We start from the raw sequence: 47,452 nt of genomic DNA on the forward strand, positions 1-47,452 counted from the left end.
CGCTATCTCGACGCTAGTGGGTAGGTTACCGAAAGCGAGCGCGCGTTTCGGCGGGCTTTCCAGACAGCGCTCGCCGGCGATCGCGTGGCCGGAAGCGCTACGTTCAAGTGCCGCGGTCGGATACGGATGGAATGAGCGCCGGTGTCCTGCGGAGCGCGGCGACGCAGGGCTCGGGGCGCGAACGAAGTGAGCGCGCCGGTGTTGAGACGGACGAAGTCCGTCGATGCTCGGCGCGAGTGAGCAAAGCGAACGAAGCGCCGGTGGTCTAGTGGTAGGACATGAGCTTCCCAAGCTCATAGCCCGGGTTCAATTCCCGGCCGGCGCATCCTGCAAGGAACGGCCCGCGAGTGACGAGTACCGCTGTCGCTCACCGAGTCGCCGCCACGGACTGTGTTCCGGTCACCCCTGCCGGCGAACGAACAGACCGGTCGCGATGGTGACGCCGGCAACGACGCCGGCGGCTGCGGCCGGTCCCGTCACAGCGGGGAGTCCCTGCTGAGACGCGGACGTCGATGCCGGCGGTGCGTCTGCGGCGCTGGCTGCGGTCGCCGGTGGGACCATCGTTCTGGTCGTCTCGTCGGTGGTGTTCGCAGCCGTCACGGCGGTCGCGTTCCCGACGAGCAAGCCGGTGACGAGCAGCGCGAGAACGAGCGCTGTCACTGCCAGTGATCGAACTGATTCGGTCGAAACGACCGGCGATTCCCCTACTCCGGACTGCGTGCTGGAACGGTTCATTGTACCCCCCGGAAGCGCCCCGTGTTGTGCGTCGACGGTCGTCGACTGCACCCCCCACAGGTCCGAGACTTCCGTCTGACCGGTACGTCTCGAATGCGTCCTTGTAAGCGTTTGCCGCTGTTTTCATAATCTAATATGTGAAATAAACAAAACCACATGTTATCAAACTGGACCCATCTACAGAGACGACGATCGGTTTCGTCGCAGAACCTACCGGACTGAAACGGGGCCGAGCACAGTTGTGTTTGCTGAGGATCATGATGATTCGATGATTATATTACACGGTAGCGGAAGTTACGCACAGGCGATGGACTGGGAGGAGTTCGTCGAGGAGGGGGTGGACGAGACGCTGTTCGAGTGGATCGTCCCGATGGTGAGCCTGATGTTGCTCGGGCTCATTACGGGGTTCGCACGGTTACACGTCGCAGAGCCGTTCTTTTTCGTGGTGGACCTGCTGTTGCCGGCGCTGTTCGTGATGCTCATCGTGTGGCAGGGGCTGCAGCTCCACCAGTCGGACCTCGCGACGGGACAGCGACGGACGGTCGCGGTCTGGTACGCGCTGGGGATTTACACGATGCTCGGACTCGGCGGCTGGACGGTGCTGCTGGAGATACTCGGTCAGTCACGGGTGCCGATGAGCGTCGAGATTCTGACGCAAGTCGTCGCGGGCGGCTTCTTCGGGCTGTTGGTCGGGACGGCACAGGTGCGGTCCCAGCAGAACGCCCAGAAGGCGACGGAGGCGAAGCTCGAACAGGAGTTCCTCGAACGCCAGCAGGAGACAAACGAGGTGTTGAACCGAATCCTGCGCCACCACCTGCTGAACGGACTAACGGTCATCCGCGGGCAGACACAGGTCCTCGAAACCCACGTCGACGAGGACGGCGAGGAGTACGTCGAGACGGTGATCGACCAGGCCAGCGAGATGGCAGACACCATCGAAGAGATCCGGACGATTACCCGGACGCTCACCGAGGATCCGGAACTGCTCCCGGTCGACCTGGCGTCGGTCCTCGACGCGGAACTGGAGCGAGCGCGGCGGAACTACCCGGAGGCGACGTTCGAGGTGAACGGGACGGACCCGGAGGGCATCGCCGTGGAAGCCAACGACCTGCTCGGGCGGGCGCTGGCGAACGTCCTCAACAACGGCGTCGAACACAACACGGCCGCCGAGCCACACGTCGAAGTGTCGCTCACCGAGCGTGACGACGAGGTGGTGGTGGCCGTCGCGGACAACGGTCCCGGCGTGGCCGACGACCGCAAAACCGAGGTGTTCGAGGCGAGCGAACGCGGAATGAACAGCGACGGCGAGGGACTCGGTCTGTTCCTGACCGCGTCGATCGTCCGGCAGTACGGCGGCGAGTCCTGGATGGAAGACGGAGCGCCGCGAAGCGCTGCAGGCAGTCAGCCGCAGGCCGACGAACACCGGACGGGGAGCGTCGTGAAGCTGTCGCTCCCGAAAGTCTGAATTGACGGCCAGTAGCAGGCGAGCGGTTATTCGAGGAAGTCGGGAAAATCAGTCTGTTCCGGGTCCGGATCGGGGCGGTCGATCGCTTCGGTCCGGTCGGCGACGGCGGAGGGGAAATCCGTCGCGCGGTCGGCGGCGTCTTTGAGGAGCTGTACGGTGTCGACGTCCCACTCCTCGTCGAGACCGATCAACTCGGCGTCGAACTCGTCGGTGAGGAGTCGTCGCCAGAGTGTCATCCCGCGTGCGTCGGTCTCCTGCATTCGTTTCGCCGTCTTGCCTTTTCCTTCCCTGTAGGCGAGTTCGACGATGCTGGCGTCGTAGTTCGTTCCCATCTCCGCCTGGACCGCCTCGAACTCCTCCTCGTTGGGTTCGCCCATCGAAGCGGCGACGCCGAGCGCGAACGCGCGGACCATGGCCTCGTCGCGGTCGAGCGAGTCCCAATCGGGGTCGAACTGTTCCTCGTAGAGGCTCATCGTTTGACCTTCTCGTCAGGGTACACGCGGAGACCGTTATCCGAGAAGTCGATCTTGTAGATGTCACAGTCGATGGCCGTCCCGCGCATCTTGATCGTCTGTACGCCTCGCGTCATGCCGCCCGACTCCATGTAGTTGTGGAAGAAGATGACGCCGTGCGCCAGGTAGTGCTCGTCGGCGTAGGAGGTCGGGTCGGTCATCTCCGAGATGAGGAGGATGGTCGTATCCGTCTGTTTCAGCGCCGAGAGAAAGCCGGTGATCTCGTCGGACATGTCCGAGAAGAAGTGCTGGAGGAGCATCGTCGAGTCGATGACCGCCCGATCGATCCCGTTGGACTCGATGAACGCCGCCAGCCGATTGGTCAGGCCCCCTTCGGTCCCGAACTGCGTGATGGTCCGCTTGCCGGCCTCGGTGACGAGATTGAGAAACTGCACCCGATCCGACCGCATCACCTTCTCGAAGCCGAAGTCGAAGTTTCCCATGTCGTGGATGAGTTCCTCTTTCGACTCGTGCATCGTCACGTACAGGCAGTTCTGGCCGTTCCGCGCCCCGTCCGTGATGAACTGCGAAGAGAACGTGGTTTTCCCGCTCCCCGGCGGGCCACTCACCACGTACAGCCGTTGCGCCGGGAGACCGCCCTCGACGAGTTCGTCGAAGCCCGGGACGCCGGTCGAAACTCTCATGCGCTCAACATACCCGCGTCCGACCATAGTTGTTTGCTTCTTGTTCTCACGTTTGAGAACGCAACCGACAGACGGCGGCGGGGTCGCTTCGATCCGGGGGTTCCGTCAGTCAGCGAAACACGCGTCGAAAGAGTGAGTCGCTCGGATTGAGTGGAGGTGCTCGGTCGCCTCGGCGTCGAATTTCATGGGCCGCCGCCACCACGGTCCCTTCCCGGAGTCGCTCGACAGCTCGGTGACCAACTGGTTCGCGTCGCTCCCGGCCGTCCGCGTGCTCAGCGGAATCGCCGTGTCGTAGAGCCCGGACCCGTCGGGGTCGCCCGTCACGAGGACGCGCGCGTCGAACTCGCTGCGCTTGACGTGAGCGTTGTTCGCGTAGGGAGCCCGCTCGGCCGCCGCCAGCTCGCGATACTCCTCGCCGGTGATGGCGTCGCGAGCCAGGCGGAACTGCCCGATGAGGAAGGCGCCCCACTCCGGCGGTGCCCAGTCAGGGCGGTCCGCACCGGTCGCGAGCGTCGCGTAGAACAACAGGTAGTCGCCCGCCGAGAGCTTCGAGAGCGGACTGGCTTTGATCCCGTGTTCGTCGCCGTAGGTGTAGCGTTCACAGCGTGGATACTCGGCGAACTCCGGATCGAGGTGCACCGGCGCGTCCCGGTATCCGTCCGGCAGCGACGTTTCGAGGTCGAGATCGGCGTAGGTCGGGACCGCGTCGCTGGTCGGTTTCGACTCGGGAATGGGGACGTACTCGAAGGAGCCGTCGGAAAAGAGCGGCCCGCGGACGCCGGGCTCGTTGGTGTTGGCGGCGACGTTGATCGCGACGCTCTGCATACCCGCACTCCGACGAGTGCAGGGAAAAGCGACTCGCTACCGCAGCGGCGAAACGCACTGTTTGCAGTATCGATACGTGGCCGCCTGCTCGTTGAACGCACCGCAGTGTTGGCAGTACAGACCGTCCTCCGTGGCCCTCCCGCCGGTCTGATCCCGCTTCAGTCGGTCCCCTGCCGCGTACCGCTCGCCGGTTCCAGGCGAGGGCTGCTCGACCGATGGCTCGCTGTCCCGGAAATACCGGTACACCAGCAACTGAAGGAGACTGAACCCCACGATGTACGCCACGATCCAGGTCCAGACCTCCATGGCGTGGTATACGTTGTCACAGTACTTGGGTCTGTCCCCCCACTTTTTACAGCACGGGGGTGTCCTCGGCCTCCGGCCTGCGGGCACCCCCGTCTGCAAAACCTGGACTAACACTGCCGGACGACTCGCTCACTTCGTTCGCTCGCGTCCGGTGTCATCATGAGTGACCAACGGAAACGAACGAGGGCTCGGAAAACGCGGAGTGTCTTCAGGCGAACCGGCGCGCCAGATGCTAGCGTGCTCACTGTGTGTGCCCACTGAGCAGTGAAGACTGCCAGCATCCGCGAACGAAGTGAGCGGTTTACCGGACGCGAGCGACCGCAAGGAGCGAGCCGTCCGGCTTTTTTAGCGTAGATTTTTTGCACGAGTGGTGCCCGCAGCGCGTCAGCGTGAGGACACCCGAGTGCAAAAAAGGTACTCTGTACTGAGCAAGCAGAGAACCGGAGTTCGAGGTTCGGGAGAAGAGAAGGCGACAGATCGGACCTGCGTCCTCAGGCGTCCGGCGGCTGGAGGTCGCGCTTGAATTCGTCGAAGGTGTCGAGATTCTCGGGCACTTCGTACTCGACGCGCCGCGCCTCGCGGTTGTCCTCGTTGGCGTCTTCGATCGGTTCGGCGACGCTCTCCCAGCCCTCTTTGACGGCGACGGATTTCGCGGGCTGACCGGCGGCGATGTGGTGGGCGGGGACGTCGCTCCCGGCGATGGATTTGGCCGCGAGAATGGAGTTCTCGCCGAGTTTGACGCCGGCGCGGACCATCGAGTCGTAGGTGACCCGGACGTCGTCCTCGATGATGGTGTGGTAGTTGTCGATGTGGGTCTGGTCGTTGACGTCGTGGTCGTGGCTGTAGACGTGCGCGTTGTCGGAGATCGAGACGCGGTCGCCGACGGTGAGTTTCCCGCGGTCGTCGAGGTGCACGTCGTCGTGGACGACGACGTTGTCCCCGAGTTCGATGTTGTGGCCGTAGGTGAAGGTGATGCCCTTGAACAGGCGGAGGTCGTCGCCGGCCTCGGCGAAGAGGTGTTTGGCGAGCATCTGGCGGAAGCGCAGCGCGAAGGCGATGTTGTCGGCCATCGGCGTGGCGTCGAACTGCCGCCAGAGCCACTGGAGGTACTTCGATTGCCGGAACTCGTCCTCCATCGCTTCGACCTCGGCGTAGTACTCGCTTTCGAGCGTCGCGTTGCAGGGGTCGTACCCCTGGAGGCGAACGCGCTCGGCAGGCGAGACGTCGCCGCCGTCCTGCCAGCGCTCGTACGCCTCTCGATCGCCGTGCAGATCGACGAGCACGTCCTCCACGACGTCGCAGGTGCTCTCATCGCTGGAGAGTCGCTCGTCGACCTCCGTGAGGAACGCCCGGAGCCCCTCCTCAGCCAGGGGCGGCAGCGAGACGTGGCGCTTCGTCATGTCCCTTCGATAGACCGGCCCAGTGATAGTGGTTTTCGTTGGCTGCGCCGCCATTACCGCGAGGTAACCGAACGGTTCCGGACCGATAGCGGGCGTCGTCCCACACAAGGACAGTTCTGCCAATCGTGTACACGGCTCCGGACGAGCACGGAAGATTGAAACACGTTCGCCAACAGGGACGACATAACGTGCAGCGAAAGTTCAAACTCGTCGTCGCAGGCGTGGGCATCGCACTCTTGTTCGGACTGCTCACGACGACGTCAACCGCGACGACGCAGTTCGTTTCGCCGACGGAACTCGACGAGGGCTCCCACGCCAGCGACCGCGTCAACCTCGAAGGCCGCGTGGCGAATCTCAGCACCGCCGGTGACCGCATCACGTTCAGGGTGACCGACGGGAACGCGTCCGTCCCGGTCGTCTACGAGAAGACGATGCCCGAGACGATGGCGAACGGCCGCATCGTCGTCGCGAAGGGCGTCTACGAGGACGGCCGACTCGACGCCCGCCAGCTCTCGGTCAGGGCACACGAGGGGTCCGAGCGCCCCGACGACACGTGACCGTCCCGGGGTTTCGAGCCGCTGACGAGGGCCGTTCGAGTGGCAACCGTGGTGGTCCGGCGTGACGCGGCTCGCCGTCGACGGGCTCTCCAAGCGGTTCGGCCAGTTCGACGCGCTCCGCGCGGTCGACCTCGAAGTGAGTGACGGCGAGTTCCTCGGCCTGTTCGGACCGAACGGGGCCGGCAAGTCGACGCTCATTCGCCTGCTGTCGACGCTCGCGACGCCGACGGAGGGGACGGTACTGCTCGACGGCGAGCCCCTCGGCGAGGCGTCAGACGCCGTCCGCGGGCGGCTCGGCGTCGTCACCCACGACACGATGCTGTACGACGACCTGACCGCTCGCGAGAACCTCCGGCTGCACGCCCGCCTGCACGGCGTCGACGCCGACCGCTGCGAAACGCTCCTGGATCGCGTGGGGCTCGCCCACCGGGCCAGCGAGCGGCCGAACGCGTTCTCCCACGGCATGCGCAAACGGCTGTCGTTCGCCCGCGCGCTGCTTCACGATCCGGACGTGCTCTTGCTCGACGAACCGTACGCCGGCCTCGATCAGCGCGCGGCCGCGACGCTGTCGGACGTGCTCACGGACGTCAGCGACCGGCTGGTCGTCATGGCGACCCACGACTTCGACCGGGGGTTCGAACATTGCGACCGGGCCGTCGTCCTCGACCGCGGCCAGGTGCAACTCGACGCGCGGGCCGACGAGTACGCCGACCACGGCGCTTTCGAGCGGGCTTACCGCGAGGCCGTCGGACTGGAGGGAACATGAGCGCCCAGACGTACCTGCGAGCGATGTGGACCATCGTCCGCAAAGACCTGCTCGTGGAACTCCGCTCGAAGCGCGTGTTCGCCACGTCGCTCGTGTTCTCCCTGCTCGTCGTCGTCGCCTTCGCCTTCGGGTTCGCCAAGTCCGTCTCCGATCTCACCGTGCTGGGCCGGGGCGCGCTCTGGATCGCGTTCGTCTTCGCGGGCACCATCTCGGTCACGCAGGCGATCACGGCCGAGAACCGCGACAGCGCCATCGACGGGCTGTTGCTCGCACCGGTCGACCGCACAGCCATCTACTTCGGCAAGGTCGCGAGCAACACGATCTTCGTCGCGAGCGTCTCGCTGGTGACGCTCGTGGCGATCACCGTCTTTCTCAACTACCGGCCGCCGGCGACGATGCTGGCGGCGCTCGCGGGAACCATCCTGATCGCGTCGCTGGGCTTTTCGGCCGTCGGCGTCGTGCTCTCCTTGCTCGCCGCGCAGTCGAACCTCCGGACGTCGCTCGTCCCCATCTTGCTGGTGCCGCTGGTCATCCCCGTCCTGCTGGCCGGCGTCGAACTCACCCGCCTGCTGAGCGTCGGCGGCGACCCGTCCGCGTGGCTGCGGCTCCTGGTGGCCTACACCGGCATCATCCTCCTCGCAGGAATGGTCGTCTTCGAGGCCGTCGTCGCTGACTAGACGGTTCGGTACGCCGCGATGCCGACGACGACGACGGCGAGCAGGCCGGCCACGAGCGGGCCGGCCGGGAACTGCGGCATCGAGCCGCTCGACTGGTCTGTGCCGCCTGCGCCCGGCAAAGTCACCGAGATACCGTCACCAGGAGCCAGCGCGTCCGCGCTGGTCAACATCGGGACAGGCATCCCGCTGGCGTTGCGGAGGCGCAGGTTCGACGAGTGATTGACGGCGGCGGGATCGAGTCCCTGCAGGACGACCGCGAGCGAGTCCGTCTCGTGTCGCACCGACTTCGAGACGGTGCCGTCGGCGAGCGTGTACTGGACGGAAGTGCGGATCGTCGATCCCGACGACAGCGACGCGTTCACCGCCAGCCCGTCCGCCGTGCGCCGGTACTGGAGTCGCTGCCCCTCGATCGACACCGATTGGACGGTCGCCGAGTCCGGAAGGCCGACGTGTATCGGGCCGCGGAACGGCTGGTTTCCAGCGTTCTGCAGGCGGATGGTCTCGACGACGCGCGTGGTCGAGCCGTTCTGGATCGGCTGGACGATGTGGCTGGCCGGGTTCCCGCCAGTCGCCGTCAGAACCGCTTCGTCCGCGGTCGGCGGGCGAACCGTGAGCCGTGCGTCAGTGGCGTTCTCGCCGGTCCGGAGCACGTAGCGATACGGAGCACCGTCCAGCCGAGCGTTGAGGCGGTACGTCCGGTTGGGTTGCAACTGATCGAGCGCGAGCGCACCGTCCGGTCCGGTCTGCAGCTGTGCCACGGACGGCCCGTTCGGCGAGGTGACGGTCACGGTCGCGTTCGCAACGGGCGTGCCGTCTGGGCGAGCCAGCCGAGCCGACAGCCCGGCCGACAGCTCGAAGTCGGCGGTCGGCTCCTGGACGACCGCGTAGTGGCGCAGGCCGTTGTGGTCTAGCTCCACGGCGTACAGCGGCGCGTCGGTCACGTCGGCCGCCCGATACGAGCCGTTCTCGACGGCGGTCGTGACCGGTTGACCGGCCCGCTCGAAGTTCCCGTTCAGCGGCGTGACCGTGACCTGGTCGCCCTCGGCGGTCCCGTTGTCGACGGAGACGGTGCCGGTCACCGGGGCCGCGGCGGCGACGCCGGTGACGGTAGCGAGACAGGCGAGCGCGAGCAGTATCGTGAGCAGCGAGCGTGACATGTTAGTCTGAAGTCGTGGGGTCGGAGTCAGTTTCCGCAGCCGGGGCGAGCGGGCGCGTCCAGACGCCGTGTGCCGGGTCGAACAGGAAGATCAGCAGCATGCCGACCAAAAGCGACACGATGCTGAGTCGCAGCGGCGTCATGAGCGGGATGCGCTTGACCGTGAGCGAGGCGGTGTCGCCCTGGACGGCCGCGATGACGTACGTGTCGTACGCCAGTCCGCGGTCGATCAGGACGTCACGGGTCTGCATGCCGCCCTGGCGGGGATACCGCCGCTGGGCCGCTTGCCCGACCGCGACCTGCCGGTTGCCCTCGATCACCGCGAGGTTGACTGCCTGGACGCGAACGCGCTCCAGGCCCAGCGAGTCCGGCGGGGACGCCGTCGTCCCGACGTTCGTCGGATCGGTCACGACCACGGCGTCGGTCTGGGGAACGTAGTTCCACATGACGGCGCCGCGCGCGACGATGGCGTCACCGCGAGCGTACGCCGGGCCGGCGGTCCCGTTGGGCGACGTGACGCCGACCCAGATGCCCGAGTCGTCGAGCTGATACACCGTCGCCCGCGGCCCCTGGCGCATGTCCGTGACGGTGCCGTGGACAGCCTGTGTCGTCCCGTTGGTCGCAGCCCCGCGCTGCTGGAGTTCGGTCGTCGAGAGCGCGACTCCCTCGACGTTCGGGTCTTCCGGCAGCGAGTACGTCTCGAAGCCGAGCGCCTGTACCGCGTACGGCGAGTTCGGCACGTCGACCTGGCCGCCGTTCGCGCCACCACCGCCGACGATGACCGACGCCTGGCCAGTGAACAGGTACGTGAACGCCAGCGAGAAGACGAGGACCGCGACGCCGACGTGGACGAGCATCACGCCGGTCTGTTTGAGTTGGGTCCGGCGCGGTGCACCGGGAATGCGGTCGAGCGCCCGTTTCACCACCGCCATGAGCACGTACGCGACCGGCGGGAACGCCGAGAGCGCGCTCAGCTGGCCGACGAGCGCGTAGAAGCCGCTCGCCTCGGTCCCGGCCCCGAGCTGCCAGGCCGGCGAGGGCGCGTACAGCGCAGCGACGACGGTCGCGGCCGCGAAGACGCCGAGCCCGGCGAGGGCGCGGCGCTTGCCCTCCACGTCGAAGTCCATGTAGAACCCCAGCAGGAGCATCGTGAGCAGGGTGACCGGGTAGCTCCAGCGGTTGTAGTAGCGGGCGGTGACCTCCACCTCGATCCCGGTCGCGAGGTCACGCAGCACGGGGAAGGTGAGTCCCCACAGCGAAATGAATGCGAGCAGCCCCAGCGCGAGGACCGCGCCGTGGAGCAGCGTCGAGCGCGTCAGCCACTCTCCGTCGTCGGTCGCGTCGTCTTCCTCGCGCAGCAGCCAGAAGCCCAGCGGGAGGCCGACGCCGAGGACGGCCGTCGCGCCCACGAGAAGCAGCATGCCCAGGCCAGCGCCGTTGTCGGCGAAGGAGTGGACGCTCCGGAAGACGCCGCTGCGGACGACCGTCGTGGTGTAGACGACGAGCGCGAACGTCGACGCGACCATCGCGGGCGCGAGCACGGAGTACCGGTCCCCGGGCCGGTAGTTCACGACGGCGTGCAGCGTCGCCGTCAGGAACAGCCACGGGATGAAAATCGCCGTCTCGACGGGGTCCCAGGCCCAGATGCCGCCCCACCCGAGCACAGTGTACGACCAGAGCGCGCCCAGCGCCAGCGCGGCGGTCAGGAACAGCCAGGCCGCGCGGAGCCACCTGGTGACAGAGCCGTTCCACGTCCTGAACAGCCCCTCACCGCTCCGAACGAGGCCGACGAAGTGGGCCACGCCGATGGCGAACGGCATCGTCAACAGCGCGTAGGCGATGAACATCAGCGGCGGGTGGATGGCCATGTACGGGTCGATCAGCAGCGGGTTGAGGCCGTTGCCGGTCGTCGGGACGCCCCCGGAGACGACCGTCGAGACGTGCGTGAACGGGCTGTCCAACAGGAGCATGGTCCCGAAGTAGGCCACCGCGCCGGTGGTGAGGGCGGCGACGAGCCGCGATGGCGCGTCCGCGAGCCCGCGACGCCAGGTCGCCCAGGCGACCACGAGCGAGGCGATCGTGGCCCACAGGAGCAGGGAGCCGGCGTTGCTCGCGTAGACGCCGGTGACCCGGTACAGCAGCGGCAGGTAGTCCGCGGTGTTCTGCCAAACGTACGCGTTCGTGTAGTCCGTCGTGACGAACTGATACGTAAGCAGCGACAGCGCAGCGACGAACAGCCCCGATCCGCCCGCCACCAGCCGGATTACGTATGCATCGAAGCGGTCGTCGCGTCGAACGTATCCGACCGCGAGCAGGACAGTCGCGACGAGCGACAGGAGGGTCCCGCCCGCGAGAACGGCGGTCCCGAGGGTCGTCATTCGCCCATCCTCCGTTCGGCCTCGTCGAGGTTCGAGAGGAACTGCTGGCGTTCGACGTAGCCGTTGATCTTCACGAGCTGGTCGCCCTGCGGGTCAGTCGCGACGAGCTGGGGCGGGTAGTCGGCGTTGTACTGGTTCGCGAGGCGCGACGTCTGCGGGTCGTCGGCGTCTAAGTTGACCGCGACCAGGACGAAGTCGTCGAGACGGTCCTGGACGGCGGGCTTCGAGTAGACGTTCCGATTGTAGTCCTCACAGTAGGTACACCACGTCGTCCAGAAGTAGACGAGCATGGGCTTGTCTTCCTTCTCGGCGATCGATTGGGCCTTCTCGTAGTCGGTGTGCCAGGCCGTGTCGCCGTGATAGGAGTACGATTCGTCACGCAACACCGGCGCCGTGTTCATCGACGTGTAGCCGATGGCGAGTGCAGCGACGAAAAACACGACCGTCAGGACCTTCCGCGCGTTCATCGAACTGCTCGGGCCTCGGTGTCCGGCGAGTAAATAACCCTCGACTGCTAGTCGGAGATCCGTCCCAATACTCCGAAATATTCGCACACTGACACAGTCGAACCGCTCGAACGACCCTCACAGAGCGGTGCCATGGAAATAATTATGAGGGAGGTCTGTAAACACCCATTCGATATTGTAACGTTTCTACTATGCTGGCACGAATTCAACACAAGTCGGGCAGTTTCGAGGTGAGTACAGTATGAGTTGGCTCACACGCCGGCACATGCTGGCAGCAGTGTTCGCGGTCGCGCTCGTCGCGCTCGCGGGCTGTGGCAGTGCGCCAACGAAAGACGCGTTCAACAACACGGCAGCGCCGGGCAGCGGTGCTGGCGTCGGCGGTGGCGGCGGACCGACCGACCTCCCCGCCCAGTGGAACGACTCGAAGGTCTACGACCAGGACCTGCGCACCGGTGAGCAGAAGGACAACTTCCGCTACCGGAACGCGACCGCTGGCGAGCAGGTCAACTTCGTCCCCAAGCAGATGAACGCGTCGACGCTGCCGAGCAACCCCATGGAGCGCGAACTCGTCAAGCGTGGCCGGGAGATCATGGCCAACACGTCCGAGGAGATGCCGAACCACGTCGGCAACAACCTCTCGTGTGCGAACTGTCACGGCGGCGGTGACCTGCCGACGACCCAGGGCATGGTCGGGCAGGACATCGACATGATTCCGTTGGTCGGGACCGCCGCGAGCTACCCCGAGTGGACCAACCGGACCAGCCGGATGCGCGACATGCGCCAGCGCATCATGGGCTGTTTCATGCGGAGCATGAACTCGCCGGACTCCCCGGAGGGCATGCCCGAGTACACGAGCCGCGAAGTGCAGGCCATGGAGGCCTACATGGAGTGGCTCGCCCAGGGCCAGCCCACCGGGAGCAAACCGTACTGGCAGCACCTGAACAAGCCGACGGGCGACGAGAAGGTGCCGATTCCGGAGGTCAACCCGGTGCGCGGTGCCGAGCTGTACCTCGAGAACTGCGCGTCCTGCCACGGCGCTGACGGGCAGGGCATCGAGGGACAGTACCCGCCGCTGTGGGGCAACGGCTCCTACAACGACGGCGCTGGCATGGGCCGGATCTACACCTCCGCGGCGTTCATCCGCGAAGCGATGCCGTACGGCTACGCCCACCAGGTGTCCGACTGGCGCGACGTCCAGGACATGGCGGGCTACATGAACGCTCACGACCGGCCGCACCTGCCGCGCCAGCCCAAAGACTGGTCCGAGGCCGGTGCGCCGGACGAGGCAGTCTACTACGAGCGCGTCCAGGAACGGTTCGGCTACGACAAGAACCCGATGACGCACAAGCTCGAACTGGCTGGCATCCCGACCGACGACACGCCGCTCAACGAGAGCATGATCCCGTCCGACGTCGACCGGTACGACCAGCCGCTCCGCAACGAGACCGCCGACAACCAGAACAGCATCGCTGACGCGATGGACGGCGGGAACTGACGACAGCCACTTCTTTCAGCCACCATTTCGTTTCGAGCATGGTCGACCTCCCGAGCGCAACGGCGGTGTTTCTGGCAGGGATACTGACGATTCTGACGCCCTGCTGTCTGCCAATGTTGCCGCCGCTGCTGGCCGGCGGCGTCGGCCACCGCCTGCGCCCGGTCGGCATCGTCGCCGGCAGCGTCGTCTCCTTTACCGCCGCTGGCGTCGCCACCGGCGCACTCGGCTCGCTCGACCCCGACGCCTTCCGACTCCCCTTCACCGTGCTCATGATCGGGTTCGGCGCAGTGATGGTCGACGACGACCTCAACGCGATTTACGAGCGGTACGCCTCGCGCGTCGCCGGGCGTGCCACCTCGCTCTCGACGACGCTGGAGCGCGGGTCCCATCCGCTCGCCAGCGCCGTCGCACTGGGCCTGCTGCTGGGCGTGATCTGGCTTCCCTGCGTCGGCCCGGTCCTGGGCGCGGTGCTCGCGTACGTCGGGACGACCGGCGACCTCGTCCGGAGCGGCGCGCTGCTGTTCGTCTACGGCACCGGGTTCGGGCTCCCGCTGCTCGTCGTCGCCTACGGCGGCAAGCGGAGCGGGCAGTGGCTGCGCGACCGCGTGCTGACCGAGGATCGGCCAGCGGTACTCAGGCGCGTGGCCGGCGGCCTGCTCGTGCTCACCGGCGTGTCGATGTTGTTCGAGATCGACAAGCTCGCGATGACGGTCGCCAACGGAGTGGTCTGAGTGACTGCGCGACCCGAGGTGAAAAGCGTTAAACGGCCCGTCCCATTACCACGACAGAGAATCTCACAATGAGTACAATATCGTCGGCGCTGGCCCGCGTCATCCGCCTGGCCCACTGGGTCATGTGGAGCCGGACAGTGCGGTGGGGCACGCTCGCGTCCGGCGTGCTCTCGCTGGTGCTGGTGTTCGGGCACGCGTCCGACACGATGTACGGCGTCAAACACGGCGCGAACCTCATCGCCTACTGGCACATCCCGCTGGCCTGGGTGGCGGCGCTCGCGATGTCGGTGACGTTCGTCGGCAGCGCGCTGTACCTGCGCTACGACGGCCAGTTCTGGAACCGACTCGCCCACAGCGCCGGCGAGATCGGCTACCTGTTCGCGACGCTGACGCTCATCACCGGCAGCATCTGGGGCCGCGTCATCTGGAACTCCTGGTGGGAGTGGACGGACGTCCGACTCGTCACGTTCCTGGTCGTCTGGTTCATCTACGCCGGCTACCTCGTCGTCTACGGCGCGACCGAACACGGCGGTGACGACACCTACGCCGCCGTCTACGGTGTCCTCGGGTTCGTGACGGTGCCGATCTCCTACCTCTCGACCCGACTGTGGACGCCGACCTTCCACGAGACGACGCTGGCGAACCCGAACGTGAGCGCCAACATCGATCCCACGACGCTCATGGTGTCGCTCGCCGCCGCGACCTTCCTCTACACGTACCTCATGGCACTGCGCATCGAACTCCACGAAGTCGAAGACCGCATTCGCATGACACAGCCACGCAACGGAGGTGACCGCTGATGGAACCGCTACTACTCGTCGGCTACACGACCATTTTCGGCCTGCTGTTCGGCTACATGCTGCGCCTGCAGCGCCGACTCGACCGCCTCGACCAGCAGGTCCGCGATCGGCAACAGTAGGGCAGTCCGGGACGGTCTATCCGTCGGCCAGCGGTTCCTCGGAGATACTACCGTCGGCGTAGGTGAGGGCAACAAGCGCGATGACGGCCGTCGGAACGAGCGCGAAGACGAACAGCAACGGTCCGGCCATTTCTGAGAGGAAGAGAACGGTCACTGCGAGGCCGAGCATGGCCGAACAGAGGACGATCAACGCGTCGAGGCGACGACGGTGAGCGGGGTGCATATCGGCGATACGTTGTGTCGGTAAAATAAACCATGCACAGAAGAGTACGAACAGCAGCCACGACTGCCGTTCAGGCCGGAGTAGAAACGTCAGAGCTCGGATTCAGCTGGCTCGGTCGTCTCCCAGAGGACGGAGAACTGCACATACCAGTCGGCAGCCTTCGCGATACCCACGGTAAACACGAGCCATCCCACGAGAAAGAACACGGCATCGCGATACAGGGCTGAACTCACGAGGTACGCGAGGATCGCTGCGCAGATGACGATCAGGGCGTCGAGCCGACGACGGAGGGCAGGGTCCATGAGACAAACGACAACGCAGTGACTCGAATTCTTTTCGGAACCCGACACCGGACTTTACCCACCAGCGGGGCAAACGAACGAGTATGCGTACCGACGAGGACGTCGAGACGAGCGGCGAAACCGGACGGAGTTCGGCAGCGTCCACGCTGCAACGGGTGTTCATAAATTCGACCGAACGCCGCCCCCGCATGCCCTGGCGACTCGCGCTCGGACTGGTCGGCTTCGGCGTCGTCCTGTTTCTCGTGGGGCTGGCGTCGACCCTGCTCCCTGAACCCGGCCAGTTCGGCGGCCCGTACCTCCCCGCGCTGTACGGCACGCTCCTGTATCTCGTACTCACCGCTGTGCTGCTGGCCGCCCTCCTCGGACTCAGTTACGTCATCGACAGACGGCACCTCACCGATCTGGGCCTTCGGCTCGACGGCCAGTGGTGGCGCGACTGCGCGTTCGGCCTCGCGCTCGGCGTCGTCCTCCCGACGGCGGTGTTCCTGGTCGAACTCGCCTTCGGGTGGCTCACCGTGACGGGCCTGTTCCGAACCAGCGAGAGCGCGCTGCTCGGGTTCGGATCGGCCCCGCCGTGGTTCGCCGTCCTGCTCGTCGTCCTGTTTTTCGTCGGCGTCAGCGTCTTCGAGGAGTTGATCGTGCGCGGCTATCTCCTGACGAACATCGCGGAGGGGCTGGCCGGGTTCTGGCGGATCGGGACCCGCGCTGCCATGGTCATCGCGACGCTGGTGACCGCCGGTATCTTCGGCGTCCTCCACGCGTCGAATCCCAACGCCACCGCCCTCTCGGTGGTCAACATCACGCTCTTTGGCATCCTGCTTGGGCTGGGTTACGTGCTGACCGATCGCCTGGGGGTGCCGGTGGGGATGCACCTCACCTGGAACGCCACCGTGGGCGCGGTGTACGGGTTCCCGGTCAGCGGGATCACGGTCGGCGTGACCGTCATGGAGACGGAGACGACGGGTCCCGAACTGTTCACGGGCGGTGCGTTCGGGCCGGAGGGCGGCCTCGTCGCGCTGCTGGCACTCGTCCTCGGGCTGGCGCTGCTCTGGTGGTGGGTCCGCCGGGCGTACGGCGACGTGGCGCTCCGGGACGCCGTGGCGACGCCGACGCTGCGCGATCAGTCGTCCTGAGCAGACGCGTCGGCGGACTCGCCGTCCGTCGGCTGCCCCGAAAACTGGACGAGTGCGCCGGCACCGATTCCGAGGACGAACGCGGCGCTGCCGACCAGCAGGAAGCCGTTGGCTCCCCAAGTGAGGAGTGCGATCGCCAGGAGCGCACCGAGGATCGCACCGAGCAGCGTGACGACGAGATCCAGTCGGCGCGCGAGGGCGTCGTTCATACGCTGGCGTGCGCGTGGGAGGGATACAAAAGTTTCCAGCGCGGACCGTGTTCGCTAAGTGGCCTGCGTCCCAAGCGGCGGACATGAACTACCGCGAACTCGGTTCGTCGGGTATCGAGGTCTCAGAAGTCGGCTTCGGTGCCTGGGTCGTCGGCACGGACTGGTGGGGCGACCGCTCCCGCGACCAGGCGATCGACATGGTCCAGCACGCCCTCGAACAGGACATCAACTTCTTCGACACCGGCGACGTGTACGGCCACGGCGACTCCGAGGAACTCATCGGCGAGGCCTTAGACGAGTACCGCGACGAGGCGGTCGTCTCGACGAAGGTCGGCTACGACTTCTACAACAACCCCCAGGCCGGCCACGGCGAACTCCCCAAGCGCGTCGATCCCGAGTGGATCCGCACCGCGCTCGACCGCTCGCTCGAGAGGTTGGAGATGGACTACGTGGACATGCTGATGCTCCACAACGCCAACGTCGACGAGGTCACCCCCGACGTGCTCGAAACCCTGGACGAACTCCAGGAAGAGGGGAAAGTCGAGGCCATCGGCTGGGCGCTCGGCCCCTCGATCGGCTGGCTCGCCGAGGCCACCCAGTCCGTCGAAGACGAGTTCGACGCGGTCCAGCTCGTCTGGAACATGTTCGAGCAGGTGCCCGGCCGCCACGCCATCGAGGAGGTCCGCCGCCTCGACGCCGACACCTCCGTCCTGCCGCGCGTGCCACACTCGTCCGGACTGCTGAACGAGCAGGTCACGCCCGACACGGAACTCGGCGAAGGCGACCACCGCGCGCACCGTCCCCAGGAGTGGTACGAGACCGGCTGGGAGAAAGTCGAGAACGTCCGCTTCCTCGAACGCGACGGCGAGCGCACGATGGGCCAGGCTGCCATCCAGTACCTCCTTTCGTTCGACGAGGTCGCGACCGTCACGCCCACGTTCCGCACCACCGACGACATCGACGAGTGGGCCGGGGCACCCGACACGCCCGCGCTCTCCGAGGACGAACAGGAGCGCGTCGAGGAGCTCTACGAGGACAACTTCGGCATCGACCGCGACGACGGGATGGACGCGCTCCGCTCGTCCGTCGGCGGCGCTGACCTCGAAGACACCGGCATGAAATCCGCCGGCGACTGACGCCACCTGTCGACTTCGTTTTTGGGTAGCCAGTCCAGCCGACGCGACGGCTCCAGGAGTCAGTCACGACCAGCGGAAACTGGGGAAGAAGACGCCCCGACACCCACCGCACTGGCCCGGGAGGCCCGAATCGTGAGCACCAGGGCGCCCGTGTCACCATTTTGACGGGAAGATGATAAAGGGGACAGACCGTTCAGTTCGTTCAGTCCGTTCACCGACGCGCCGTCCGCCCTTTCACCGCCCGGGCAGTGTTTTCACGCTCTGCAACGACCAGTATGGTCCCGATTCCGCCGTGAGGTGACGGCCGTCTGTCGGGGAGATTTCCCACGAGGGTACTATCCGAGCGTTCCGATCACCGATGGGAAGACGCAGTCACAGGAACTCGCGGACGTCCGAATACCACATGTCGTGGTGGTCGGCGGCGTCGATCGCCTCGGCGATCTTGACCGCGATGGTGTGCCAGCAGAGTTGGGTGGGGTCGTCGGCGTCCAGGTTGTACTCGGCGTCGGCGCAGTTACAGGAGCCGTTCTCGACGATGTACTCGTCGTCGTAGCCGACGACCACGGTGAAATCGCGGTACTGCTTGACCCGGCGCTCGGCGACGGCGTCGATCGCTTGCGTGCCGCGCTCGCCGTGTAGCGAGATGATGCGATCGACGGCCTCGGGCGTGAGTTCGCCGGCGGCTTCGAGGGTCGCTACCCACTCCTCGACCGGGGTCACGAACATGTCGTTCGAGTAGGAGTGAGAAAAGGAGTTCGGTGCACACGGCACAGCGAACCGAGAGCGTACGGCTTAACGCACCGGGGATGCGAGAGGAGGTATGCTCGTCGAGGAGGGGAACGTCGAAGTCGATGTCCCGAGCGAGGCGACCGACGGGAAAGAGGACGGGGTGTTCTACAACCCCGAGATGGAACTCAACCGGGACGTGACGATCGCGACGCTGCGCGCCTACCGGGACGGCGACCACGGCCCGGCCGACTCGTATCTCGACGCGACGGCGGCCAGCGGCGTCCGCGGCGTGCGCGCCGCCGCCGACGGCTGGGACGTGACCACCTGTGACATCGATCCCGACGCCGTCGCGCTGGCCGAGGAGAACTTCGCGCGGAACGACCTCGCCGGCGACGTTCGCCACCAGGACGCGAACGTCCGCATGCACCAGCAGCGCTACGACGTGGTCGACGTCGACCCGTTCGGGACGCCGGTCCCCTTCGTCGAGGCCGCCAGTCGGGGGACACGCGGACTGCTCTGTGTCACCGCCACCGACACCGCGCCGCTGTGTGGCGCTCACTTCATGAGCGGCGTCCGCAAGTACGGTGCCGTCCCCCGGAACACCGAGTACCACGCCGAGATGGGGCTGCGCGTTCTCCTCTCGTCGCTCGTCCGCACGGCCGGACGCTTCGACGTGGCCGCTCGGCCGGTGTTGAGCCACGTCACCGACCACTACGCCCGGACCTACCTCAGCGTCTCGGAGGGCGCGAAGGCCGCCAACGACCTGTTCGACGAGTTGGGCTACGTCGACCACTGCCAGCACTGTCTGTTCCGGCGGGCCGACCGCGGCCTCATCGCCGACCCCATGGACGAGTGTCCGCACTGCGGCCACCACCTCCAGACCGCCGGGCCGCTGTGGCTCGGCCCGGCCCACGACGCCGCGTTCGTCGACGCAGTTCGCGAGCACGTCACCGAGGAGATGGGGACCGCCGACCGTGCGCGGGACCTGCTCGCGACCATCAGCGACGAACTCCACCGCCCGATGCACTACGACCAGCATCGGCTCTACAAGCGGTGGAACGAGTCTGCAATCGGCATGGACGAGTTCCTGGAACGGTTGCGGGACGCAGGATTCGAGGCCTCGCGGACCCACTACGGGGGGACGACGTTCAAGACGACCGCCGACGTCGCGGAGATCGCCGACGCAGTGCGGGAGTAACGAACAGGGAGAACGAAAGTAGAGACAGTCCAATGGTGGAGATCGTCGTTCCGTGGTTCCTCGCCATCCCGCTCGCCGCGTTCGGAGCGGTGTGGATCTATCGCGATGCCAGCAAGCGGAACATGGACACTGCGGATATGTGGGCCGTCGGATTCTTCATCGGGTTCTTCTTTCCACCCATTATCGGTGCCGTGCTGGTTTACGCCTATTATCTGCAAAAGCGGAACCGCGGTGGTGGGTCCGCAGACGGTGTCTCGACTCGATAAGTCCCCGTTTACAGAGATACAAGGAGAAAGCCCACGACTTCAGTCGTGGGATGAATCCGCCGCTCCGACAATCAAGCCACTCTCGATAGCAGCCAAACGGTTGGTGGAAGCACAGCTTTAAGCTAGTTCAAGCCGATAATCAGCATACAGCGAACCGATGCTTCGAGAGGTCACGACCACTGTTCGCATCCGGCTCCATTCACTCACTCAACGCAAAGAGTCCCTTCTCTCACGGGAATACAGTACGTTTCAGACTGCTGTTCAGGATGCTACCAGTGATGTGAACCTCTATTCTGCCACAAGTCAACAGGCAGACAAGGTTCGCTCGAACAAGAATCCACGAACAGACACCATGCAACCAGTCGTTCTCCGTAATGACTGCATCACCATCGAACACGACGAAGATACGGTTCTGTCCGACTGGTGGTTCAAAGTTCCCGTCTATGACCCCGACCGAGGGCAGGGGAACAGTATCTGGTGTCCAGCAATTGTCCCCGACAAAGATGAATCGCTGATGCGAGATGAGTATCTCAGTGATTCCGAACTTGTCTACAAAAACGGTGACTGGTACGTCCACCTCGTCTGTACACGGTCTGTGACCGTCAACGAGGAATACAATGACGTACTTGCCGTCGATATGGGTGCGAAGTGGATCGCTGTCAGTACCTTCTTGTCTGACCGCGATGCTGAGTTCCACGGCAAGCGTGTTCGTGACGTTCGAGAACACTACAAGCAACTCCGCAAGTCCATCGGGAACGCGAAAGTCAGACAGGGCGCTCAGGTCATCCAACGCCTTGGAGACAAAGAATCTCGAACCGTCGAAGACGCGCTCCACAAGACAGCAAACGAGATCGTCGCTCGTGCCAGAAAGCGCAACGCCGTGATCGTCTTTGGAGACATGACGGGCATTCGTTTCGACAGCGACGAAGGCCGGTACGTGAACGACAAGACCCACAAGATGCCGTTTGCGAAGATGGCGAATTTCCTCACGTACAAAGCCCATCTTGATGGACGAGAGTGTCTCCCTATCGAGGAATACGACACGTCTGTAACGTGCTGGCGATGTGGCTCACAGAACACGAACCGCGAGGTTCAGGGACGCATTGAGTGCCACAGCTGCGGTCTGGACGATAGTGCAGACAAGAACGGTGCTTCAAATATCGGTCAACGAGCCGTCGGTAAGGATATTGAAAGCCCGCTATCGACGGCGGGGGCTGTCGTGGCTCAGCCCGAAACGCAGATCAGACTCGAAGGACTCGACGATGAGATAGAATCTGCGAACTCCCCAGATGACGTGGGCCTAACCTTCAGTGAAGGAAGCCCACGAGTTCACTCGTGGGAGTAGTCACATTGTGGCTAGCGCCCGTCCGAGAGCCCGTGACCGTACTCAAGAGTTGCCCCATCTGCGGGTCGGATGGCCCGTTTACCGGCTCAAAGGAAACTGGCTGTGCGAGTCCTGTGCAGATCGCGCGCCAGACGCGCTCGCACAGACGCTGTCGCAGTAGTTCTAGAAAGCATCCGCGAGCGCCGGCGGCGCGAGCGGTTCACGCGCCCGGAGGGCGCGCCTTTTTTGGTCCAGATTTTTTCGGCGAGCGGTGCGCTTCGCGCACCCGAGCCGAAAAAAGGTGGTCTACCAGCCTTCTTCCTGGATCTCGCGGCCGATCTGGATCGTGACGGTGAGGACGTAGTGGACGATGCGGTAGACGGGGCGCAAGAGCAGGTTGAACACGCCGATGAGGCCGACGACGCCGCCGAGCGACTGGAGTTCACCGGGTGACGCGCCGATGACGAGCCCGGCGGCCGACACGATGGCGGCGATGGTCGGGCCGAGCCAGAGGCCGGAGAGATACGCGTTGTAGTCCTCGCTGAACTGCCAGGCGTAAAACAGGGTAAAGGCGAGCACGATCATCCCGACGACGACGCCCGGGGTGGCCGGCAGCCCCAGGAAACCAAGCGGAATGAGCAGGACGGCCGCGAGGATGAACACGGCCGAAATCCGGAGGATACCCCGCTCGTATTTCTCGTCCATACAACAGTATCCCACGGCGGCCCCTAATGTGTTTTCGGTGTCGGACAATTGTCGAGTCGAGTTGACGTGACGGTGGCCGGACAGCCCACGGATACTTGGGGCCGAGCACCCAAGACGACCCGTGTCACGAACCGCCGTGGTCGGGGGCGTCCCGACCCCCGGGTGGGCTGACCGGAAGATCGCAGGCGACTCCAACCGGCAACTACAACAGGAATGGCAACGATATACTTGGCAACAACCGAGTATGACCGACGAGCAAGGGGGGTCGCCGGACCCGACGGCCGGGAACCGAGACGTCACCGAGGAGCTTGCCGAACTCCGCGCGGACATGGAGGAGTTCGAGGAGGAAATCGAGGATCGAACAGTCCACCGTGACGAACTCGAAAGCGAGCTGAAACGCTACGTCCGCGGGCGCGTCCGACGGGGCCACGCCACCGGGTGGGGACCGTACCTGGTCCTGTTGTACGGGACGGTGATGACCCTGGGGGCGTTCTACTTCCTGAGCGGCGGCTGGGCCATCCTCGCGATGGTCGTCATCTGGCTCTCGACGCTCGGGCTCTACACGCTGATGGTCCTCGTGGGGATCGGCGTCACGGCCGCAGGCGTGCCCGGTCGCCTGCGTGATTTCGTCCACGACGTCCGGCAATGAGTCACGGCACCGGCGTGATCTCCGTCGTCCAGGACGTTCTGGGGCCGCTCGTCCCCGTTTTCGCGCTCGTCACCCAACTGGGCGACGTCTGGTTTCTCTTGCTGTTGCTCTCGACGCTGTTCCTCGCCGACGGACGGGTGCCCGGGTTCCACGACCGCATCGATCGGTGCGCCGTCGCCTACGTCGTCGCACTCGCGATCGGCGGCCTCGCGCTCACCGTTGGACTGAAACTCCTGATCGCGTATCCGCGCCCGCCGGCTGGGGCGGTCAACGGCGGGTGGCTTCCCGGGCCTTTGTTCGACCTTTACGTCGGCGTGACGGCCGCCGAGGGGTACGGCTTTCCCAGTGGGCACGCGTTCGGCGCCACGGTGGTGTACGGTGGCCTCGCGCTCGTCTACGGTGACTCGGTCTCGCGACGACGACTGCTCGGTGCGGGCGTCCTCGCCGGGATCGTGGGCTTTTCCCGCGTCGCCATCGGCGTCCACCACCTGCTCTCAGTCCTGGGCGGGTTCGGGCTGGGCGTGGCGTACCTGGCGCTCGCGACGAAGGCGACGGACAACGGGCGGCAGGTCGGGATCGCCTTCCTGCTGGCCGTCCTCGCCGGCGTCTTCGCGCTGTTCGCCGGCGGCTACGAGCGCGACCCGGTCATCGCGCTCGGGATGGCGCTGGGCGGCCGCCTCACCTGGCAGGTGGCCGGCGACCGCATCGCAGCCGCGTCGCTCTCGGCGCGGGAGCGCGGGCTGCTCGTCGTGGGCGGTCTGACCGTGATCGGCGGGCTGTTCGTCGGGATGGAGGTCCTCGAACCGGCGTTACCGATCACCTTCCTGCTGTCGGCTGCCATCGTCGCGACGCTGCTGGTGCTCCCGGTCGTGGCGGACGAAAGAAAGCGGTAGTCGAAGTCAGAACGTCTCGAGGTAGCGGTCGAGTTCCCACTCGGAGACGTCGACGAGGTACTCCTTGTACTCCTGGCGCTTGGCTTCGACGAACTTCTCGCCGATGTGCTCGCCCAGCGCGTTGTAGATGTCCTCGTCTGCTTCGAGGGCGTCGACGGCCTCGCCGAGGTTCTCCGGCAGCGTGTCGATGCCGTACTCGGCGCGTTTCTCCTCGTCGAAGTCGTAGATGTTCTCCCGAACGGGGTCGGGCGACTCGATGCCCTTCTCGATACCGTCGAGACCGGCGTGGATCATGACGGCGAGCGCGAGGTAGGGGTTACACGACGGGTCTGGCGAGCGCAGCTCGACGCGGGAGGCGGCCGGGATGCGCGCGGCCGGCTTGCGGATGAGCGCCGAGCGGTTGCGGTCGGACCAGGCGACGTAGACGGGCGCCTCGTAGCCCGGCACCAGGCGCTTGTATGAGTTCACGGTCGGGTTGCAGATGGCCGTGATGGCCGGAGCGTGGTCGAGCATCCCGCCGAGGAACTGCTTTGCCGTCTCGCTCAGGTTGAACTCGTCGTCCTCGTCGTGGAACGCGTTCTCGCCGTCCTCGGTGAACAGCGAGAGGTGCGTGTGCATGCCCGAGCCGTTGATCTTCGGGATCGGCTTGGGCATGAACGTCGCGTGCAGGTCGTGCTCTGCGGCGATGGCGCGGACGACCGTCCGGAAGGTCCCGACGTTGTCGGCGGTCGTGAGCGCGTCGTCGTACTCGAAGTTAATCTCGTGCTGGCCCTGGGCGACCTCGTGGTGGCTGGCCTCGATCTCGAAGCCCATGTCCTCCAGGCCGTAGATGATGTCACGGCGCACGTCGGAGGCGAGGTCCTTCGGCGCGAGGTCGAAGTAACCGCCGGCGTCGTTCGTCTTGGTCGTGGCGCGGCCGTCTTCGTCTTCCTCGAACAGGAAGAACTCCGGCTCGGGGGCGGCGTTGACCTGATACCCCATGTCCTCGGCGCGCTGGATGGCCTGCTTCAGCACGTAGCGGGGGTCGCCCTCGAAGGGCTCGCCGGTCGAGGTGTTGATGACGTCACAGATGAGGCGTGCACTGGCGTGTTCCTCCGAGTTCTTCCACGGGAGGACGGAGAACGTGTTGGCGTCGGGGACGAGGCGCATGTCCGACTCCTGAATGCGAACGAAGCCCTCGATAGAAGAACCGTCGAAGTAGATACCCTCGGCGAACGCCTTTTCGGCCTGCTCCGCCGGAATAGAGACGTTCTTCACGGTGCCGAGAATATCAGTGAACTGCAACCGCAGGAAATCGACGTTTTTCTCCTCGATTTCGTCGAGGACCTCCTGTGCCTCCGCAGTGAGACCGCCGTCAGCTTTTACGTTCGGGTTTGTCATCTTTCTCGTCACCGGAAAGCTATACCCCAAATATAAAAACCCTATTGATTTGCGCAAAGCTCACGACTCGCTCCGAGGAATTGGATATTCGTAAAATTCTAATGCCCCCAGCGAGTTTGTGAACGTAATGACGTACGAAAATCTCGACCGGAAGTTAGTAAATGCCCTGCTCGGCGACGGACGCGCCAGTCTTCGAAGTCTCGCCGAGGACCTCGACGTCTCGGTCACGACCGTCTCGAACCACCTCAAAGACCTCGAAGAACAGGGGATCATCAACGGGTACACCCCCAAGCTGGATTACGACGCGCTCGGCTACGACGTGACCGCGGTCGTCCAGCTCAAAGTCGAGGGATCGGCGCTCCCCGAGGTCACGGAGAGCCTCAAACAGCACAAACAGATGATCTCGGTGTACGAGGTCACCGGTGACTACGACATCATCGCCATCGGCAAGTTCACCGACACCGACGGGATGAACAACCAGATCAAAGAACTGCTCGTCGACCCGCAGATCAAAGAGTCCAACACCAGCGTCGTCCTCAACGCCGCCAGCGAACACGAACAGTTCGACCTCGACGTGGAGTAACGCGCCCCGCGCGGTGCGCTCTTTTCCGACCGCCAGCCCCGCCAGCGCCGTGAGTGCCGTCGATGGCGCGAGCGACGGGGCGGCCGAAGTCACCCCGACACTGGCCAGACTCACTGCTCGGGGGCGGCGTCGTCGGTGTGGACGGCGAGGACGGGGTGCGTCGTCGTTCGAATCGTCCGCTCCGTCACGCTTCCCAGAACGCGTCGCGAGAGGCCCGTGCGGCCGTGCGTCCCCATCACCACGAGATCGACGTCGGCGTCGGTGGCGTACGAGTCGATGACGGCACTCGGCGCCCCGCTCGCGATCTCGGTCACCGGTTCGCGACCGGTCGTCTCGACGATGCGGTCCCTGGCGTCGGCGACGGCGGCGCGCCCGTGGTCGGCGTCGCCGGCGTGCAGGACGTGGGGCGTGGCGTCGAAGGCGTCTGCGAGCGCGATCGCGTGTTCGAGGGCAGCGTCCGCGTACTCGCTCCCGTCCGTCGGGACGAGCACGTCGTCGTAGGCGACCGACTGACACTCCCCGTGGACGGTGAGTACCGGTGCGGTGACGGTCCTGACCGTCCGCTCGGTGACGCTGCCGAGGAGGTGACGCCAGGGACCGGTCCGGCCGTGCGTCCCCATCACCACGAGGTCGATGCCGTGTGCCTCGACGAACTCGGTGATGATCTCGTGGGGCGTTCCCTGCCGCGTGTGCTGTTCGACGTCGACCGAGGGGTCGATGTCGGCGATGGCGGCCGTGGCCTCGCTGGCGCGGTCGAAGAACGTCTCGCGCTCGCGGTCGACGAGGTCGGAGACGTCACCGACGCTGCCGCTCGCGTATTCCATCGGGTCGACGACCGAGAGCGCGTGGACGGTCGCCCCGAAGGCGTCCGCCACCGTCATCGCGTGTGCGGCCGCCCCGCGTGCGCAGTCACTGCCGTCCGTCGGAACGAGGATGTTGTCGTACATTGCTAATCACTTCCCATCGAGTCGGTCGGCGCGGTCGGCTGTGCGTTCGCCTTCCCACCGGCCAGCCCGGTGACGGTCAGCGCCGCGGGCAACACGACGAAGGCCGTCAGGAGCGAGAAACCGATGGCGAGCACGGTGGTCTTGCCGAAGTTCGCGAGCACCGGGAACCGGGAGACCATGAGCACGCCGAACCCGAAGATCGTGGTGAAGCTCGACCCGATGATCGGCCGGGAGAGCTTGGCCACGGCGGTCGCGGCGGCGGTACGCGGCGAGAGCCCGCGCTCGTGGACCTCCTGTTCGTACCGCTCGAAGATGTGGATCCCGTAGTCCACGCCGATGCCCAGCGTCAGCGACGACATCGTGATCGTGAGCGGGTTCCACGGGATGCCGAACAGGTACATCGCGCCCGTCACGAGCAGCGCCGCGCTCCCGGCGACGCTGGCGATCAGCGTGACCGAGATCCGCCAGGACAGGAACGCGAACGTCAGGAACAGCAGGCCCAGCGAGAACGACAGCAGCGTCATCGGCGTGAGGCCGGCGGTGACGTTCTCGATGACGTTCCGGTTGAGGACCGGCTTCCCGGTGATCCGGACGTCGGCCGACGCCGGCAGCGCGGTCTCGGCGGTCTGCTCGTGTTGGGTGATGAGCGTCCGGACGGCCGGTCCCTCGATGTCGTCGGTGTACACGGACAGCACGACCCGGTTCGGGTGGCGCTCCGAGAGCGTGAGTCCCGAGTCGTCGGGTTCCTCGACGCGGTCGAGGAGGCGATCGAACTCCTGTTGACTGTCCGGGGCGGTGCCGCCGCTGGCGGCGCTGACCTGCGTGACCGGACTCTGTATCGTGTTGACTCGGTCGTTCTCCAGCATGAGCCGCTGGTAAGTCGCGAGGTCGCGGAACATCGCCGGCGTGTACGCCTGGTCGCTCTCGACGATGACGTAGATGACGTTGGGGCTGTCGACGGTGTCCGAGAGCCGTTCCATGTCGTTTTTCGCGTCCAGCTCCTGGGGCCAGAAGTCCATCATCTCCTGTTTGGGCTCGACCTGGGGATACGCGTACGCGCCCCCGGAGACGAGCAACACGGCGAGCAGCAGCGTCACGAACGGCCGACCGCCGGAGAAGCCGGTCGTGAAGCGGTAGACGGCCTGTTCGAGCCAGTCGCCGGAGTCGCCGTCGTCGACGGACCCCACCGTGCCGTGGTCGTCGCGGTCGTACCGGACCAGCAACGCGGGCAGGAGCGTCACGGACAGCGCCATCGCCGCGAGCACGGCGATCGCGCTGACGACGCCGAACTGCCGGACGGGCGGGACCGCCGACACCAGCAGCGAGCCGAGGCCGACGACCGTCGTCCCCATCGCGATGAGGAGCGCGCGACCGGTCGTTCGGGTGGCCATCCCGGCGGCCGCGACGGGGTCGCTGCCGGCGCGGCGCTCTTCGATGTACCGGGAGTGGATCTGGAGGGTGTAGTCGATCCCCAGCCCGAGCGCGATCGGCATCACGCCGAGCATGATGGCGTTGAAGTCGTAACCCAGCACGCCCATCGCGCCCATCATGTACAGCAGCGCGGACATCGCGGTCATCAGCGGGAGCAGCACGTGCCAGCCGCGCTCGGCCTTCTGCCGCATCACGAGGTAGACGACGCCGAAGATGAGCGCGAACGCGCCCGCGAACAGCGTGATCATCTCGGGGAGCATCAGCCCGAACGCGGCGTTCTCGAACACCGGTTGACCGGTGATCGTCACGGACAGCCCCGGGGGCGTCCTGGCGAGGTCCGTCTCGGCCTGGAGTTCGGTGTAGACGATGTCGGCGCCCCGCTGCGGGAGGAAGTTCCCGCGGTCGAACGTCTGGACCTCGCCGTAGCCGACCAGCAGCACCGTCGTCCCCTGTTCGGGGACGAGCTGGTCGAGTTGCGCGGCCGCCGTGGGGCTGGACTCGCGGACGCGATCGAGCGAGCGACGGACGCCGGCCTCGGTGTCGGGAATCTCGCCGCCGTTCCCGCGGCGGACGAGGTCGGCGAACGACGTCACCTGCCGGACGGAGTCGACGTTGTCAGCGTACCTGCGATCGAGGCGGTCGATCGCGCGCACCGTTTCGGGGTCGTACAGCCGGTCGGACTCGACGACGACGAAGACGTTGTTTCCGGTGTCGAACTCGTCTTTGAGCGTCTCCCAGTTGTGGATCGTCCGGGAGTCGTCGTCGACGTACAGCGTCATCCCCATGCTCATCTGGACGCCCGACAGCCCGATGCCGAGCGAGAGGAGCGCCGTCACGGCGACGACCGCGAACACCTGCCGCTGGTTCTCCGCGGCGTACCGGCCAGTCGACTCGAGCGCGTCACGGACGCGCCGTCCGAACTCGGTCGGCATCTTACCTGATCCGGGACAGCAGGTCGGTTCTGTAGGCGATGCCGAACATCAGCGCGAGCGGCAGGAGGGCAACGAGCGCGCCGGCCCCGCCGGCGAAGCCGGTGATCGCGCCGACGGTGAACCCGCCGCTGGACTCGGCGACGGTGACCGGCGCGGACTGGACGTCCGTGACGACGGTTTCGCCGAACTGGTTGTCGTACTTGACGCTCATGTCGAGCGTGTAGGACTTGGGGGTCGCAGCGCCGTCGGTGCTAACCGTAAAGGAAACCGTCGTCGTCTCGTTCGGTTCGAGCGTGCCGACGTACGCGGTGTCGTCGTCGGTCTCGAACGGCGAGTTCGTGTTGATGCGTGCGACTGCGTCAGTGAAGGTGCCGCCGCCCGTGTTCCGGATCGTGTACGTGAGGGTGGTGGTCGATCCGGCCTCGGTCTCGGCGACGTCGGTCACGGTGAAGTCCGTCTCCGGCCCCACGGCGACGTCGACGGACTCGTCGTCGTCCGCGACGCGGTTCCCGTAGCTGTCCTGGTGGACGACGGTGACCGGAACCGAGTAGGTCTCGGGCAGCGCCTGGTCGGCCACTTCGAGCCGGTACGTCGCAGTCGTCGATTCACCGGGAGCCAGATCGCCGAGGCTGACGCTGTTGGAAACCGGCGAGAACGGTCCCGTCGACGCGATCTTCGCGCGAGCGTTCGTTGCCGTGCGGTCACCGGTGTTCGTCACCTCGACAGCGACCGCACCCGTCGACCCGACGTACAGCGCCTCGCTCCGGGCCGAGAGCTCGTACGCCGGACCGTTCCCGATCTTGACTCGGCCAGTTTCGACGTCGGACTGCCGGGCGCGGCCGTTCTCGTCCTTGTAGCTCAGTTGGAAGTCAGTCGCGTACTGTCCCGGCGTGTCCGCGTCAGCGACCGCGGCCTGGAAGGAGGCCGTCGCGGTCTCGCCCGGCTGGAGCGTGCCGAGGCCGACGCCGTTCGTCCGCGGCTGCACGTACTCGGTTCCGACCATGTTCAGCGTTGCGTCGCGGGCCGCTTCGGTCCCGCTGTTCTGAACGGTCACCTCGATCCGGCCGTTGGCCTGTTCGTAGAGCCCGTTGCCGGTGGCCTCCTGGATCGACAGCTGTGCGGTCTCTTCGATCTCGACGGTGATCGTCTTCTCGACCGTCACCGTCTCCCGGTCGATGGCGTAGTCGTCGACGGCGGTGACGACCGTGTCCCCCTGATCGTTGACCCACGCGTCGACGTTGTCGACGTACGTGTAGTTCATCGTCACCGGAACCTGGTACGTCCCGGGCGCTGCGTCCTCGTCGACTTCGACCGTGACGCTGGTCATCTGCTTCCCGCGCGGCCGGATGTCACCGACGTTCCGGCGCCCCGTCTTGATCTCGATCGGTGCTTCGCCGGCGTGGAACTCGACGGTCGTCCCGCCGGCAGACCCAAGTCGGATCCCCTGGGTCTGGATCACCGACTGGAGGTCTCTGACGTCACCGGTGAGTTCGATCGACTGGTCGGGTTGGTTCTGCAACGCGATGGGCAACGTCGTCGTCTCCCCCGGTTCGAGCGTGTTGTCGGCCTCGATCGTCGGCGTCACGACCGGCTCCGACACGTCGTCGTACCCGTACGCAGCCGCCGGAACCGTCCACGCCGCTGCCCCGACGAGCAACATCACTGTGATGATCGCCACCTTGCCGAACTCTGCGGTGAGTCTGTTTTGCATCTTGTTCGCAATATTGTGGATAGTATACTTAAGTGTAATGGAACCAGAACACATCTAATCGGTATTTAGAGGTTTGAATTTATGGATTGGCTCATTCTGCCGAGGCCTCGAGTTAATAGAATTGTCCAAGCCATCCAATACACCACCCGGGGTACCGGTTATCGACCCCGACCGGCGTCGGCTTGCCCCACGTGCGGTTCGGAATAGCACACCAGTCGCGCATCCAGTTCCGAACGCTTTTGACTGACCAGTCAGTTAGTTACTTCCATCCCCTCCATGTCTGACGACGTTTCTACCGAGATCATGACGGCGACGTACCGTGCCCTCTGCGAGCACGGGTACGCCGAGTTGACGATGCAGGACATCGCAGACGAGACGGACAAGAGCAAAGCGTCGCTGCACTACCACTACGACAGCAAGCACGACCTGCTCGTGGCGTTTCTCGACTATCTCTTCGAGGAGTTCACCGACCGCGTGTCCGACCCGGCCGGCGAGACGCCCGCCGAGCGCCTCGACGCGTTCGTCGAGAGCGTGCTCTCGCCGCCGACCGAGGACGACGACGAGCGCGTGGCGTTCAAAACGGCGATTCTCGAACTGAAGGCCCAGGCACCCTACGACGACGACATCCGCGAGCGGCTGGAAGCGTTCGACGCGTTCGTCTTCGAGCGCGTCCGCGAGTACATCACAGCCGGCATCGAGGCCGGCGAGTTCCGCACGGTCGACCCCGCTGACACTGCCCGGTTCATCGTGACCACGCTGGACGGCGCACAGACCAAGCAGGTCGCCGTCGGCCAGGACATCGACTGCACCCGGCGGATGCTCCGTGCGTACGTCGACACGCACCTCGTGTCCGAGGACTGTGCTGGTGAGAACGGTCGACTCGACGGCCCAACGGAGGTGACGCCGGAATGAGCGTCCGCGAGCGTCTCGGCAGTCTGTTCAAGGGCCAGGAGGAACTGGACCTGACGAGCGGCGAGATCGCCAAACCGCTCTTTTTCCTCTCCTTTCCCATCATCATCACGAACCTGTTGCAGGTGATGTACAACCTGGCCGACACCTTCTGGCTGGGGCAGTTCGACTCGCCGCAGCCGCTGGCGGCGATCACCTTCGGGTTCCCGCTCGTGTTCCTGCTCATCTCCCTGGGGATGGGACTCGCGGTGGCGGGCAGCGTGCTCGTCGCGCAGTTCACCGGCGCGGACGAGCCTCGGAAGGCAGAGTACGCCGCCTCCCAGACGGTGACGTTCGCGTTCCTCGCGTCGGCGCTGCTGGGCGTCCTCGGCTACTTCGCCGTCGAGGAGTTTCTCGCACTGCTGGGCGCGAAAGGACGGGTGCTCCTGTTGGCGACCGAGTACATGGAAGTCGTCGCGCTGGGGCTGCCGTTCATGTTCGGCTTCTTCGTGTTCATCTCGCTGATGCGCGGGGCCGGCGACACCATCACGCCGATGCTGGTGATGTTCGGCACCGTCGTGTTGAACATCGCGCTGGACCCGTTCCTCATCTTCGGCTGGGGGCCGTTCCCAGCGCTGGGCGTGCAGGGCGCAGCAGTCGCCACCGTCTTCTCGCGCGGGCTCGCGATGGTCGTCGGGATGGCGATCATGCTCGCCGGAACCAGAGGCGTCCGCATCCGACCGGGCGAGATGGTGCCGGACCTCGAATACGTCCAGCGCCTGCTCCGCATCGGCGTGCCGGCGTCCGTCGAAGGGACCGGCCGCGCGCTGTCGGTCAACGCCCTGCTCTTTATCGTCGCGACGTTCTCGGTGACCGTCGAGGCGGCGTTCGGCGTCGGCGTCCGCGTGTTCTCGCTGATCTTCATGCCCGCCATCGCCGTCGACCGCGGCGTCGAGACGATGACCGGCCAGAACATCGGGGCCGGGAAACCCGACCGCGCCGCCGCCGCGAATCACTTCGCGGCGAAGGCCTCGTTCGCGATTCTCGCGCTTCTCGGCGTCGTCATCTTCGCGGCCGCGCCCGCGGTCATGGACCTGTTCACCGACGAGCCCGGCGTGATCCGCGAGGGCGCGACGTTCCTCCGATGGGTCGCGCCGACCTTCGGGTTCATCGGCGTCGTCCGCGCCTACTCCGGCGGCTTCCGCGGGGCCGGGAAGACGCTGACCGCCGCCGCCGTCTCGATCACGATGCTGGCGGTCATCCGCCTGCCTGTCGCGTGGTTCGCCTCGCGCGGCCTCGCGCCCGAGGGCTACTGGTTCCTCTCGACGCCCAGTCCGACGGGGATCTGGATGGCCTTCGCGGTGTCGAACGTCGCCGCGGCCGTCATCGCGTTCCTCTGGTTCGAGCGCGGCACCTGGCGGAAGGCAGACCTCACCGAAGAGGACGTGGGTTCCGGGGCGGAGGACGTCGGTGAGGCGAGTCCGACCGACGACTGAGCGGTGAGGCTGCGAGTCGAACCGCGGGAGGCGGGAGCAGACCGACGACTGAGCGGTGAGGCTTCGAGCCGAACCGCGGGAGACGGGAGCAGACCGACGACTGAGCGGTGAGGCTGCGAGTCGAACCGCGGGAGGCGGGAGCAGACCGACGACTGAGCGGCGGCTCGAAAGACGCAGTCTTTCGGTGGTCCCGTAAGCGAAGCGATCGGGTTTCCCCAGTAGTCACGCCGTCCCAGGGACAAACGATGATTTCAGTCTACGAAGCCGTTTAGTCAGTGAGCCGACCTGTGTTCGGTATGTCTCGCAAGCCAGTCGGTGACGACGGCTCGACGGCACGGTGGCGACAGGCAGACAGTACGCGACGGCTGACGCGCCGTCGAGTGCTCACGGGAGGGAGTGCCGTCGTCGGCAGTGCAGTAGCTGGCTGCAGCGGCCTCCCCGGTGGCGAATCGACCGACGATCTGCGATTCACCAGCCTGCACCAGACCGCCGTGTTCGTCGCCGACGGCGTCGACCTGGCGGTTCCAGAGGAGATTCCGACCGTGAGCGCCGCGAACAACGCAGATCTCGTCGTCGTCCCCGACGACACCGACGTCGGTGCAAAGCAGGCCGTCGACTGGCTCGCCGACGAGCGCGTGATCGCGGTCGTCGGCGACGATGCCGAGGCCACGTGGCACGGCTGGGCCCGAAGCGACGAGTTCGAGGACGCGTTTCGCAGAGACGGGTTCAGCGACAGCGAACCCGACCCGTCCTTGCTCGTCGGGGCTGCAATCGGTCTCGACGTCACGACCTACCGCCACTCCTGGACGGACGGACCGCGCGACCGGGACGTCCTCCGCGCGCTCGACGAGGACCTGAGCGACATCGAATCCAGGACCCCACAGTGAGGTGCCCGTTCGGTCCCCGGACGGAACTCACAGGAGCGCCCCGGACTGGAGGACGGCGATCAGCGCCGTCAGCGTCACCAGACTCCCGAGTGTGCTGACGAGGATGGTCGTGCTCACGTAATCAGCCGCGGAGAACTCCCGGGCGCCGTCGCCGAACTCGATCGTGAGCATGAGCGGCGTCACCGCGGCCGGCATGGCACACTCCAGGACGAACACGCGGCCGACGGTCCCGGTGAGACCGACGCCGAGGGCGACACCGAGTGCCACGATTGGCGCGACGAGCAGTTTGAGAACCGTCGCCGGCGCGACGCGCCGGACCGTCGCGCCCCCGACCGGTCCCGCGAGCTGGATGCCGAGCATCAGCAACATCACGGGGATCGCCGCCTCGCCGGTGAGCCTGATCGTCTCCATGGCAGCCGTGTCAGTCGGCGGCGCGAGATCGAACGCGCGAACCACCCCGGCTGCGACGACGGCGTAGACGAGCGGGAGGCGGAACACCTTCCCGAGGGCGCCGCGCATCGACGCGGCCTGCCCGCGGGAGGCGACGTAGACGCCGACGGTGTACATCAGGACAGACTGGACGGCGATGTACAGCACGGCAGTGCTGCGGCCGAGCGCGCCGAAGGCGAACGCGGAGAGGGGAATCCCGTAGTTGCCGGCGTTCGAGAAGGTGCTCGTGAGCACGAACGCGCCCAGGATCGGTTCCCGTTCGCCGAGGAAGCGCCCGGCGCCCTCCGCAATGGCGACGATCGCGACCGTGAAGGCCACGACGCCGCCGAACAGGCGAGCGACCGTCGACCCGGAGATCGGCGTGGTCAGCAGGCTGTAGAAGACGAGCGCCGGCGCGAGGACGAAGATGGTCACCGTCGAGAGCGGTTCGACGTTGACGTCGCGGACCGAGCCGAGAACGTAGCCGACGCCGGCCACGGCGACGACCGGGAGAACAGCCGAAGTCAGCACTGAGAGCAGCGACACGGTCGCAGCCAGACCGGCGCGCGAGTCAACGGTTTCGATACGCGCCGGGACACGTCAACCAGTCGTCACGACCGTCACACGCGTGTCTGACCAACGTTGATGTAGCGAGACGTACAGTATTGAGACGATGGGCACGAACGCGCGCAGTCCGGACGACGAGAGTTCGCGACCGTGGACGGACCCGCGCTCCGTGCTGCGGACGCTACTTTCGACGCCCGACGAGCAGCCGGACCTCGCGGACGCCGACCTGCGCCGGTCGCTCGTCGCCGGGCTCGCCGACGAGGACCCGACGATCCGGTTTTCCAGCACCTGGGCGATCAGACTCCTCGCGCGCGACCAGCCCAACGCACTGCCCGGCCTCGTCGGCTACCTCGTCGCCAACCGCGACGCGAGCGACGACGTTCGCAACGTCCTCGTCGTCCTCCTCGACCGATATCCCGACCTCGTCCGTCCGGTACTCACCGAGCGCGACGTCGACCCGGACGCCCTCTCGGCGGACCACGACGGTGCGCTGGCCCTCCCGGCCGGAGACGACGACAACGACGACGCGGTCGTCTTTCGCGAGGACCACGACGGGAAGACGATCATCCCGACGTACGGAAGCAGCGCCGACTTTCTGACGACGGCGCTCGACGGCAACCGACAGCTCGTCGAGACCCCCGGCGAGGTCCCGACGGTCATCGAACGAGCGATGGACGACGCGTCGACCACCGGTGGCGGTGACCCCGACCGACGCGACGCGGACCAGGAGAGCGAGGACCAGACCGACGATGCGGCGCCAGACCCCACTGACCGCGCGGCCCCATGGTCCGCCACGCAGCAAAAGCGAGCCGACATCGAACACATCGAGGGGTCGGACCTCTTCGAGACGATCCGATCGCAGTGCCGCTTCGACGACTTGGAGGTCGTGTTACCCCGCGACGGCAGGCGCTACGCCGACACCGTCCGCGCGCGAGCGCGCACCGGCTCCGAGGAGTCGGGAATCGCCCTCCGGCTCCTCGACCGACCGGACAGCGACGCGGACGACGGCGATTACGCCGCGACCGTCGGTGAGCAACTCGCTCGCTGGCAGGGAGCGTCCGCGATCGAGGGCGTCGTCACGGTCCACGACTGGGCAGCGGACCCGCGACCCTGGCTCGCCACCGAGCCGGTCGAGGAACCGATTTCCGAGTGGACTCCGCCGAGCGTCGCCGCGCGACTCCGCTGTGGACTGCACCTGGCCGAGAGCGTCGCCGACTGCCACCGTCAGGGCGTCGTCCACGCCGGCATCGACCCCGGGAACGTCGTCAGGTCCGGCGACGCGCTCACCGTGGCGTGGCGCCCCAAACTCGACAACGTCGGTCTCCTGTTCGCGCTCCGCGAGTACTTCGACCTCGGCGAGTACCTCGACTTGCGGTACGCTGCGCCCGAGTACTTCGACGCTCGCTACGGGAGCATCGACCACTCGACGGACGTCTACCAGCTCGGCACCGTGCTCTACCGGCTGTTCACCGACCGTGCTCCCTTCGAGGGCGGCGAGTCCGAGGTCCATGAACAGGTGCTGACCGCCGAGCCCCCGGCACCGACCGAGGTGAATCCGGCGCTCCCAGACGCTGTCGACGACGTGATCTGGAAAGCGACGGCGAAGCGAAAGCTCGTCCGCTACGAGACCGCCACGCAGCTCCGGGCAGATCTCAAACGGAGCTGTGAGGAAGCAGGCGTCGACATCGACATCTGAGCAGCGAAAAAGCAGCGGGGAGGGGAACCAGCGGCCTCAGTTACCGGATGTCATGTCGCCGTGACGAGACTCCCAGATCGCCATGGCGTTAGGCTCGTCGTTGCCACCTACGAGGACCGGTACCAGCGGACCGCTTCCCCGACGCCGAGCAGGGCGACGGCCACGCCCGAGACGACGAGCAGGAACGCGTCGAACGGCGTCACCCACAGCGGGAGCGAGTACAGCAGCCCGTGCAGCACGACCGGCGGGACGAGTCGCGGAAGCCGTGCGAACGTGGCGGTCCAGCCGACCCCGACCCCGCCGGACTCCAGGCCGAGCGCCGCGGCGCTGGACCCGTTCGCGCTCTCGTCACCCGTTTCGAGGATTTCCACGTCGTAGACGCCGTCCGGGAAGTCACGGCTCCACGAGACGGAGCCGTTCCGGTTCACGGTGAGGATGCGCGATCCGTGCGAATCCGCGATCAGCGTCCGCCCGTCGGGCAGCCGGTCAGCGTCCCGCGGCCAGCTCAGCCGCGAGTCCGCCCACCGCCAGGACCGCTGCCACTCTCCGTCCTCGCGCTGGTACTCGACGATGCGGTTGTTCTCGCTGTCAGCGACCACGACCGCCGGACCGCCCCGGGCTTCGGGGATGTAATCGGGATTGTGCTGTTCGTAGAGGATCTCGTGGTCGCCGTCCGCGCCCAGCGTCCAGTTCTCCTGGAGCCCCGCCCCAGGGTCGACGAACACGACCTGGTCCTGGTTGCGCAAGTCGACCATGACGCGGCCGTCGGGGAGATACTCCACGTCGTTCAGATGGGTCCAGTCGCCGGGGTAGCTCCCGCCGCTCTCGGGCGCGTAGTCTTCCGAGACCCGCCACTCCCAGATGGTCTCGTCGGTGGTGGTGTTCACCATGAAGACGCTGTCCGGGTAGTTGATGTTCGCGAACAGCAGCACCGACTCGTTGATGCGGTCGACGTCGTGATCGTCCGAGGAGCCGTTCTCCGTGTCGACGATCGTGTGCAGGCGCGTCGTCTCGTCGGTCGTCAGGTTCACCCGCTCGACGACGTCGACCGAGCAGGTCTCGCCGGCACAGGCGTCGCTCTCGTTGTGATACGTGGCGACGTACTCGACCGTATCCGACCCCGTCGGCGCGGGGTCCACGTCGTGGTAGATGCCGTACGTCTCGTTGTGGTACATGACCGAGCCGTTGGGGTGGTAGGCGACGATCTGGCCCGGTCCGGTGGCGTCGATGGTCGCGACGAGCGTCCCGCCGACGCCGGGTGCCGACCCCTGGGTTGCGGCCGTGTCGTAGGTCGCGAACGACGCGGCGACCGACAGACCGGTCACCACGACGAGCAGAGCGACAGCGAGCCGAAGAGTCGACATCCGCGTGGAGGGACGGAGTGCGTTCGGCAGCGGAGAGCGAGTCATCCTATCTGGAACGCACCTTGCGTGCGGGAAAAACCCTCCGAGAACTGACGGAAACGGAGAGCGGTCGCTCCTCGGACAGCGCGTCGATAAAAGTGTAGTCGGTCAGCGAGCGGTGCAGTGGGATGACGGAGTGGCGTAGTAAAGTGGCTTAGACGGCCGACTTCACATCATGCCGCCCATGCCGCCGCCCATACCGCCCATGCCGCCCATGCCGCCACCCATGCCGCCGGGTGCGCCGCCTGGGCCGCCTGCAGGTCCGTCGTCCTCGTCGTCGGACGCGCCGCCCTTCAGGTCGCCGGCTGCGATGACGTCGTCGATGCGGAGGATCATGACAGCGGCCTCCGTCGCGGACTCGACGGCCTGGGTCTTGACGCGGAGCGGTTCGACGACGCCGTCGTCTTCCATGTCGACGACGTCACCGGTGTAGGCGTCGAGACCGGTCGTGGTGTCGCCGCCGTCGTGCTTGCTGCGGAGGTCGACCAGCGAGTCGATGGGGTCGAGCCCGGCGTTCTCTGCGAGGGTGCGCGGGATGACGTCGATGGCGTCGGCGAACGCCTCGACGGCCAGCTGCTCGCGGCCACCCACGGAGTCGGCGTAGTCACGCAGACCGAGGGCGAGTTCCGTCTCGGGAGCACCGCCACCGGGGAGGACCTGACCGTCCTCGAGCGTGACGGAGACGACACCGAGCGAGTCGTCGATCGCGCGCTCGACCTCGTCGACGACGTGGTCGGTGCCGCCGCGGAGGATCATCGTGACGGCCTTCGCGTCCTCGACGTCCTCGACGAAGATGCGCTGGTCGCCGCCGACGTCCTTCTCGGCGACGGAGCCGGCGAAGCCGAGGTCGTCCTCGGTGATGTCCGCGATGTTGGAGACGACGCGAGCGCCCGTCGAGCGGGCGAGCGCCTTGATGTCGGACTTCTTGGCGCGACGGACGGCGAGAATGCCCTCCTGGGCCAGGTAGTGCTGGGCCATGTCGTCGATGCCCTTCTGGCAGAAGACGACGTCGGCGCCAGCCTCGGAGATGTTGTCGACCATCTCTTTGAGCTGCTTCTCTTCCTGGTCGAGGAACTGCTGGAGCTGGTCCGGGTCGGTGACGTTGACCTCGGTGTCGAGCTCGGTCTCGGGCACCTCGATGGCGGTGTCGAGCAGGGCGACGTCGGCGTCCTCGACGGCGTAGGGCATGTTGTCGTGGACGCGCTCCTTGTCCACGATGACGCCCTCGACCAGTTCGGACTGGTCGATGGAGCTGCCGACGACCTTCTCGACTTTGATGTTGTCCGTGTCGACGCCTTCCTCGTCGGCGACGGCGCGGACGGAGTCGACGACCAGCGAGGCGAGCGTGTCCTTGGCGGACTCGGCGCCCTTGCCGGTCATCGCGGTGGCGGCGATCTGCTCGAGGATGTCGGTGTCGTCCTCGTCGACCTCGATGGCGATGTCCTCGAGGATCTCCTTTGCCTTCTCGGCTGCCTGGCGGTACCCCTGTGCCAGGATGGTGGCGTGGATGTCCTGGTCGAGGAGGTCCTCGGCCTTCGTGAGGAGTTCGCCCGTGATGACGACGGCCGTCGTGGTGCCGTCACCGACCTCGTCTTCCTGGGTCTGGGCGACCTCGACGATCATGTTCGCGGCCGGGTGCTCGATGTCCATCTCGTCGAGGATGGTGACGCCGTCGTTCGTGACGACGACGCTGCCGGTGTCTCCGACGAGCATCTTGTCCATTCCTTTCGGACCGAGTGTCGTGCGCACGGACTCGGCAACCGCTTTGCCGGCCGTGATGTTCATCGACTGGGCGTCCTTCCCGGAGGTTCGCTGACTCTCCTCGGAAAGTACGATGAGGGGCTGGTTACCCATCTGCTGAGCCATATTCAAGCAAATGGTTGTATTGCCATTCTATATAAACGTTGTGTTCACAGCAGGCAGAACCGCCTTACGGGACCGTCCCCGCGATCCGTGGGAGAACGTGACAGGGCGTGGGTTTAAATCCCGCGAGGGCGGCCGTGGCAGCGACACGGCGGGCGAATCGATACCGGGATTTACGTAGGTCGTTCGCATACTGTCAGCCAATGGAGATTCGAGTGGAACTGGCCGACGACCTGGTCGAGGAGTTGGACGACGAAGCGTCGCTACAGGGGTTCGACGACCGGGCGGCGTATCTGCGGTGGATCATCGCACACCGACCGATGTCGGACCTGGCCTCGACGCAGGCACCAGCGGTTGCGAGCCGCGTCTCAGAACTCGAAGAGCGAGTCAAACTCCTCGAGCGGCAACTCGACCTCGACACCCCGACGAACCCCGAGGCGGACCTCGGCGGTGCGTCGAGCAGTGGCGCCAGCCTGGACGCGGCGAGCGGTACCACTCCCGAAAGCGGTGCCGACGACGGTGCGAGTCTCGCAGGCGGGTTCGAATCGAAAGTCGAGTCCGCCGAGATGGACGACCCGCAAGGAGCGACCGGCGAGCCAGAAGAGGGCGCGGAAGACGACGACATCGCGGACGCGATCGGCGACATCTCACTCGACGACGACGAGTAGCAAACCGAAGTAGCCAGCGTCCCCGCGAACGAAGGGAGCAGGGGTAATTATCGAGGGAATTAGCCCGTGAACTGGTGGTACTCCATTCCCTTGTGTTTCATCTCGTTGTGGCGGCGTTCGAGGAACGAGTAGACCGAGCCGTGGGGCGCGCCGTCGAGGATCATCTCGGCGGCCTCGCGCACGGTGTCGACCTGTTCGGGTTGGCCGATGATCCCGAGCGTCGAGCCGTAGATGACGACCGCAGCACCGGACAGTTCCGCCATGAGTTCCCGGGTGCGACCGTCCTCGCCGATGAGGCGACCCTTGTTCCGACGGAGGTCCTTCTCGTTGCGCGAGGCGGCTTTGATGTCGATGATGTCGAACATCATCATCTCGTCGTCCAGCAGCGCCAGGGCTTCCTCGGGCGCGAATCCACGGCCGATGGCCTTCACGATGTCCGGCCCTTTGAGCCCCGTGATGGGATCCCCGACCGTCTCGACGCGAACCTGACCGGTCTCGCTGTCGATGTCGAGTCGGACCTCCGCGCGCTCTTCGATCTCACGCATCGTCTCTCCCCCTTCGCCGATGAGCACGCCGATGCGGTCCTGCGGAATCTTCACATGTTGCATAAATATACTGCAGGCTACGTGGTCGCGCCGTTTTAAGCCTTCGCACGTGACGAATATCGAGTCGGCAGAAGGCAGTTCCGACGAGGGAATCGCCATCGCTGACGGACGTGGACGGCCGCCAGGGACGTTGCATATCTCGGCCGGTCGCTTAAGCCCGGGAACGTTGACACCGAAGGTACGATGGAACGTAACTGGGAGACCGCGAGCGCGACAGGAGAGCGGCGATGACTGCGGTCGGCTTCGCGCTGTCGAGCGAACTGTACGGACCCAACGAACTCGTCGAACAGGCGGTCCGGGCCGAAGAGGCCGGGTTCGACTTCGTCGCGGTCTCGGACCACTACCATCCGTGGCTCCCGGTCCAGGGCGAGAGCCCGTTCGTCTGGACGACCCTCGGCGGCGTCGCACGCGCGACCGAGGAGATCGGCATCGGGACGGGCGTGACCTGTCCGTCGATGCGGTACCACCCCGCCAACCTCGCACAGGCCACCGCGACGACCGCGGCGATGAGTGACGGACGCTTTTTCTTCGGCGTCGGCTCCGGGGAGCGGTTGAACGAACACGTCCACGGCGACCACTGGCCACCGATCGTCAAACGGCTCGAAATGCTTCGAGAGGCCGTCTACGTCGTCCGGGCGCTCTGGACCGGCGACGAACTTACCCACGACGGAGAGCACTTCACCGTCGAGAACGCGCAACTGTTCACGCTGCCCGAGGAGCCACCGCCCATCTACGGATCGGCGTACGGTCCCACGGCGGCAGCGACCGTCGCGGAGTTCTCCGACGGGCTGTACACCGTCGGCCCACAGGAACAGACCCTTGCGGCGTACACCGACGCTGGCGGAGAGGGGCCGGCCTACGGCCAGTTGAGCGTCTCCTACGAGGAAACCCGAGAGCAGGCCGTCGACGTCGCCACCGAGCGCTGGCCGAACACGGCACTGCCCGGCGAACTGGGGTCGCAACTATCCACGCCAGCCCACTTCGAGCAGGCCTGTCAGATGGTCTCGAAGGCGGACATCGAAAACGGGAGCCTGGTCACTGACCCGGACCCGGCCACGCACGTCGAGAACGTCGAGAAGTTCGCAGACGCCGGCTTCGATCACGTCGTCGTCCACCAGATCGGAACGGACGTTGCGGGCCTGTTCGAGACCTACGAGAGCGACGTCCTGCCGGCAATCGCGTAGTCACGGGGAGCAGTCGCTCACGACGGGTGAGTGCGACCGAAACAGCGTCTCACTGGGGAACGAGATCGTCGGCGGACACCTTCTCGATGTCGAACTCGCTGTCGAACGCCCGCTTTGCCGCCTGTTCGCGTTTCTCCGTTCGGAACTGGCTGCGGTGAAGCGTCTGTACGTATCTGTGAAGCTCCCGTTTGCTGTCGATCAGGAAATACCCGCTTCGAGTCGCCGCGATCGGGATGCCCTCCTCGTACAGCAGGTACTGCAACACCTCCTTGCCCTCGAAGGAATCCGTCTCCGCGACCCCGAGTCGCCGGTTCAGTTCCTCGGAGGAGATGCTGTTGTCACTCCCGCGATGTTCGGAAAGGATGTCCAGCGCCTGCTCGATGAGATCGCGGTCAATGCGGCTCATGCTGACAGCTACCACATTAAGAATCAAAAACATATTCTCAGGTTACATATAGAAAATCCATTAATATTTGTCAGTCGTGACGGGGTCACAGCCACGTTCGAGAACGGTGAATCGAGAGACAACGACGGCCTCCGAACGGTCGGAGACGCAGTCAGTCGGACGTGTCGTCGGTGACGAACGCGAGCAGGTCCTCGTCGGTCACGTCCATTCCCTGGCGGCGGAAGAACGCGGCGACGTTGTGACAGTCGCGTTCGAGGAACTCGCGGCTGTTGGGGTGATGGACAGTCACGGCCTGGCCGAGGTCGATGACGACCAGTTCCTCGCCGTGGAGGATGACGTTGTACTCCGAGAGGTCGCCGTGGACCAGGCCGGCGTCGTACAGGCGGCGCATGTACTCACGGATGACCTCGTAGGCCGTTTCGGGGTTCTCGACGTGGACCTCGCTGAGGCGTTTGGCCCGCCCGGTGTCGAGGCCGAGCAGTTCCATGACGAGGACGTTCCGCTCGACGGCCATGGGTTCGGGGACGCGGACGCCGGCCTTCCGAGCGCGTGTGAGGTTCGCGAACTCCTTGCGGACCCACGCCTGAACGATCTGTTTCTTGTCGTGACCGATCCCCTCGAACCGGGGGTCGCCGTCGAGATACCCTCGCATGTCCCGGAAGTCCGAGGCGTTGATGCGGTAGACCTTGACGGCGACTTCGGGATTGTCGTCGACGTCGAGCACGTCGGCGGCCGTTTCCCCGCCGAGCGCGGAGTAGACGTTCGCCTCTTTGCCCGTCGAGATGGGACCGCCAAAGGCGTCGATGTAGCCGTCCTGAACGAGTTTGTACAGCGCGGCGAAGGTGGCGTCGTCGAAAACGGAGGCCTCGACCTTGAACTGGTCGGCGTCCTTGATGCGTTTGCGGAATTCGCTGAACTCGCGGTCCCGACGGCGGGCGATGCGATCGGCTTCCGTGTCGGCGACGTCGATCTCTTCCCACTCGTCACCCGGCGAGTCGACGTCCTCGGTGTCGACGAGCTCGAAGGATTCTGTCACGAGAGCGTCCCCCGACTCATGGGCCTGCTCGCCGTCGGTCCAGCGGTCGACCGCCGCCGCGCTGCGGAATCGCGTTCATGCGAGCGCTACTCCTGAATGTGACCCTCCTCCTTGAGCTGGTCGGCTTCCTGCTTGTCGTAGCGCCAGGTGATGTCGGCCTTCTCGTCCTGCCAGTCCCACGGTTCGACGAGGACGACGTCGTCTTCGCGGATCCAGATGCGTTTCTGCATCTTCCCCGGGATGCGAGCGGTTCGTGTCTGCCCGTCCATACAGCGCACGCGGACGCGATTCGCACCGAGCATGTCCAGGACGACGGCGAACACCTCGTCGTCGTCGGGCATGCGGAGGTCCTTCCTGCCCTCGTTGTCACTCATGTGCGGTCCTTCGGTGGGGAGACGGTTTAAGCTTTTCAAGCCTGAACTGCCCGCCAACCCCCTCAGTCCGCGCCCTGGGACTTGACCCACCCGCACTCGGGGCAGGTTTCCACGCCGTTCTCCGCGTCGGTCTCGGCGGCCTCGTCATGGCCGACGGGGTCTCCCTCACGAGCGTCTGAGCGAGCGCGCGCGAGCGGTCAATTCCCCGATTTGCCGCCGATTTCGCCCGTACTGGCGCGTTACCAAGAACCACCCCGATTTCGAGTATAACGTGGCCACCCTGGGTAAACAGGCGTTTGATAAGCCCTACCAAGAGTTTATTACAGAGTATTTACAGCCGTGGTGTTGTATGAAAGCAGCAGTCTTTCACGGGGTGGAGGAGCCGCTCCAGATCGAAGAGGTGGAACCGCCGACAGCCGACGACGACCAGATCGTCGTCGAGACCGAAGCGTGTGGGATCTGCCGCAGCGACTGGCACGCCTGGAAGGGCGACTGGGATCACATGGGCGTCATCCCGATGGACGGCCTCATCTTCGGCCACGAACCGGCCGGCACCGTCGCCGAGGTGGGCGACGACGTCGAACGATTCCGCGAAGGCGACAGCGTCACCGTCCCATTTTGTCTCGGCGACGGCACCTGCGAGCACTGCCGCTCTGGGCACGCCAACGTCTGTGAGCGCCTGATGCCGCTCGGCTTCATCAAACCGGCGCCCGGCGCGTTCGCCGAGCGGTTCCCCGTCCGCGAAGCCGACTTCAACGTCGTCAAACAGCCCGACAGCGTCGACCCCGTCGAGATCGCCGGTCTCGGCTGCCGGTTCGCCACCGCCTTCCACGGGCTCGTCCACCGCGTCGACCTCACCGCCGGCGACTGGGTGGCCGTCCACGGTCTCGGCGGCGTCGGCCTCTCGGCCGTCCACGTCGCGAACGCGCTGGGCGCGAACGTCATCGGCGTCGACATCATCGACGAGAAACTCGACAAGGCCGAAGAGTTGGGCGCCGACGAGACGCTCAACGCCAACGACGTCAAGGACGTTCCCCAGGCAGTCAAGCAGTTCACCGAGTCCTCCAAAGGTGTGGACATCGCCGTGGATGCGCTCGGCGTGCCAGAAACCTGCCAGAACGCCTTTAACTCGCTGGGCAAGACCGGCCAGCACCTCCAGATCGGGATGACCGAAGGCGAGGACGGCGGCCACATCCCCATTCCGATGGACAACCTCGTCTACGACGAACGCGAGATCGTCGGCTCCTACGGCATCCCGCCGAACCAGTACGACGAGATCTTCCGCATGATGGACCGCGGGAAGATCGACCCCGGGAAGATCGTCACCGAGACCGTCTCGCTCGAGGAAGTCCCCGACGTCATCGAGTCCATGGGCGACTACGACACCGTCGGGATTCCGGTCTGTAACGAGTTCTAACCACTTTTTTACGTCGGGGGATGTCCTCGGCAGCGAAGCTGCCTGCGGGCATCCCCATCGCAAAAACCTGGACTAAAAACGACCTGCTGTCTCACGCCGTCGGCGTTCGACAGCAGTGAACCGCGCTCGCTACCGCTCGCGCGGATGCTAACGTACTCTCTCCGTCGTCTCGTTCAGGATTCTCCATTGGTACACGGTTACTTTTAACGTGGTTGTGGGAAAACCACACTCCTCACTAAGACTAGGAGATCGATCGAGACACGAACAGATGCACCCGCGAGGGCGCTCTGGACGCGAACCATTCCCCGATCGGACACCTGTTGGAACAGCTATCTTTGCCCGTCAATCGCACTCATGATCGGAGCGCGCGCGAGCGCCGCGATCGGCCGATCACCGGATATTGTTGCCGAAAGAATGCATGAACAGTTGACAACCGTGAAACCCTGCATAACACCCGGCCCCTGAATAGAGAGGCGTATGATATACCCCACCAATGATTTATAAGGATGTATTTGCAGGTTAGGGGTGGATGAAAGCAGCAGTCTTTCACGGGGTGGAGGAGCCCCTCCAAATCGAGGACGTAGAAGAGCCGACAGCCGAGGAGGACCAGATCATCGTCGAGACCGAAGCGTGTGGGATCTGCCGCAGCGACTGGCACGCCTGGAAAGGCGACTGGTCCTGGATCGGCGTGATGCCGACCGACGGACTCGTCTTCGGCCACGAACCGGCCGGCACCGTCGTCGAAGTAGGGGACAACGTCGAGCGGTTCCGCGAAGGCGACCAGGTGACCGTCCCGTTCAATCTCTCTGACGGCACCTGTCACCACTGCCGGAACGGCCGCGGAAACATCTGCGAACAGGTCGTCCCGCTGGGCTTCCTGAAGATGGCCCCCGGTGCCTTCGCCGAACGGTTCCCCGTCCGGAAAGCCGACCACAACGCCATCAAGCTCCCCGAGAACGTCGACCCCGTCGACGTCGCCGCGCTCGGCTGCCGGTTCGCCACCGCGTTCCACGGGCTGGCCCACCGCGTCGACATCAACCCCGGCGACTGGGTGGCCGTCCACGGTCTGGGTGGCGTCGGCCTCTCTGCCGTCCACATCGCCGAAGCCCTCGGCGCGAACGTCATCGGCATCGACATCATCGACGAGAAACTCGACAAGGCCGAAGAGCTGGGCGCCGACGAGACGCTCAACGCCAACGACGTCAAAGACGTGCCCCAGGCGGTCAAGCAGTTCACCGAGTCCTCTCGCGGCGTCGACATCTCCGTGGACGCGCTGGGCGTCGCCGAGACCTGCCAGAACTCCGTGAACTCCCTGGGCAAGGGCGGTCAGCACCTCCAGATCGGGCTCACCACCTCCGAAGAAGGCGGGAACGTCTCGCTCCCGGTCGACAACATCGTCATGGACGAGCGGGACTTCAAGGGCTCGTTCGGGATGCCCCCGAACCAGTATCAGGAGATCTTCCGCATGATGGACCGCGGGAAGATCGACCCCGGGAAGATCGTCACCGAGACCGTCTCGCTCGAGGAAGTCCCCGACGTCATCGAGTCCATGGGCGACTACGACACCGTCGGGATTCCGGTCTGTAACGAGTTCTAACCACTTTTTTACGTCGGGGGATGTCCTCGGCAGCGAAGCTGCCTGCGGGCATCCCCATCGCAAAAACCTGGACTAAAAACGACCTGCTGTCTCACGCCGTCGGCGTTCGACAGCAGTGAACCGCGCTCGCTACCGCTCGCGCGGATGCTAAC

General features: G+C 65.6%; 50 protein-coding genes and 1 tRNA gene (1 of these 51 running past the window's edge). 25 read left to right on the forward strand and 26 right to left on the reverse strand.

The window, feature by feature from the left end; translation table 11 throughout:
- A protein-coding gene (locus MU553_RS23950) for a DUF4397 domain-containing protein (protein ID WP_465262011.1) crosses the window boundary here: on the reverse strand, positions 1–297 show its start. The gene continues 1,026 nt to the left of window position 1, outside the view; the window shows 297 of its 1,323 coding nt (coding positions 1–297); it begins with the start codon at positions 295–297; its stop codon lies beyond the left edge, outside the window.
- Between MU553_RS23950 and MU553_RS11595 the strand changes: the two genes are divergently transcribed.
- Positions 255–325, forward strand: a tRNA-Gly gene (locus MU553_RS11595). The two genes, MU553_RS23950 and MU553_RS11595, sit on opposite strands and share 43 nt — an antisense overlap.
- Before the next feature lie 74 nt (positions 326–399).
- Here MU553_RS11595 and MU553_RS11600 read toward each other — a convergent pair.
- Positions 400–660: a hypothetical protein gene (locus tag MU553_RS11600; protein ID WP_247376679.1), complete on the reverse strand. Its 261-nt coding sequence runs from the start codon at positions 658–660 to the stop codon at positions 400–402.
- A gap of 343 nt (positions 661–1,003) precedes the next feature.
- On the opposite strand from MU553_RS11600, the gene MU553_RS11605 reads away from it, so the two are divergent.
- Positions 1,004–2,200 (forward strand): sensor histidine kinase, encoded by a 1,197-nt coding sequence (locus MU553_RS11605; RefSeq protein WP_247376677.1) that lies wholly within the window; start codon positions 1,004–1,006, stop codon positions 2,198–2,200.
- Between the two features lie 26 nt (positions 2,201–2,226).
- Here the strand turns inward: MU553_RS11605 and MU553_RS11610 are convergent, their stop codons facing one another.
- From MU553_RS11610 to MU553_RS11630, 5 genes are all read right to left on the reverse strand, one after another.
- Positions 2,227–2,673: a DUF8057 family protein gene (locus MU553_RS11610; RefSeq protein WP_247376674.1), complete on the reverse strand. Its 447-nt coding sequence runs from the start codon at positions 2,671–2,673 to the stop codon at positions 2,227–2,229.
- Complete coding sequence (locus tag MU553_RS11615; protein ID WP_247376672.1) at positions 2,670–3,356, reverse strand: RAD55 family ATPase; 687 nt, start codon at positions 3,354–3,356, stop codon at positions 2,670–2,672. Before MU553_RS11615 ends, MU553_RS11610 begins: the two co-directional genes overlap by 4 nt.
- Before the next feature lie 105 nt (positions 3,357–3,461).
- Complete coding sequence (locus MU553_RS11620) at positions 3,462–4,181, reverse strand: Nmad3 family putative nucleotide modification protein (protein WP_247376670.1); 720 nt, start codon at positions 4,179–4,181, stop codon at positions 3,462–3,464.
- Between the two features lie 36 nt (positions 4,182–4,217).
- The gene (locus MU553_RS11625; protein WP_247376668.1) at positions 4,218–4,487 is read right to left on the reverse strand and encodes a DUF7577 domain-containing protein; all 270 of its coding nucleotides are present in this window, start codon (positions 4,485–4,487) and stop codon (positions 4,218–4,220) included.
- A gap of 491 nt (positions 4,488–4,978) precedes the next feature.
- On the reverse strand, positions 4,979–5,887 hold the full coding sequence (locus MU553_RS11630) for an acyltransferase (protein WP_247376667.1): 909 nt from the start codon (positions 5,885–5,887) through the stop codon (positions 4,979–4,981).
- 188 nt (positions 5,888–6,075) lie between these two features.
- Between MU553_RS11630 and MU553_RS11635 the strand changes: the two genes are divergently transcribed.
- From MU553_RS11635 to MU553_RS11645, 3 genes are all read left to right on the forward strand, one after another.
- Positions 6,076–6,444, forward strand: coding sequence for a cytochrome c maturation protein CcmE domain-containing protein (locus MU553_RS11635; RefSeq protein ID WP_247376665.1), 369 nt, complete (start codon positions 6,076–6,078; stop codon positions 6,442–6,444).
- 61 nt (positions 6,445–6,505) lie between these two features.
- On the forward strand, positions 6,506–7,210 hold the full coding sequence (locus tag MU553_RS11640) for an ABC transporter ATP-binding protein (RefSeq protein WP_247376663.1): 705 nt from the start codon (positions 6,506–6,508) through the stop codon (positions 7,208–7,210).
- The gene (locus MU553_RS11645; protein WP_247376661.1) at positions 7,207–7,887 is read left to right on the forward strand and encodes a heme exporter protein CcmB; all 681 of its coding nucleotides are present in this window, start codon (positions 7,207–7,209) and stop codon (positions 7,885–7,887) included. Before MU553_RS11640 ends, MU553_RS11645 begins: the two co-directional genes overlap by 4 nt.
- Here the strand turns inward: MU553_RS11645 and MU553_RS11650 are convergent.
- From MU553_RS11650 to MU553_RS11660, 3 genes are read right to left on the reverse strand one after another with little or no spacing between them, the layout of a single operon-like run.
- Positions 7,884–9,044 (reverse strand): hypothetical protein, encoded by a 1,161-nt coding sequence (locus MU553_RS11650; protein ID WP_247376659.1) that lies wholly within the window; start codon positions 9,042–9,044, stop codon positions 7,884–7,886. The two genes, MU553_RS11645 and MU553_RS11650, sit on opposite strands and share 4 nt — an antisense overlap.
- Position 9,045: 1 nt before the next feature.
- The gene (gene ccsA, locus MU553_RS11655; protein WP_247376657.1) at positions 9,046–11,421 is read right to left on the reverse strand and encodes a cytochrome c biogenesis protein CcsA; all 2,376 of its coding nucleotides are present in this window, start codon (positions 11,419–11,421) and stop codon (positions 9,046–9,048) included.
- Positions 11,418–11,888: a thioredoxin family protein gene (locus tag MU553_RS11660; protein WP_247376656.1), complete on the reverse strand. Its 471-nt coding sequence runs from the start codon at positions 11,886–11,888 to the stop codon at positions 11,418–11,420. Before MU553_RS11660 ends, ccsA begins: the two co-directional genes overlap by 4 nt.
- Positions 11,889–12,129: 241 nt before the next feature.
- Here MU553_RS11660 and MU553_RS11665 point away from each other — a divergent pair, with 241 nt between their 5' ends.
- The 4 genes from MU553_RS11665 (at position 12,130) to MU553_RS11680 (ending at position 15,033) form a co-directional block, all read left to right on the forward strand.
- Positions 12,130–13,383 carry a c-type cytochrome gene (locus tag MU553_RS11665; protein WP_247376654.1) on the forward strand — a complete coding sequence of 418 codons (1,254 nt, stop codon included), beginning with the start codon at positions 12,130–12,132 and terminating at the stop codon, positions 13,381–13,383.
- 38 nt (positions 13,384–13,421) lie between these two features.
- The gene (locus tag MU553_RS11670) at positions 13,422–14,114 is read left to right on the forward strand and encodes a cytochrome c biogenesis CcdA family protein (RefSeq protein ID WP_247376652.1); all 693 of its coding nucleotides are present in this window, start codon (positions 13,422–13,424) and stop codon (positions 14,112–14,114) included.
- A 68-nt stretch (positions 14,115–14,182) separates the two neighbouring features.
- A complete protein-coding gene (locus MU553_RS11675; protein WP_247376650.1) occupies positions 14,183–14,914 on the forward strand; it encodes a cytochrome c biogenesis protein in 732 nt (243 codons plus the stop codon).
- Positions 14,914–15,033, forward strand: coding sequence for a CcmD family protein (locus MU553_RS11680; protein WP_247376649.1), 120 nt, complete (start codon positions 14,914–14,916; stop codon positions 15,031–15,033). Before MU553_RS11675 ends, MU553_RS11680 begins: the two co-directional genes overlap by 1 nt.
- A gap of 16 nt (positions 15,034–15,049) precedes the next feature.
- On the opposite strand, the gene MU553_RS11685 is transcribed toward MU553_RS11680, so the two are convergent.
- Both MU553_RS11685 and MU553_RS11690 read right to left on the reverse strand, forming a co-directional pair.
- Positions 15,050–15,256, reverse strand: coding sequence for a hypothetical protein (locus tag MU553_RS11685; RefSeq protein ID WP_247376648.1), 207 nt, complete (start codon positions 15,254–15,256; stop codon positions 15,050–15,052).
- A gap of 89 nt (positions 15,257–15,345) precedes the next feature.
- Positions 15,346–15,558, reverse strand: coding sequence for a hypothetical protein (locus MU553_RS11690; protein ID WP_247376646.1), 213 nt, complete (start codon positions 15,556–15,558; stop codon positions 15,346–15,348).
- Positions 15,559–15,641: 83 nt separating this feature from the next.
- Here MU553_RS11690 and MU553_RS11695 point away from each other — a divergent pair, with 83 nt between their 5' ends.
- Positions 15,642–16,691 carry a CPBP family intramembrane glutamic endopeptidase gene (locus MU553_RS11695; RefSeq protein ID WP_247376644.1) on the forward strand — a complete coding sequence of 350 codons (1,050 nt, stop codon included), beginning with the start codon at positions 15,642–15,644 and terminating at the stop codon, positions 16,689–16,691.
- On the opposite strand, the gene MU553_RS11700 is transcribed toward MU553_RS11695, so the two are convergent.
- On the reverse strand, positions 16,679–16,900 hold the full coding sequence (locus tag MU553_RS11700) for a hypothetical protein (protein ID WP_247376642.1): 222 nt from the start codon (positions 16,898–16,900) through the stop codon (positions 16,679–16,681). The genes MU553_RS11695 and MU553_RS11700 overlap by 13 nt on opposite strands.
- 83 nt (positions 16,901–16,983) lie before the next feature.
- Between MU553_RS11700 and MU553_RS11705 the strand changes: the two genes are divergently transcribed.
- Positions 16,984–18,036, forward strand: coding sequence for an aldo/keto reductase (locus MU553_RS11705; protein ID WP_247376640.1), 1,053 nt, complete (start codon positions 16,984–16,986; stop codon positions 18,034–18,036).
- A 372-nt stretch (positions 18,037–18,408) separates the two neighbouring features.
- Here MU553_RS11705 and MU553_RS11710 read toward each other — a convergent pair whose 3' ends face one another.
- Positions 18,409–18,762: a hypothetical protein gene (locus MU553_RS11710; RefSeq protein WP_247376639.1), complete on the reverse strand. Its 354-nt coding sequence runs from the start codon at positions 18,760–18,762 to the stop codon at positions 18,409–18,411.
- Between the two features lie 94 nt (positions 18,763–18,856).
- Between MU553_RS11710 and MU553_RS11715 the strand changes: the two genes are divergently transcribed.
- From MU553_RS11715 to MU553_RS11725, 3 genes are all read left to right on the forward strand, one after another.
- Entirely contained in the window at positions 18,857–19,963 is a 1,107-nt protein-coding gene (locus MU553_RS11715; protein ID WP_247376637.1) for a tRNA (guanine(26)-N(2))-dimethyltransferase, read from the forward strand.
- A 32-nt stretch (positions 19,964–19,995) separates the two neighbouring features.
- Positions 19,996–20,229, forward strand: a complete 234-nt coding sequence (locus MU553_RS11720) for a hypothetical protein (RefSeq protein WP_247376635.1) — start codon at positions 19,996–19,998, stop codon at positions 20,227–20,229.
- 157 nt (positions 20,230–20,386) lie between these two features.
- Positions 20,387–21,574, forward strand: a complete 1,188-nt coding sequence (locus tag MU553_RS11725; protein WP_247376632.1) for an RNA-guided endonuclease InsQ/TnpB family protein — start codon at positions 20,387–20,389, stop codon at positions 21,572–21,574.
- A 285-nt stretch (positions 21,575–21,859) separates the two neighbouring features.
- On the opposite strand, the gene MU553_RS11730 is transcribed toward MU553_RS11725, so the two are convergent.
- Entirely contained in the window at positions 21,860–22,258 is a 399-nt protein-coding gene (locus MU553_RS11730) for a hypothetical protein (RefSeq protein WP_247376631.1), read from the reverse strand.
- Between the two features lie 244 nt (positions 22,259–22,502).
- Here MU553_RS11730 and MU553_RS11735 point away from each other — a divergent pair, with 244 nt between their 5' ends.
- Positions 22,503–22,907, forward strand: a complete 405-nt coding sequence (locus MU553_RS11735; protein WP_379813773.1) for a hypothetical protein — start codon at positions 22,503–22,505, stop codon at positions 22,905–22,907.
- Positions 22,904–23,800, forward strand: a complete 897-nt coding sequence (locus tag MU553_RS11740; protein ID WP_247376629.1) for a phosphatase PAP2 family protein — start codon at positions 22,904–22,906, stop codon at positions 23,798–23,800. Before MU553_RS11735 ends, MU553_RS11740 begins: the two co-directional genes overlap by 4 nt.
- Before the next feature lie 6 nt (positions 23,801–23,806).
- Here the strand turns inward: MU553_RS11740 and glnA are convergent, their stop codons facing one another.
- Entirely contained in the window at positions 23,807–25,180 is a 1,374-nt protein-coding gene (gene glnA, locus MU553_RS11745; protein ID WP_247376627.1) for a type I glutamate--ammonia ligase, read from the reverse strand.
- 127 nt (positions 25,181–25,307) lie between these two features.
- Between glnA and lrp the strand changes: the two genes are divergently transcribed.
- Positions 25,308–25,763, forward strand: a complete 456-nt coding sequence (gene lrp, locus MU553_RS11750; RefSeq protein WP_247376626.1) for an HTH-type transcriptional regulator Lrp — start codon at positions 25,308–25,310, stop codon at positions 25,761–25,763.
- Between the two features lie 110 nt (positions 25,764–25,873).
- Here the strand turns inward: lrp and MU553_RS11755 are convergent, their stop codons facing one another.
- The 3 genes from MU553_RS11755 to MU553_RS11765 are packed head-to-tail and all read right to left on the reverse strand — an operon-like array spanning position 25,874 to position 30,784.
- On the reverse strand, positions 25,874–26,710 hold the full coding sequence (locus MU553_RS11755; protein ID WP_247376624.1) for a universal stress protein: 837 nt from the start codon (positions 26,708–26,710) through the stop codon (positions 25,874–25,876).
- A gap of 2 nt (positions 26,711–26,712) precedes the next feature.
- Positions 26,713–29,073: an efflux RND transporter permease subunit gene (locus MU553_RS11760; RefSeq protein ID WP_247376623.1), complete on the reverse strand. Its 2,361-nt coding sequence runs from the start codon at positions 29,071–29,073 to the stop codon at positions 26,713–26,715.
- A 1-nt stretch (position 29,074) separates the two neighbouring features.
- The gene (locus MU553_RS11765) at positions 29,075–30,784 is read right to left on the reverse strand and encodes a COG1361 S-layer family protein (protein ID WP_247376620.1); all 1,710 of its coding nucleotides are present in this window, start codon (positions 30,782–30,784) and stop codon (positions 29,075–29,077) included.
- A gap of 276 nt (positions 30,785–31,060) precedes the next feature.
- On the opposite strand from MU553_RS11765, the gene MU553_RS11770 reads away from it, so the two are divergent.
- From MU553_RS11770 to MU553_RS11780, 3 genes are all read left to right on the forward strand, one after another.
- The gene (locus MU553_RS11770; protein WP_247376618.1) at positions 31,061–31,696 is read left to right on the forward strand and encodes a TetR/AcrR family transcriptional regulator; all 636 of its coding nucleotides are present in this window, start codon (positions 31,061–31,063) and stop codon (positions 31,694–31,696) included.
- Entirely contained in the window at positions 31,693–33,168 is a 1,476-nt protein-coding gene (locus MU553_RS11775) for an MATE family efflux transporter (protein ID WP_247376617.1), read from the forward strand. Before MU553_RS11770 ends, MU553_RS11775 begins: the two co-directional genes overlap by 4 nt.
- A gap of 296 nt (positions 33,169–33,464) precedes the next feature.
- Entirely contained in the window at positions 33,465–34,055 is a 591-nt protein-coding gene (locus tag MU553_RS11780; protein WP_247376616.1) for a hypothetical protein, read from the forward strand.
- A gap of 27 nt (positions 34,056–34,082) precedes the next feature.
- Here the strand turns inward: MU553_RS11780 and MU553_RS11785 are convergent, their stop codons facing one another.
- Positions 34,083–35,030, reverse strand: coding sequence for an AEC family transporter (locus MU553_RS11785; RefSeq protein ID WP_247376614.1), 948 nt, complete (start codon positions 35,028–35,030; stop codon positions 34,083–34,085).
- A gap of 127 nt (positions 35,031–35,157) precedes the next feature.
- Between MU553_RS11785 and MU553_RS11790 the strand changes: the two genes are divergently transcribed.
- Positions 35,158–36,747: a serine/threonine protein kinase gene (locus MU553_RS11790; protein WP_247376613.1), complete on the forward strand. Its 1,590-nt coding sequence runs from the start codon at positions 35,158–35,160 to the stop codon at positions 36,745–36,747.
- A gap of 107 nt (positions 36,748–36,854) precedes the next feature.
- On the opposite strand, the gene MU553_RS11795 is transcribed toward MU553_RS11790, so the two are convergent.
- On the reverse strand, positions 36,855–38,156 hold the full coding sequence (locus tag MU553_RS11795) for an aryl-sulfate sulfotransferase (RefSeq protein WP_247376611.1): 1,302 nt from the start codon (positions 38,154–38,156) through the stop codon (positions 36,855–36,857).
- A 162-nt stretch (positions 38,157–38,318) separates the two neighbouring features.
- Positions 38,319–40,004, reverse strand: coding sequence for a thermosome subunit alpha (thsA, locus tag MU553_RS11800; protein ID WP_247377555.1), 1,686 nt, complete (start codon positions 40,002–40,004; stop codon positions 38,319–38,321).
- 212 nt (positions 40,005–40,216) lie between these two features.
- On the opposite strand from thsA, the gene MU553_RS11805 reads away from it, so the two are divergent.
- Positions 40,217–40,681: a hypothetical protein gene (locus MU553_RS11805; protein ID WP_247376609.1), complete on the forward strand. Its 465-nt coding sequence runs from the start codon at positions 40,217–40,219 to the stop codon at positions 40,679–40,681.
- 59 nt (positions 40,682–40,740) lie between these two features.
- Here the strand turns inward: MU553_RS11805 and MU553_RS11810 are convergent, their stop codons facing one another.
- The gene (locus tag MU553_RS11810) at positions 40,741–41,289 is read right to left on the reverse strand and encodes a KH domain-containing protein (RefSeq protein WP_247376607.1); all 549 of its coding nucleotides are present in this window, start codon (positions 41,287–41,289) and stop codon (positions 40,741–40,743) included.
- A 224-nt stretch (positions 41,290–41,513) separates the two neighbouring features.
- On the opposite strand from MU553_RS11810, the gene MU553_RS11815 reads away from it, so the two are divergent.
- Positions 41,514–42,470, forward strand: a complete 957-nt coding sequence (locus MU553_RS11815) for a TIGR03557 family F420-dependent LLM class oxidoreductase (RefSeq protein ID WP_247376605.1) — start codon at positions 41,514–41,516, stop codon at positions 42,468–42,470.
- A 49-nt stretch (positions 42,471–42,519) separates the two neighbouring features.
- Here the strand turns inward: MU553_RS11815 and MU553_RS11820 are convergent, their stop codons facing one another.
- The 3 genes from MU553_RS11820 to eif1A form a co-directional block, all read right to left on the reverse strand.
- Entirely contained in the window at positions 42,520–42,876 is a 357-nt protein-coding gene (locus MU553_RS11820) for a hypothetical protein (protein WP_247376603.1), read from the reverse strand.
- Positions 42,877–43,027: 151 nt separating this feature from the next.
- A complete protein-coding gene (gene rio1 / locus MU553_RS11825) occupies positions 43,028–43,912 on the reverse strand; it encodes a serine/threonine-protein kinase Rio1 (RefSeq protein ID WP_247376601.1) in 885 nt (294 codons plus the stop codon).
- Positions 43,913–43,998: 86 nt separating this feature from the next.
- Positions 43,999–44,286, reverse strand: a complete 288-nt coding sequence (eif1A, locus tag MU553_RS11830) for a translation initiation factor eIF-1A (protein ID WP_247376599.1) — start codon at positions 44,284–44,286, stop codon at positions 43,999–44,001.
- A gap of 349 nt (positions 44,287–44,635) precedes the next feature.
- On the opposite strand from eif1A, the gene MU553_RS11835 reads away from it, so the two are divergent.
- Together MU553_RS11835 and MU553_RS11840 are read left to right on the forward strand one after the other, a co-directional pair.
- Positions 44,636–45,703 (forward strand): zinc-dependent alcohol dehydrogenase family protein, encoded by a 1,068-nt coding sequence (locus MU553_RS11835; RefSeq protein WP_247376597.1) that lies wholly within the window; start codon positions 44,636–44,638, stop codon positions 45,701–45,703.
- A 529-nt stretch (positions 45,704–46,232) separates the two neighbouring features.
- Positions 46,233–47,300, forward strand: coding sequence for a zinc-dependent alcohol dehydrogenase family protein (locus tag MU553_RS11840; protein WP_247378080.1), 1,068 nt, complete (start codon positions 46,233–46,235; stop codon positions 47,298–47,300).
- Positions 47,301–47,452: the final 152 nt, after the last annotated feature.

This window comes from Halorientalis brevis, assembly GCF_023077655.1.

Bases quoted from the DNA above. Each gene is read 5' to 3' on its own strand.
- MU553_RS11605 (WP_247376677.1), top strand. From the start codon at position 1,004: ATGATTATATTACACGGTAGCGGAAGTTACGCACAGGCGATGGACTGG.
- MU553_RS11610 (WP_247376674.1), bottom strand. From the start codon at position 2,673: ATGAGCCTCTACGAGGAACAGTTCGACCCCGATTGGGACTCGCTCGAC.
- MU553_RS11615 (WP_247376672.1), bottom strand. From the start codon at position 3,356: ATGAGAGTTTCGACCGGCGTCCCGGGCTTCGACGAACTCGTCGAGGGC.
- MU553_RS11620 (WP_247376670.1), bottom strand. From the start codon at position 4,181: ATGCAGAGCGTCGCGATCAACGTCGCCGCCAACACCAACGAGCCCGGC.
- MU553_RS11625 (WP_247376668.1), bottom strand. From the start codon at position 4,487: ATGGAGGTCTGGACCTGGATCGTGGCGTACATCGTGGGGTTCAGTCTC.
- MU553_RS11630 (WP_247376667.1), bottom strand. From the start codon at position 5,887: ATGACGAAGCGCCACGTCTCGCTGCCGCCCCTGGCTGAGGAGGGGCTC.
- MU553_RS11645 (WP_247376661.1), top strand. From the start codon at position 7,207: ATGAGCGCCCAGACGTACCTGCGAGCGATGTGGACCATCGTCCGCAAA.
- MU553_RS11650 (WP_247376659.1), bottom strand. From the start codon at position 9,044: ATGTCACGCTCGCTGCTCACGATACTGCTCGCGCTCGCCTGTCTCGCT.
- ccsA (WP_247376657.1), bottom strand. From the start codon at position 11,421: ATGACGACCCTCGGGACCGCCGTTCTCGCGGGCGGGACCCTCCTGTCG.
- MU553_RS11660 (WP_247376656.1), bottom strand. From the start codon at position 11,888: ATGAACGCGCGGAAGGTCCTGACGGTCGTGTTTTTCGTCGCTGCACTC.
- MU553_RS11665 (WP_247376654.1), top strand. From the start codon at position 12,130: ATGAGTTGGCTCACACGCCGGCACATGCTGGCAGCAGTGTTCGCGGTC.
- MU553_RS11670 (WP_247376652.1), top strand. From the start codon at position 13,422: ATGGTCGACCTCCCGAGCGCAACGGCGGTGTTTCTGGCAGGGATACTG.
- MU553_RS11675 (WP_247376650.1), top strand. From the start codon at position 14,183: ATGAGTACAATATCGTCGGCGCTGGCCCGCGTCATCCGCCTGGCCCAC.
- MU553_RS11680 (WP_247376649.1), top strand. From the start codon at position 14,914: ATGGAACCGCTACTACTCGTCGGCTACACGACCATTTTCGGCCTGCTG.
- MU553_RS11685 (WP_247376648.1), bottom strand. From the start codon at position 15,256: ATGCACCCCGCTCACCGTCGTCGCCTCGACGCGTTGATCGTCCTCTGT.
- MU553_RS11690 (WP_247376646.1), bottom strand. From the start codon at position 15,558: ATGGACCCTGCCCTCCGTCGTCGGCTCGACGCCCTGATCGTCATCTGC.
- MU553_RS11695 (WP_247376644.1), top strand. From the start codon at position 15,642: ATGCGTACCGACGAGGACGTCGAGACGAGCGGCGAAACCGGACGGAGT.
- MU553_RS11700 (WP_247376642.1), bottom strand. From the start codon at position 16,900: ATGAACGACGCCCTCGCGCGCCGACTGGATCTCGTCGTCACGCTGCTC.
- MU553_RS11705 (WP_247376640.1), top strand. From the start codon at position 16,984: ATGAACTACCGCGAACTCGGTTCGTCGGGTATCGAGGTCTCAGAAGTC.
- MU553_RS11710 (WP_247376639.1), bottom strand. From the start codon at position 18,762: ATGTTCGTGACCCCGGTCGAGGAGTGGGTAGCGACCCTCGAAGCCGCC.
- MU553_RS11715 (WP_247376637.1), top strand. From the start codon at position 18,857: ATGCTCGTCGAGGAGGGGAACGTCGAAGTCGATGTCCCGAGCGAGGCG.
- MU553_RS11720 (WP_247376635.1), top strand. From the start codon at position 19,996: ATGGTGGAGATCGTCGTTCCGTGGTTCCTCGCCATCCCGCTCGCCGCG.
- MU553_RS11725 (WP_247376632.1), top strand. From the start codon at position 20,387: ATGCTTCGAGAGGTCACGACCACTGTTCGCATCCGGCTCCATTCACTC.
- MU553_RS11730 (WP_247376631.1), bottom strand. From the start codon at position 22,258: ATGGACGAGAAATACGAGCGGGGTATCCTCCGGATTTCGGCCGTGTTC.
- MU553_RS11735 (WP_379813773.1), top strand. From the start codon at position 22,503: ATGACCGACGAGCAAGGGGGGTCGCCGGACCCGACGGCCGGGAACCGA.
- MU553_RS11740 (WP_247376629.1), top strand. From the start codon at position 22,904: ATGAGTCACGGCACCGGCGTGATCTCCGTCGTCCAGGACGTTCTGGGG.
- glnA (WP_247376627.1), bottom strand. From the start codon at position 25,180: ATGACAAACCCGAACGTAAAAGCTGACGGCGGTCTCACTGCGGAGGCA.
- lrp (WP_247376626.1), top strand. From the start codon at position 25,308: ATGACGTACGAAAATCTCGACCGGAAGTTAGTAAATGCCCTGCTCGGC.
- MU553_RS11755 (WP_247376624.1), bottom strand. From the start codon at position 26,710: ATGTACGACAACATCCTCGTTCCGACGGACGGCAGTGACTGCGCACGC.
- MU553_RS11760 (WP_247376623.1), bottom strand. From the start codon at position 29,073: ATGCCGACCGAGTTCGGACGGCGCGTCCGTGACGCGCTCGAGTCGACT.
- MU553_RS11765 (WP_247376620.1), bottom strand. From the start codon at position 30,784: ATGCAAAACAGACTCACCGCAGAGTTCGGCAAGGTGGCGATCATCACA.
- MU553_RS11770 (WP_247376618.1), top strand. From the start codon at position 31,061: ATGTCTGACGACGTTTCTACCGAGATCATGACGGCGACGTACCGTGCC.
- MU553_RS11775 (WP_247376617.1), top strand. From the start codon at position 31,693: ATGAGCGTCCGCGAGCGTCTCGGCAGTCTGTTCAAGGGCCAGGAGGAA.
- MU553_RS11780 (WP_247376616.1), top strand. From the start codon at position 33,465: ATGTCTCGCAAGCCAGTCGGTGACGACGGCTCGACGGCACGGTGGCGA.
- MU553_RS11790 (WP_247376613.1), top strand. From the start codon at position 35,158: ATGGGCACGAACGCGCGCAGTCCGGACGACGAGAGTTCGCGACCGTGG.
- MU553_RS11795 (WP_247376611.1), bottom strand. From the start codon at position 38,156: ATGACTCGCTCTCCGCTGCCGAACGCACTCCGTCCCTCCACGCGGATG.
- thsA (WP_247377555.1), bottom strand. From the start codon at position 40,004: ATGGGTAACCAGCCCCTCATCGTACTTTCCGAGGAGAGTCAGCGAACC.
- MU553_RS11805 (WP_247376609.1), top strand. From the start codon at position 40,217: ATGGAGATTCGAGTGGAACTGGCCGACGACCTGGTCGAGGAGTTGGAC.
- MU553_RS11810 (WP_247376607.1), bottom strand. From the start codon at position 41,289: ATGCAACATGTGAAGATTCCGCAGGACCGCATCGGCGTGCTCATCGGC.
- MU553_RS11815 (WP_247376605.1), top strand. From the start codon at position 41,514: ATGACTGCGGTCGGCTTCGCGCTGTCGAGCGAACTGTACGGACCCAAC.
- MU553_RS11820 (WP_247376603.1), bottom strand. From the start codon at position 42,876: ATGAGCCGCATTGACCGCGATCTCATCGAGCAGGCGCTGGACATCCTT.
- eif1A (WP_247376599.1), bottom strand. From the start codon at position 44,286: ATGAGTGACAACGAGGGCAGGAAGGACCTCCGCATGCCCGACGACGAC.
- MU553_RS11835 (WP_247376597.1), top strand. From the start codon at position 44,636: ATGAAAGCAGCAGTCTTTCACGGGGTGGAGGAGCCGCTCCAGATCGAA.
- MU553_RS11840 (WP_247378080.1), top strand. From the start codon at position 46,233: ATGAAAGCAGCAGTCTTTCACGGGGTGGAGGAGCCCCTCCAAATCGAG.